The 57,671-nt window shown below is 50.2% G+C and carries 50 protein-coding genes and 1 tRNA gene (1 of these 51 running past the window's edge); 24 read left to right on the forward strand and 27 right to left on the reverse strand.

Annotation, left to right across the window (positions count from 1 at the left end; all coding sequences use genetic code 11):
- Window positions 1-47 precede the first annotated feature (47 nt).
- The 3 genes from IQ260_RS00855 to IQ260_RS00865 all read right to left on the reverse strand — a co-directional run bounded on the left by IQ260_RS00855 (window position 48) and on the right by IQ260_RS00865 (window position 3,147).
- Entirely contained in the window at window positions 48-1,688 is a 1,641-nt protein-coding gene (locus IQ260_RS00855; protein ID WP_193989947.1) for an ABC transporter substrate-binding protein, read from the reverse strand.
- A gap of 483 nt (window positions 1,689-2,171) precedes the next feature.
- Window positions 2,172-2,669 (reverse strand): Clp protease N-terminal domain-containing protein, encoded by a 498-nt coding sequence (locus IQ260_RS00860; RefSeq protein WP_322744864.1) that lies wholly within the window; start codon window positions 2,667-2,669, stop codon window positions 2,172-2,174.
- A gap of 64 nt (window positions 2,670-2,733) precedes the next feature.
- Window positions 2,734-3,147 (reverse strand): hypothetical protein, encoded by a 414-nt coding sequence (locus IQ260_RS00865; RefSeq protein ID WP_193989950.1) that lies wholly within the window; start codon window positions 3,145-3,147, stop codon window positions 2,734-2,736.
- Between the two features lie 289 nt (window positions 3,148-3,436).
- On the opposite strand from IQ260_RS00865, the gene gloB reads away from it, so the two are divergent.
- The gene (gene gloB, locus IQ260_RS00870) at window positions 3,437-4,201 is read left to right on the forward strand and encodes a hydroxyacylglutathione hydrolase (RefSeq protein WP_193989952.1); all 765 of its coding nucleotides are present in this window, start codon (window positions 3,437-3,439) and stop codon (window positions 4,199-4,201) included.
- Window positions 4,202-4,335: 134 nt separating this feature from the next.
- Window positions 4,336-4,968 (forward strand): response regulator transcription factor, encoded by a 633-nt coding sequence (locus tag IQ260_RS00875; RefSeq protein ID WP_193989954.1) that lies wholly within the window; start codon window positions 4,336-4,338, stop codon window positions 4,966-4,968.
- Here IQ260_RS00875 and IQ260_RS00880 read toward each other — a convergent pair.
- Window positions 4,945-6,291 (reverse strand): sensor histidine kinase, encoded by a 1,347-nt coding sequence (locus IQ260_RS00880; RefSeq protein ID WP_193989956.1) that lies wholly within the window; start codon window positions 6,289-6,291, stop codon window positions 4,945-4,947. The genes IQ260_RS00875 and IQ260_RS00880 overlap by 24 nt on opposite strands.
- Window positions 6,292-6,382: 91 nt before the next feature.
- A complete protein-coding gene (locus IQ260_RS00885) occupies window positions 6,383-6,946 on the reverse strand; it encodes a hypothetical protein (RefSeq protein WP_193989958.1) in 564 nt (187 codons plus the stop codon).
- Window positions 6,947-7,282: 336 nt separating this feature from the next.
- Between IQ260_RS00885 and rplI the strand changes: the two genes are divergently transcribed.
- Window positions 7,283-7,735 carry a 50S ribosomal protein L9 gene (rplI, locus tag IQ260_RS00890; RefSeq protein WP_193989960.1) on the forward strand — a complete coding sequence of 151 codons (453 nt, stop codon included), beginning with the start codon at window positions 7,283-7,285 and terminating at the stop codon, window positions 7,733-7,735.
- 488 nt (window positions 7,736-8,223) lie between these two features.
- Window positions 8,224-12,063, forward strand: a complete 3,840-nt coding sequence (locus tag IQ260_RS00895; RefSeq protein WP_193989962.1) for a replicative DNA helicase — start codon at window positions 8,224-8,226, stop codon at window positions 12,061-12,063.
- 67 nt (window positions 12,064-12,130) lie between these two features.
- Here IQ260_RS00895 and era read toward each other — a convergent pair whose 3' ends face one another.
- The 5 genes from era to gltX all read right to left on the reverse strand — a co-directional run bounded on the left by era (window position 12,131) and on the right by gltX (window position 18,491).
- Entirely contained in the window at window positions 12,131-13,063 is a 933-nt protein-coding gene (gene era, locus IQ260_RS00900) for a GTPase Era (RefSeq protein WP_193989964.1), read from the reverse strand.
- A gap of 48 nt (window positions 13,064-13,111) precedes the next feature.
- Window positions 13,112-13,549, reverse strand: coding sequence for a secondary thiamine-phosphate synthase enzyme YjbQ (locus IQ260_RS00905; RefSeq protein WP_193989966.1), 438 nt, complete (start codon window positions 13,547-13,549; stop codon window positions 13,112-13,114).
- 87 nt (window positions 13,550-13,636) lie between these two features.
- Window positions 13,637-14,731: a glycosyl transferase gene (locus tag IQ260_RS00910; protein ID WP_193989968.1), complete on the reverse strand. Its 1,095-nt coding sequence runs from the start codon at window positions 14,729-14,731 to the stop codon at window positions 13,637-13,639.
- Window positions 14,732-14,905: 174 nt separating this feature from the next.
- Entirely contained in the window at window positions 14,906-16,798 is a 1,893-nt protein-coding gene (gene ftsH2, locus IQ260_RS00915) for an ATP-dependent zinc metalloprotease FtsH2 (protein ID WP_193989970.1), read from the reverse strand.
- 244 nt (window positions 16,799-17,042) lie between these two features.
- Window positions 17,043-18,491, reverse strand: coding sequence for a glutamate--tRNA ligase (gene gltX / locus IQ260_RS00920; RefSeq protein WP_193989972.1), 1,449 nt, complete (start codon window positions 18,489-18,491; stop codon window positions 17,043-17,045).
- A gap of 217 nt (window positions 18,492-18,708) precedes the next feature.
- Between gltX and IQ260_RS00925 the strand changes: the two genes are divergently transcribed.
- A complete protein-coding gene (locus IQ260_RS00925; protein ID WP_193989973.1) occupies window positions 18,709-19,335 on the forward strand; it encodes a DUF1614 domain-containing protein in 627 nt (208 codons plus the stop codon).
- Window positions 19,336-19,558: 223 nt separating this feature from the next.
- Window positions 19,559-19,993, forward strand: a complete 435-nt coding sequence (locus IQ260_RS00930) for a DUF6918 family protein (RefSeq protein WP_193989974.1) — start codon at window positions 19,559-19,561, stop codon at window positions 19,991-19,993.
- 16 nt (window positions 19,994-20,009) lie between these two features.
- Here IQ260_RS00930 and IQ260_RS00935 read toward each other — a convergent pair whose 3' ends face one another.
- Both IQ260_RS00935 and IQ260_RS00940 read right to left on the reverse strand, forming a co-directional pair.
- Window positions 20,010-22,037 (reverse strand): FAD-dependent oxidoreductase, encoded by a 2,028-nt coding sequence (locus tag IQ260_RS00935; RefSeq protein WP_193989975.1) that lies wholly within the window; start codon window positions 22,035-22,037, stop codon window positions 20,010-20,012.
- Between the two features lie 148 nt (window positions 22,038-22,185).
- The gene (locus tag IQ260_RS00940; protein ID WP_193989976.1) at window positions 22,186-22,572 is read right to left on the reverse strand and encodes a RidA family protein; all 387 of its coding nucleotides are present in this window, start codon (window positions 22,570-22,572) and stop codon (window positions 22,186-22,188) included.
- A 312-nt stretch (window positions 22,573-22,884) separates the two neighbouring features.
- On the opposite strand from IQ260_RS00940, the gene IQ260_RS00945 reads away from it, so the two are divergent.
- From IQ260_RS00945 to IQ260_RS00965, 5 genes are all read left to right on the forward strand, one after another.
- Window positions 22,885-23,796, forward strand: a complete 912-nt coding sequence (locus tag IQ260_RS00945; protein WP_193989977.1) for a hypothetical protein — start codon at window positions 22,885-22,887, stop codon at window positions 23,794-23,796.
- Window positions 23,797-23,942: 146 nt separating this feature from the next.
- Entirely contained in the window at window positions 23,943-24,365 is a 423-nt protein-coding gene (locus IQ260_RS00950; protein ID WP_193989978.1) for a hypothetical protein, read from the forward strand.
- Window positions 24,366-24,405: 40 nt separating this feature from the next.
- Window positions 24,406-24,897, forward strand: coding sequence for a hypothetical protein (locus tag IQ260_RS00955; RefSeq protein ID WP_228015329.1), 492 nt, complete (start codon window positions 24,406-24,408; stop codon window positions 24,895-24,897).
- 166 nt (window positions 24,898-25,063) lie between these two features.
- Complete coding sequence (locus IQ260_RS00960) at window positions 25,064-26,464, forward strand: hypothetical protein (RefSeq protein ID WP_193989979.1); 1,401 nt, start codon at window positions 25,064-25,066, stop codon at window positions 26,462-26,464.
- Between the two features lie 77 nt (window positions 26,465-26,541).
- Window positions 26,542-26,988, forward strand: coding sequence for a Fur family transcriptional regulator (locus IQ260_RS00965; protein WP_322744865.1), 447 nt, complete (start codon window positions 26,542-26,544; stop codon window positions 26,986-26,988).
- A 250-nt stretch (window positions 26,989-27,238) separates the two neighbouring features.
- On the opposite strand, the gene dnaN is transcribed toward IQ260_RS00965, so the two are convergent.
- The 3 genes from dnaN to dnaA form a co-directional block, all read right to left on the reverse strand.
- Window positions 27,239-28,375, reverse strand: coding sequence for a DNA polymerase III subunit beta (dnaN, locus tag IQ260_RS00970; RefSeq protein ID WP_322744866.1), 1,137 nt, complete (start codon window positions 28,373-28,375; stop codon window positions 27,239-27,241).
- Window positions 28,376-28,455: 80 nt separating this feature from the next.
- Complete coding sequence (locus IQ260_RS00975) at window positions 28,456-28,791, reverse strand: hypothetical protein (RefSeq protein ID WP_193989982.1); 336 nt, start codon at window positions 28,789-28,791, stop codon at window positions 28,456-28,458.
- A 98-nt stretch (window positions 28,792-28,889) separates the two neighbouring features.
- Window positions 28,890-30,254 (reverse strand): chromosomal replication initiator protein DnaA, encoded by a 1,365-nt coding sequence (dnaA, locus tag IQ260_RS00980; RefSeq protein ID WP_193989984.1) that lies wholly within the window; start codon window positions 30,252-30,254, stop codon window positions 28,890-28,892.
- An 849-nt stretch (window positions 30,255-31,103) separates the two neighbouring features.
- On the opposite strand from dnaA, the gene IQ260_RS00985 reads away from it, so the two are divergent.
- Both IQ260_RS00985 and def read left to right on the forward strand, forming a co-directional pair.
- Window positions 31,104-32,276, forward strand: coding sequence for an HhoA/HhoB/HtrA family serine endopeptidase (locus tag IQ260_RS00985; RefSeq protein ID WP_228015331.1), 1,173 nt, complete (start codon window positions 31,104-31,106; stop codon window positions 32,274-32,276).
- Window positions 32,276-32,797: a peptide deformylase gene (gene def, locus IQ260_RS00990; protein WP_193989988.1), complete on the forward strand. Its 522-nt coding sequence runs from the start codon at window positions 32,276-32,278 to the stop codon at window positions 32,795-32,797. The genes IQ260_RS00985 and def overlap by 1 nt, the downstream gene beginning before the upstream one ends.
- A 33-nt stretch (window positions 32,798-32,830) precedes the next feature.
- On the opposite strand, the gene IQ260_RS00995 is transcribed toward def, so the two are convergent.
- Window positions 32,831-34,528 (reverse strand): DEAD/DEAH box helicase, encoded by a 1,698-nt coding sequence (locus tag IQ260_RS00995; RefSeq protein ID WP_193990042.1) that lies wholly within the window; start codon window positions 34,526-34,528, stop codon window positions 32,831-32,833.
- A gap of 370 nt (window positions 34,529-34,898) precedes the next feature.
- Here IQ260_RS00995 and IQ260_RS01000 point away from each other — a divergent pair, with 370 nt between their 5' ends.
- The 3 genes from IQ260_RS01000 (at window position 34,899) to IQ260_RS01010 (ending at window position 38,299) form a co-directional block, all read left to right on the forward strand.
- Window positions 34,899-37,277, forward strand: a complete 2,379-nt coding sequence (locus tag IQ260_RS01000; protein WP_193989990.1) for a glycoside hydrolase family 9 protein — start codon at window positions 34,899-34,901, stop codon at window positions 37,275-37,277.
- A gap of 81 nt (window positions 37,278-37,358) precedes the next feature.
- Window positions 37,359-37,796 carry an ABA4-like family protein gene (locus tag IQ260_RS01005; RefSeq protein ID WP_193989992.1) on the forward strand — a complete coding sequence of 146 codons (438 nt, stop codon included), beginning with the start codon at window positions 37,359-37,361 and terminating at the stop codon, window positions 37,794-37,796.
- A 299-nt stretch (window positions 37,797-38,095) separates the two neighbouring features.
- Window positions 38,096-38,299, forward strand: a complete 204-nt coding sequence (locus IQ260_RS01010) for a hypothetical protein (protein WP_193989994.1) — start codon at window positions 38,096-38,098, stop codon at window positions 38,297-38,299.
- A 32-nt stretch (window positions 38,300-38,331) separates the two neighbouring features.
- On the opposite strand, the gene mutS is transcribed toward IQ260_RS01010, so the two are convergent.
- Window positions 38,332-41,007, reverse strand: a complete 2,676-nt coding sequence (mutS, locus tag IQ260_RS01015) for a DNA mismatch repair protein MutS (protein ID WP_193989996.1) — start codon at window positions 41,005-41,007, stop codon at window positions 38,332-38,334.
- A gap of 164 nt (window positions 41,008-41,171) precedes the next feature.
- Between mutS and IQ260_RS01020 the strand changes: the two genes are divergently transcribed.
- The 3 genes from IQ260_RS01020 to IQ260_RS01030 all read left to right on the forward strand — a co-directional run bounded on the left by IQ260_RS01020 (window position 41,172) and on the right by IQ260_RS01030 (window position 44,748).
- Entirely contained in the window at window positions 41,172-41,738 is a 567-nt protein-coding gene (locus IQ260_RS01020) for an EF-hand domain-containing protein (RefSeq protein WP_193989998.1), read from the forward strand.
- 66 nt (window positions 41,739-41,804) lie between these two features.
- Window positions 41,805-42,656, forward strand: a complete 852-nt coding sequence (locus IQ260_RS01025) for an RMD1 family protein (protein ID WP_193990000.1) — start codon at window positions 41,805-41,807, stop codon at window positions 42,654-42,656.
- Window positions 42,657-42,762: 106 nt separating this feature from the next.
- A complete protein-coding gene (locus IQ260_RS01030) occupies window positions 42,763-44,748 on the forward strand; it encodes an alpha/beta hydrolase (protein ID WP_193990002.1) in 1,986 nt (661 codons plus the stop codon).
- Between the two features lie 86 nt (window positions 44,749-44,834).
- On the opposite strand, the gene IQ260_RS01035 is transcribed toward IQ260_RS01030, so the two are convergent.
- Together IQ260_RS01035 and IQ260_RS01040 are read right to left on the reverse strand one after the other, a co-directional pair.
- Window positions 44,835-45,389: an FKBP-type peptidyl-prolyl cis-trans isomerase gene (locus tag IQ260_RS01035; protein WP_193990004.1), complete on the reverse strand. Its 555-nt coding sequence runs from the start codon at window positions 45,387-45,389 to the stop codon at window positions 44,835-44,837.
- A gap of 142 nt (window positions 45,390-45,531) precedes the next feature.
- On the reverse strand, window positions 45,532-45,855 hold the full coding sequence (locus tag IQ260_RS01040; protein ID WP_193990006.1) for a phasin family protein: 324 nt from the start codon (window positions 45,853-45,855) through the stop codon (window positions 45,532-45,534).
- A gap of 156 nt (window positions 45,856-46,011) precedes the next feature.
- Here IQ260_RS01040 and IQ260_RS01045 point away from each other — a divergent pair, with 156 nt between their 5' ends.
- Both IQ260_RS01045 and IQ260_RS01050 read left to right on the forward strand, forming a co-directional pair.
- Window positions 46,012-46,431 carry a TIGR03792 family protein gene (locus IQ260_RS01045; protein ID WP_228015333.1) on the forward strand — a complete coding sequence of 140 codons (420 nt, stop codon included), beginning with the start codon at window positions 46,012-46,014 and terminating at the stop codon, window positions 46,429-46,431.
- 39 nt (window positions 46,432-46,470) lie between these two features.
- Window positions 46,471-46,815, forward strand: a complete 345-nt coding sequence (locus tag IQ260_RS01050; RefSeq protein WP_193990008.1) for a synaptobrevin family protein — start codon at window positions 46,471-46,473, stop codon at window positions 46,813-46,815.
- A 164-nt stretch (window positions 46,816-46,979) separates the two neighbouring features.
- Here the strand turns inward: IQ260_RS01050 and IQ260_RS01055 are convergent.
- The 4 genes from IQ260_RS01055 to IQ260_RS01070 all read right to left on the reverse strand — a co-directional run bounded on the left by IQ260_RS01055 (window position 46,980) and on the right by IQ260_RS01070 (window position 51,293).
- Window positions 46,980-47,053, reverse strand: a tRNA-Asp gene (locus tag IQ260_RS01055).
- 73 nt (window positions 47,054-47,126) lie between these two features.
- Window positions 47,127-48,719, reverse strand: a complete 1,593-nt coding sequence (locus IQ260_RS01060) for a TM0106 family RecB-like putative nuclease (protein WP_322744867.1) — start codon at window positions 48,717-48,719, stop codon at window positions 47,127-47,129.
- Between the two features lie 178 nt (window positions 48,720-48,897).
- Complete coding sequence (locus IQ260_RS01065) at window positions 48,898-50,031, reverse strand: geranylgeranyl reductase family protein (RefSeq protein ID WP_228015335.1); 1,134 nt, start codon at window positions 50,029-50,031, stop codon at window positions 48,898-48,900.
- Between the two features lie 86 nt (window positions 50,032-50,117).
- Window positions 50,118-51,293 carry a TetR family transcriptional regulator gene (locus IQ260_RS01070; RefSeq protein WP_193990010.1) on the reverse strand — a complete coding sequence of 392 codons (1,176 nt, stop codon included), beginning with the start codon at window positions 51,291-51,293 and terminating at the stop codon, window positions 50,118-50,120.
- Between the two features lie 160 nt (window positions 51,294-51,453).
- On the opposite strand from IQ260_RS01070, the gene IQ260_RS01075 reads away from it, so the two are divergent.
- Complete coding sequence (locus tag IQ260_RS01075) at window positions 51,454-52,320, forward strand: acyl-CoA desaturase (RefSeq protein WP_193990012.1); 867 nt, start codon at window positions 51,454-51,456, stop codon at window positions 52,318-52,320.
- Window positions 52,321-52,523: 203 nt separating this feature from the next.
- Complete coding sequence (locus IQ260_RS01080; protein ID WP_193990015.1) at window positions 52,524-53,816, forward strand: ribulose bisphosphate carboxylase small subunit; 1,293 nt, start codon at window positions 52,524-52,526, stop codon at window positions 53,814-53,816.
- A gap of 21 nt (window positions 53,817-53,837) precedes the next feature.
- Here IQ260_RS01080 and IQ260_RS01085 read toward each other — a convergent pair whose 3' ends face one another.
- On the reverse strand, window positions 53,838-54,827 hold the full coding sequence (locus IQ260_RS01085; RefSeq protein WP_193990017.1) for an ATP-grasp domain-containing protein: 990 nt from the start codon (window positions 54,825-54,827) through the stop codon (window positions 53,838-53,840).
- Between the two features lie 266 nt (window positions 54,828-55,093).
- On the opposite strand from IQ260_RS01085, the gene IQ260_RS01090 reads away from it, so the two are divergent.
- Window positions 55,094-56,026, forward strand: coding sequence for an isoaspartyl peptidase/L-asparaginase family protein (locus tag IQ260_RS01090; RefSeq protein WP_193990019.1), 933 nt, complete (start codon window positions 55,094-55,096; stop codon window positions 56,024-56,026).
- Between the two features lie 71 nt (window positions 56,027-56,097).
- On the opposite strand, the gene IQ260_RS01095 is transcribed toward IQ260_RS01090, so the two are convergent.
- The 3 genes from IQ260_RS01095 to IQ260_RS01105 all read right to left on the reverse strand — a co-directional run.
- Window positions 56,098-56,391 carry a hypothetical protein gene (locus IQ260_RS01095; protein ID WP_193990021.1) on the reverse strand — a complete coding sequence of 98 codons (294 nt, stop codon included), beginning with the start codon at window positions 56,389-56,391 and terminating at the stop codon, window positions 56,098-56,100.
- A 173-nt stretch (window positions 56,392-56,564) separates the two neighbouring features.
- The gene (gene xth / locus IQ260_RS01100) at window positions 56,565-57,401 is read right to left on the reverse strand and encodes an exodeoxyribonuclease III (protein WP_193990023.1); all 837 of its coding nucleotides are present in this window, start codon (window positions 57,399-57,401) and stop codon (window positions 56,565-56,567) included.
- Window positions 57,376-57,671: the 3' end of a cation diffusion facilitator family transporter gene (locus IQ260_RS01105; RefSeq protein WP_193990024.1), read on the reverse strand. 718 nt of this gene lie beyond the right edge of the window; only the last 296 of its 1,014 coding nucleotides appear in the window; its start codon lies off the right edge, out of view; it ends in the stop codon at window positions 57,376-57,378. Before IQ260_RS01105 ends, xth begins: the two co-directional genes overlap by 26 nt.

The following is a 57,671-nucleotide window of genomic DNA, read 5'->3' on the forward strand; positions in this document are numbered from 1 at the left end:
ATGTAGGGTCGCTCCATGGAACGACCCTACATGGGAATTTCCCAAAATTATTTACCAATTTGCCACAGCAAAAATTGCTGATTAGGCTCAATCGCCACGCCATCCACACCAGACGCGGCAAATACATAGTCCTTGTTTTGCCAGAGAGGAATGTAGGGCACATCGTCTACCATGGCCTGCTGGAGATCCTTAAACAGACCATCGCGGACTGATTCATCCAGTTCCGCACTTTGTTTGGCCAGCAGCTCATTGGTCTTAGCACTGTAATAAAACGAGCCATTACCCTGGGTGGCTCCTTGTTCACAAAGCGTTTCTTCCGAGCCTTGATCGCAGCTCAAAAACGGCTGCACAAAGTTATCAGGGTCAAAATAATCCGGGTACCAGTTGGACAGCACGCTGGGATAAATGCCTTTCTCCACGTTCTCCCAAAGTGTGGCCGATTCAGCAGTGCTCACTTGCACATTCACCAAACCAGACATGTTGGACTCAATCGCCTCTTTGAGCGTGTTAGCCACCACACTACGCGTCGTCGAGGACGTCGGGTACCAAATCTCAAACTCTAGGGGATTAGCTGTCGTAATCCCTGCTTCCTCTAAAAAGTCCTTAGCCTGGCCATAGTCACCATCACCATAACTGGTTTCAAACACAGGCTCATGCACATCAAAACTTTTAGGAATCAGGCTATAGAGAGGCTCAGCCTGGCCTTGAAACGCCCGATCATTGATCAAGTTGCGATCGATCATCGTTGCCACCGCCTTGCGCACATTCAAATCATCAAAGGGAGCAATCTTTTGATTGAGGGACATATAGTTAACCACCGTCGAACCCGCTTCAATGACGGTCCAGCCCCCTTGGTCCGCCCCTCGTTCTAACGCGGCAATTTGCTCAGGATCTAGGGTTTGATAAGCCACATCCAAACCGCCAGACTGGAAGGTGTTGTACAGGTTAGCCGGACTGGAAAAAATCTGGATATCAATACCGTCATTGACAGGTGCTTCTCCCCAATAGTCTGGATTAGCATCCAGCTTAATTACATCGCTGCTAAAAGATGCCAGCTTGTACGGCCCCGATCCTAGAAATTCTTCAGGTTTAAACTGGGCATCACCAATGGTATAGGCCTCAGGCGGCACTGGGGTTACGCCCCAAAATGTCAGCAGCGAGGTAAATGCCGCAAACGGCTGTTTTAGCGTAATCGTCAGCTCATACTCGCTCTTCGCCTCAACCGTCGCAATCTTCTCCGACAGTAAGAAGGCTGGTCGGCCACCATTATCCATAAAGCGCTGGATTGAAAACGCCATCACCTCGGCATTAAACCCGGAGCCATCGTGGAGCGTCACCCCCTCGCGTAGGGGGATCGTATAAGTGAGCCCGTCATCGCTGATGGTGGGCATCTCAGTGGCTAGCTGAGGTTCTAGGGTCGTCGTTCCTGGTGCGTAGGTATAGAGCCGATCGCCTAGGTTATATAGCAAAATCCCAGGAAAAATTTCGTAGGCATCGGCCGGATCTAACGTGCGGGCACTCAGGGTAGTCCCCATGGATACACGACCGTCGGATGCAGGGGAACTCTCTTGCTCGTTACCGCCACAAGCAACAGCAAATAGAAAGCACAAACTAAAAAGGCCAATATAGTAACCTAGCGCTTGCCATGGCCTGAGCCAACGATGCTTACCCAAGAACTGAACCGACATAAGCGATCTCCGATACGCGATTAAACTGCGACAGCCTGCTGCAATCAAATCCATCCCTCAGAGCCATCGATAACATCGAGTAGATCTAAAGAGATAGCCGTATTTCAGGTGCAGCCCATGGGTGCTATTTTTACCACCCTCGGAGATTTCAAGCAATGAAGTGATCTAAAAAGCTCAACGTCTGACAACTGTTTTCTCCTTTGGTGTCGCCTTTATTCTCTCACGCTGCCATGACTGTCATTATTGTTGTAGCGAGGTGTAGCGAGCCAACTATATGGGTGTAGCGAGCCAACTATATGGGTGTAGCGAGCCAACTATATGGGTGTAGCGAGCCAACTATATGGGTGTAGCGAGCCAACTATATGGGTGTAGCGAGCCAACTATATGGGTTTAACAGTCTAAAATAGCGTACGGCCAGCGAAGTCTCACCTGCCACCGTGTTTAGGCCTATTAAGTCCTATTCTTTAGGTAGTCGACAAACAACTATTCCCCCTCGAAACTGCGATAGAAATTTTCGATAATATCCTCGGTAGAGCTGGCCAATTTTCTAACAACTGCGGCTGCAACACCGTCACCCTCACGCATAATACCGATTAATAAATGTTTGGGCTCAATGCTCTCGCTATCTAGCTTATCGGCCTCATCCAAGGCAAGCTCGAACACCCGTTTTGCTCGCGGGGTAAATGGAATATCTTCATCGACAAATCCTGAACCGAGACCTATGATCTGCTCCACTTCGTGGCGGGCATCGTCAAGATTGATCGCCATGTCTGATAGGGCACTGGCAGCCTGATTCTCACCCTCTGCCATCATTCCCAGAAGAATCTGCTCTGTGCCAACGAAGTTATGGCCCATTTTTCGGGCTTCCTGTTGGGCCTGGACGATGATGGTACGAGCTTTGTCTGTGAAGCGTTCAAACATAGTGACCTCCCCGATCAGGAATTTGCCACCATCATAGCGACGCAGGCTAAAATCATGCATCAGCCAGGCCCAGTGGAAGGGCCAGTAACAGATACCGGCCCCAGACAAGATACCAGCTCTTAGATTATTCTTTGATCTCTTCTACGTCTGGTAGTTGATCATCGGCCCAGGTCAAGCCACGGGAAACCCATTGCCCTACGGCAACAGCCGCTAAGGTTAGGGCTGTTATTTTAAGCAAAAGGACCAGCAATCCACCAAACGCAGTCACCAACGTCACCAGAGCAATAGCTAACACCGCCAGCGCCGCTGCCAGCAATAGTTGAACAGGCTGAGTCTTGCGGAGAAGTTGCCAGGTGGCCTGGGTCTTGTCAGTTGCCACTGGCTGATACTGACTCCATAGGTGCAGCGCCTTGTCTGTGGCTTGAGTAGACAAATTACTGAGTCTAGGATCCAGGGTAATGCGTTGCTGATTGTCGGCATCAGCGGTAGGAGTACCCAGGCTAATGTGATGAGTCGATGCAGATTTTGCTAAAGTCATGGTTCGATCCTTATGTGAGAAGTTTGGATTGAGACTGGGGATAGGTGGCGCTAACAACCTGTCCCTTTTTGCTGACCTGATGCGCACGCACCTGACTGGCTCAGCAGTGGCAACATCTCTGGTATTTATCTGCCAGGGACGTTAAAGTACTACTGTACTAATAAATGCGCTCAGTCAAACCTATATATCTTTTCGTTAACAGCTAAATTTTAGGTTTTAGGCTCTCAGGTCGAGTGCTCAGAACCATGGGATCCCCCATACTAGAAAGGCTCGACGACACCATTTCACCATGCAGATACATCGTCTTAATGCTTGGTCAGACAACTATATTTTTTTGCTCTACGATGGCAATACAGCCGCTGTTGTGGACCCCACTGAGGCAAAACCTGTACTCGATAAGCTCGATGAGTTGGGCGCTGAACTGACCGCTATATTTAATACGCATCACCACGGGGACCATGTGGGTGGCAACCAGCAACTGCTGGCTGCATACCCCAAGGCAACGGTGTATGCCAGCGCTGTTGATCGCGATCGCATCCCCGGACAGCAGATCTTTCTCAACGATGGGGATACTGTTAATTTTTGCGATCGCATCGCCCAAATATTCTTTGTCCCTGGCCACACCCGAGGCCACATCGCCTACTACTTTGCCCCAGTCGCCGATGAACCGGGTGAACTGTTCTGTGGCGACACCCTGTTTGCAGGCGGCTGCGGACGTCTGTTTGAAGGCACACCAGCCCAAATGGTCGCGTCCCTCAGCAAGCTGCGGCAGTTGCCAGACAATACCCGCATCTGGTGCGCCCATGAATATACCCTGAGCAACCTCAAATTTGCCGTTACCGTAGATGGTCAAAATCCAGACCTGCAGACGCGATACGCCCAGGTAAAGACCGCCAGAAAACGTAACGAAGCAACCGTGCCATCGCTGCTGAGCATTGAGAAAAAAACCAATCCCTTTTTACGCTGGGATCAGCCCGCCCTAAAGGCAACCGCCAAAATGCAAGAACCTGCCCGTGTCTTTGGCCGTATTCGCGGGATGAAAGACATGTTTTAGCCGCGCTAACATCCCCCATTCGGGTGATCTAGTCAGGTGACGCCATGGAACAAGCCCCGTTGTAAAGTATGGAAGATTTGAGAGAGACTGGACAATCTCCCTAGAAATCCTCAGTTATCCTGTCCGTATCCCCCATGGCCCTGGACATTCTTATTGTTGAAGACGATCCCATGATGCGTTTAGGTCTGACCCACTCTTTAGCGCCTAAACCCACCATCAATGTGATCGGCGAAGCAGACGACGGTTATCAAGGGGTGGCCATGGCAAAAGCGCAGCAGCCCGCTGTCGTACTTATGGATGTTGGTATGCCCCGTCTCGATGGCATCGCTGCCACCCAGCAAATTAAACAAGCCTTTCCCCATATCCGGGTGGTCATGTTTACCTCCCATACCGATCAAACTGAGGTGATCGCGGCGCTCTCCAGTGGAGCTGATGCCTATTGCATCAAGGGCACTAACCTGGATGCCCTGATGCAGGCCATTGCAGTGGCCGCCGCTGGTGGCATCTACCTAGATCCACAAGTTGCCCAACAAGCAATCGCCTGTTTAACCCATCAGTCTCCTGCGCCAGAGCATCCCTTATCCGCCCGAGAACTTGAGGTGCTCAAGCTGATTGTTGAAGGCTACAGTAATCCAGAGATTGGCGAGCAGTTATTCTTAAGTACCAATACCGTCAAAACCTACGTTAAGGGCATCATGAACAAACTGGTGGTCAATGACCGGGTACAGGCTGCCGTGGTGGCCCTACGTAGAGGATGGGTGAAGTGACAACGGCAGCGTTACCCAAAAAGTAGTCCCTTGCCCTACTTCAGAATCCACACCGATGGTGCCACCATGGGCATGGACAATTTGCTGAGCGATATGTAGACCCAGCCCCACACTCAGGTGCCGACGGCGATGCCCCTGGGAATAGAGGCTAAAAAGGTGAGCGCATTGCTCCGCTGTCATTCCCACACCATTGTCACGCACGGTACAGCGCAGACTAGGCTGCGGAGAGGACACCACCGAGGCCTGTACCCAAATCACAGTCCCAGGTGGGTTGTGGTGTAGCGCATTGATCATCAGGTTATGAAACACTCTCCAGAGCTGAGTGTTGTCGCCAGCTACCGATGGCAGATCGGCAGAGAGCTGATTGCGAATGGTGATTGTTGTCTCAGCCAGCTGAGGAGATAATTCTTGGCAAATAGACGCAATCAGAGAGTAGAGATTGACCGCCTGTCGCTGCAGCATGAGACCTTTCAGCTTATTATTGTGAGCCTCAAGCAAACTGTTGATCAGCACTAGCTGGCGCTCTCCACTCTGGAGCATTTGCTCTAGCAATACCCGATCCATAGGGATTGTTTGCCCATGCTGAGCGAGCAAACTTTTGACTAGCAACTGTGTCCCGGTTACGGGATTACGTAAATCGTGGGACACCGCATGCAAAAAGGTTTGAACCTCTTGGCGGGCCTCGAACTCTTGATACCGCAGGCGCTCATAAAGAAACACACCTAAATCAGCCACAATACACACCCACACCAAATAGATATAGGCAGAGACCGTCCCGAACATTATATCCGAGCGCTCAGCTACCGTATCCGCTGTAAAAAAAGCGCCGATCACTAGAACAGTGAGGGGAATGAGCAGCGTTAGTTGCGATCGCACATGCAGCCGCCACCTCACCGGGACCAGTGTGGACTGGGACAAAAACACCATGGACCAAATAACCACATCGGAGTCATCCACATTACCGGCCATCACACCGGCCACTAGCAAGGTCAGGGTTACCCCAGCTGAAAACAACCAAAAAATCAGCCCCTGATGTCGTTTGCCCCAGGGAAGCGTCTGCAACCCCAAACCTAGAACAAACGACAGTCCCATCACACCGTTGACGAAAAAGTTGTCTAGCCCCACATCGTCAGGTCTCACCTGCCAAAGCCAAAATTCCAATAAGGTGATGGTGGCCAACACAAACGAAAAGAGTCCGATCAGTAGTCTGAGTCGCTGATACAAGAATCGCTGCCGCCACTGCCGATAGTCACTCAACACATTGGGTGCCAGTACTTTGACAGAAAAATAGTGCCCCCACCAGGCCTTCAAACGATTCAACATGATCGGTGCAGCAAGCGTTTACAGAGACGTTGACTCAAGGTTGGAGGAGAGTGAGGTATGCCAGCTGGCATACCTCACCCAGGCTCTCAGCCTACCGCAACACAAATGAGCTAATAAACCGGTCAACGTCGGTCTCATTACTATCGACGGCCACTAATACATAGGCTCGTTCATTCGCTAGATACAAACGCATATCGATGGCGCCATCATTGTCACTATAGCGATAGCGTCGCCCCGGATAGTTGCTAAGCTGCACATCAACTTCCGACGCCATCAGGGCATCGATATCTATGTCGTCAAATGTAGAGTCCCGTAGTTGATCCAGGACACTAGTGGCTCCTTGACTGAGAAACGCTGGGGGCAGATCAGCATAGGCAACCATATATTGACTGGTGGTTGTGAATGATTCAAACAGATGAATTTCAACCGGATCGCCTTCAATGTCGTCATCTTCAGTGGTGACCTCGGGCGGTGTGGGAAATGCGATCTCAAACCGCCCCGCAGACGATGAATACACAGACCCCTGGGCCAGCTGCCACGGTGCTACTGGCTCATAGGCCACCGCTGGCATTGTCGGCCATAGTCCCAGACCTGCCACTACCACAATCCCCTCCACCATCAATCGGCGGATCGCTTTACGTTGATTAGTACGCATACAATGATTCTCCAAAACTAGACCGTTGGAACCTACAGCTGTCCAACGCTTCTACACATTAGTTCTGGCCATCTAGAGTCCACTACGCCCAGTCGTCTCACCCAATCGGGTGAATAGTGCGCCACCCACAACTGATGATGAGCGCTCCGCCCGATTTAAATTTGCCTCAGACGAACCTGATTCTATAGAATGTTAGACTGCACTAGTTTTATTACGGGTCAAAGAAGGAGACTGGGCCATATAAACCGTTTACACGTTTGAAAACCTGTCCACCTAACGTTGGAAGCTGCTGCCAAATGTGTACACGCAATTTATCTGGGCCTGAGCAGAATCATTATGGCAAAACGGGTTCAGTTAGTTTTAAGTCAAGGCATTAGCAAGCTAGGCAATGAAGGCGACCTCGTCGAAGTGGCACCTGGCTATGCACGTAATTATTTGATCCCTCGCGGGTTGGGTTACCGGGCCACCCCGGGTGTGCTCAAGCAGGTTGAGCGTCGTCGTGAAGAGGAACGTCAGCGTCTAGAGCAGATTAGGAAGGATGCGGAAGCGATTAAGACTGCGATCGCAACCATTGGCCTCTTCACCATCAAGAAAGAAGTCGGTGAGAACGACGCCATCTTTGGTACCGTTACCGCTGATGAAGTCGCAGAACTCATTAAGACTAATACAGCTAAAGAAATCGACAAGCGCGACATTGAAGTACCCCCCATCAATAAACTGGGCGAGTACACCGTGCTGATCAAGCTCCACAGCGAAGTCACTGCTGAGCTCAAGCTGCGGGTCGCTTAATTCAGCTAAATGAGCGCCCTAAACCTCTTGGGTGGATGCAAGCGCCATCAACGAATCACGCGAAAAAAGCCCTAGATCGCTTCTAGATCTGGGGCTTTCTCATAGAGCAAAGAGTAACCACCAGAAGTCGTCAATGCTTAAAGGTGAGCAACGATTTAGGAAATCGCCGTGTGGCAGATGCCACACTACAGATAAAGCATTTATGACTGATATAATACAGATGAACTATAAAGCAGATTGTCCCACTCTGCCCTTCTGCGGCCTACTAAGTAGATAGCCAAAAGTAAACGTCTTTAACGTCGCTGGTTTCGACTCCGCTCAACCAGCTAATTTTGAGAAGATGAGGGCTGAGCGGAGTCGAAGCCCGGATTGATGGATAGTTTTGTCCATTCACTTAACCCAATCCGCCTAAGTTCACTTCAACTACTTTTCAAGCTTTTCTAGCTCACCTAATTTAACGTCACCCACCATATCGCCTGCAGGTTGTCATGGCTCAAGAGCGCAAATTTCAAGCAGACTTTGATCGCCTACCTCCCCAGAATATCGAGGCAGAGGAAGCTATTCTAGGCGGCATTTTGCTAGATCCAGAGGCCATTGGTCGGGTCACAGAAATCATCGTCCCTGAGGCGTTTTATATCGGTGGGCACCGCGAAATATATCGCGCTGCCGTAGAGCTGCAGGCCAAAGGCAAACCCACCGACCTGATGACCGTTGCTTCCTTACTCAAGGACAAAAACTTGCTCGAAAAAGCAGGTGGCCAGTCCCGTCTGGCGCAGCTATTTGACCGCACCATCAGCGCAGCCAACATCGACCAGTACGCCAAACTGGTGATGGAAAAATACACCCGCCGTCAGCTGATCCAAATCGGTGGCGAAATCGCCCAGCTGGGCTACGAAACAGAAAGTCCCCTAGAAACAGTCTTAGATCAGTCCGAGCAAAAAGTCTTTGGCCTCACCCAGGAGCGACCCCAGCAAGGGCTTACTGCCACTTCAGATATTCTCACCGAAACCTTTGACGATATTGAACAGCGCTCCATGGGTATGGTGCTGCCCGGTTTATCCTGTGGGTTTTATGATTTAGACGCCATGACCCAGGGTTTTCAGCGTTCTGACCTCATAATCGCCGCTGGGCGTCCGGCAATGGGAAAATGCTTGAGTGCCGATGCCAAAATTTTATTGGCTGATGGTTCTCTCAAAACTATTGAGGAAATTTACCAGCAGCGGCAGGGGCAATTATTAACTCTAAATAACCAGTGGCGTTTTGAAGTGACTCAACCCAGCGCCTTTGTAGATGACGGGATTAAACCTGTTTTTCAAGTCACAACACGACTGGGAAGGAAGATCAAAACAACCTATAGCCATCCCTATCTAACTATGGATGGATGGCTACCTCTGAGTAGTTTAAGCGTTGGCGAGAAAATCGCTATTCCTAGAAAATTACAAGTTTTTGGTTCACAAGCTTTACCAGCTCATCAGGTTAAACTCTTGGGCTATTTAATCGGTGATGGAAGCCTGACAGGTAATGCTGCCACCTTCACCCATGAAAATCCGCTACTGCAAACTGACTTCACAGCAGCAGCAAGCCAGTTTTCTTACAAAACCCTACGTCGGACAGGCAAAAATCCTGTAGCTGCGTGGCTTGATGGAATCGGATTGTGGGGATTAACTGCTCACGATCAGCATATTCCCGATGCAGTGTTTACACTGCCCAAACAGCAACTTGCTTTATTTATAAATCGTCTCTTCTCTACAGATGGTTGGGCATCAGTCTTGAGCAGTGGTCAAGCACAGCTCGGCTATGCCACAATCAGCGAAACGCTAGCACGACAGCTACAGCATTTACTACTGCGGTTTGGTATCGTTGCAACTTTGAAACAGCGTCGAGTGAAATACAAAAATACTCGGCGACCTGCTTGGCAGTTGGATATTACGGATGCGATCGCAATCCACACATTCATCACTGAAATCGGCATCTTTGGTAAAGAACAGGCTGTTTGTAAAGTAGCGGATGCGATCTCAAACAAACGTTATCACAGCAATCGAGATCTAATTCCTAAGCCCGTCTGGGCAGAGCTTAAAGCCGCAAAAGGAGATGAAAGCTGGAAAAGTATAGCCGCCCGTGCAGGCTTTCCAAACGTTACGAATATCCATGTTGGTAAGCGAGCGCTGAGCCGCCCTCGTTTGGCAGCATTAGCAACCGCGCTGGAGCATGAATCCCTTCAACATTTGGCCACAAGCGATATTTACTGGGATGAAATTGTTGCTATCGAGCCCATGGGGAGTCAACAGGTCTACGATCTAACTATTCCTGAAACACATAACTTTGTTGCTAATGATATTTGTGTTCATAACACTAGCTTCGTGCTCAATGTGGCTCGTAATATCGCTGGCGGACATAAACAGCCCATCGCCATCTTTAGTTTAGAAATGTCCAAGCAGCAGTTAGTGTATCGACTGCTATCGGCAGAGGCTCGAATAGAAAGCGGTCGGCTGCGTACAGGGCGCATTGGTCAGCATGAATGGGAACCGCTGGGCCACGCCATTAGCTCCCTTTCACAGATTCCTATTTTTATCGACGATACGCCCAATATTTCAGTTACCGAGATGCGTTCTAAATGTCGTCGTCTGAAAGCTGAAAACGGCGGCGCACTGGGTTTAATCTTGATCGATTACCTACAGCTCATGGAAGGCAGCAGCGATAACCGAGTACAAGAACTCTCAAAAATTACTCGTTCTTTGAAAGGTCTCGCTCGAGAATTAAATGTTCCAATTATCTCTCTCTCTCAGCTTAGCCGTGGCGTAGAGTCTCGCACCAATAAGCGCCCAATGATGAGCGACCTGAGAGAATCAGGATGCCTTAGTGGCGAAACTCTAATAGCTCTAGCTAATACCGGCAAACAAGTGCCTATTCGCGAACTGGTAGGGCAGTCTGATTTTTATGTGTGGGCTTTCAATGAGAATACTTGTAAGCTTGAGGCATCCAGGGTAAGTAATGCTTTCGCTACAGGAGTACAACCTGTATTCAAGCTCACAACACAGTTGGGACGGACGATTCGTGCCACGAGTAATCACAAGTTTCGCACATTTGATAGCTGGCAAAGATTAGATAACCTGAAAGTTGGTGAATGCATTGCCTTACCTCGCAAACTACGTAGCGACACAAAGCAGACCCTATCGGATAGTGAGCTTGGGTTATTAGGTCATCTAATTGGTGACGGTTGTACGCTACCACGTCATGTTATTCAATACACAACTCGAGAAGCCGATTTGGCGCAAATAGTTGTTGACCTTGCGAAGGAAATATTCGGCACAGCGCTTCAACCTCGAATTAATAAAGAACGTCAATGGTACCAAGTTTACTTACCAGCTAGTCAACACCTAACTCATAGAGTACGTAATCCTATTGCGGAATGGCTGGATCGGCTAGGTATATTTGGTTTACGGTCCCATGAAAAACGGGTGCCCGAACTCGTATTTCAGCAACCTGAAGCTGCTGTGGCCACTTTTTTAAGACACTTGTGGAGTACAGATGGCTGTATCAAGTTAGTAGCAGGTCAAAGAGCGCGACCTATTGCATATTACGCTAGCAGCAGTGAACAACTGGCACAAGATGTACAATCTCTTTTGCTGAGACTAGGCATTAATGCAAGACTCAAAAAAGTAAGTCAGGGTAAAAAAGGAAGAGTACAGAATCATGTTGTTATTACAGGAAAAATAGATCTAACTATATTTATCGAGCTGGTTGGAGCTATCGGTGAGTATAAGCTCCGCGATCTTGAGGAAATTAAGAGCTACCTCATCAACCGAAAAACAAACACTAATCGCGACATCATTCCCATGGCGGCATGGCAGTTGCATGTATTGCCAGCTATGACAAAAGCTAACTTAAGCCAGCGAGATATGCAAGCCCAGTTGAAGGTTCCCTACTGTGGAACAACCTTATTTAAACAAAACATGAGCCGAGCACGAGCTCAGAGAGTAGCAGCTGTTGTAGACTCTCCTGGACTCTCCAAATTAGCAAATAGTGATCTCTATTGGGACAAGGTCGCGTCAATAGAACCAGACGGTACTGAAGAGGTATTTGATTTAACAGTTCCGGAGAATCATAACTTTATTGCCAATAACATCGTTGTCCATAACTCCATTGAACAAGACGCGGATCTGATTATGATGCTATATCGCGAAGAATATTACGATCCTGATACACCCGATCGGGGTCTGGCAGAAGTGATTATCGCCAAGCACCGTAATGGTCCTACTGGTACTGTAAAACTGTTGTTTGAGCCACAGTACACACTGTTTAGAAATTTAGCAAACTCGAAGTCATAGCAGCCGTAGGCTGCAGCATAATATTCTTTAGATATCTCTCCTGTGCTCAGAGATATCTAAAGCTATTTTACTCTTCGATACGATATCCTAGCTCTGCCAGATGCGTTCTAGATTGTCGCCACCGTTCCTGTACCTTTACAAAGACTTCCAGATAAACCTTACCCGCAATCAGTTTTTGCATTTGCTCACGGGCCGCTGTATTGATCGTCTTCATCATTGATCCTTTTTTACCAATGAGAATTCCCTTTTGAGATTTGCGTTCCACATAGACCGTGGCGAGAACATTGGTGATTTTAGGCGTCTCTTCCACAGCCTCAATGGCGACAGCTACTGAGTGGGGCACTTCCTCACGGGTGTGCAGTAATACCTGCTCACGAATCAGCTCGCCCATGATAAAACGCTCGGGCTGATCGGTCACTAAGTCCGGCGGATAGTAGTATGGACCGGCCTCTAGCCGCTCCATCAGGCTTGCCTTTAGAGACTCCAGACCCGTTTCAGCTACCGCCGAAAACTTACAGACAGGCCAGCCATTTTCATCCGCCAGGGCCTGATAGCTGATATCAATCATCTGGGCCTTTGATTCTGACTGGAGATCGGCCTTGTTGATACCTAGTACAACAGGCACATCACTGCGCTTGAGTAAATCGGCAATGAACAGATCGCCTCGTCCCAGCTCACCCGTTCCATCGACAACAAACAACGTGACATCTACAGAATCGATGGCAATGCGGGCATTTTTTACTAGGACTTTCCCCAGTTCATGGTGCGGTTTATGAATGCCAGGGGTATCGACAAAAATCACCTGGGCCTCGGGTAAGGTCATCACTCCCCGCAGTCGGTTACGGGTAGTCTGAGCCACGGGTGAGGTAATGGCAATCTTTTGCCCCACCATTACATTCATTAATGTCGACTTCCCGACGTTGGGCCGTCCGACAATACCAACAAATCCGGACCGAAACCCTGGTGGCGGTGAAGGGGTTCCCCCCAGATCAATGGTCATCTCTGTCGTATACCTCTGTGTTTTATCTAGAAGCTTTACAGTAAAGCTTTAAATGCCTGTAATGTGAACAACGACCTCACGACGGTAGCCACGGCGGCGGTGCTCCCATAGATAAATGCCCTGCCAGGTGCCCAGAGCCAATCGCCCATTCATAATCGGAATCTGCTCCGAGGTATGGGTCAAGGCTGTCCGTAAATGAGCCGGCATATCATCAGGGCCTTCATCACTGTGGCGATAGTGATTGCCCTCGGGGACCAACCGCGCTAAGAAGGTTTCCATATCCAACAGCACATTTGGATCAGCATTCTCCTGAATGACTAAGCTAGCTGAGGTATGGCGTAAAAACAGACAACATAGCCCCGTACTGACCCGTGATTCACGGACGACATCTTGCACCTTCATCGTGAATCGCTGTAGCGAATAGCCACGGGTCTGCAGGGTTAGCACCGTCTGATAGTGTACAGAGGCTGAGGCGGTAGAAGTCATGGAAATGCCCCCCGAAATAGAGATTCATGCTGCCTTTCAGCATAGAGCAGGAGTTTGCCAAGAGATACGTTTTTTGTTTTAAACAACCTAAAGTTTTTCCCTATACTTCGCACTGAAGTAGGCACTAATGGCGCTGGCAATAGCGTCATTACCATCATGGGTCAGTGAAGATCCCGGCGGAGCATTCAAAGGCTGCTCTAGAAACGACCAGTCACCGTCAAAAAATGTCTCGCTATCTAAAATCTGATGATGGGCATGGCGCTGAATTCCCTCTAATAGCAGTGCAGCTTCGGCAAACCCCTGTCGGGGTAGGGTAACGATGCCACAATTTTGACGACAGGCTTCGGCAAAGGTGCTATAGCCTGGCTTAGAAACGACGCGATCGCACACCACCATCATGTCCACCGGGCGCAGCTGCCGATCTTGCACCTTTAGCAGGTTAGGCAAGTCGGGGGCTTGCCGATCAAAGGTCATAAACTGCCAATCAGGATAGTCCTGTAGGGCTTTCTGATAGGGAATTTGAGCTAAACCTAGGCCGCCAAACGTGAGTAGAACTGTGCGTTCGTCCGGTACGCTGAGGCCATAGCGCTCTCGCAGGGCCTCTGGAGTTAGTTTTGGTGTGCCGCCGGTCAGCCCCACATCGGTGATGTTGGGAAAGGCGGTCATGGGCTCATGAAATGGGAGACGGAAGATGCGATCGCAATCCCCAAAACAGTCCGCAATCCAATCTGCGATCGCCTCAAATCCACTACCCCAGGGCCGGTATATATAGTCCCAGCCAAAATTACTCATCATCCAGCAGGGAATACCTATCGCCTTAGCCAGCTGAGTTACCAAAGGCGGAATATCCCCCAAAATCAGGTCCACGCCCGCCGTTTGAATAAACTCAATCTCCGGTGCCAGAATCTCAGCTTGATGGTCACGAATCCACTCTAGTTTCTCTAAGGTGGCAGCCTTATCCATCGTCAGGCTGTCGCTTTGGAGCACACCAATGTCAAAGCTCACGGGCCGATAGGTCACTCGCTCAGACGGCAAGTAGGACGCTAGCAACCACTGGGGCGCAGTCGTAGCAACGATAATTTGTAAATCAGCACAGGATTGCAGCAGCGTGGCCGCCACCGATGCCGCCCGAGTAGCATGACCAAATCCATGATTTGTAATTGCTAAATACAGCGTAGGCATAATCCTAAAAATAAATAAAACAATACTGTATGTCCAAGATAGGAAGCCTACGACAGAAAAATGGTGAAGCAGCTAACGCCACCTCACCATCTCACTGATTATAGTTTTGAGCCTATCCCCTAGCACTTAACCCCAACAAGTTGAGTGTGTCAAAGGGGCGATGTTCTCACACAGCTATAGAACGGGAACAAACTTCTCCTTTTCAGGAACCGTGGTGTACTCGGCGATAATCTGACGGAACTCTTCACCATCGAGAGTTTCTTTTTCGATCAGAATATCAACCACCCGATCCACAGCTGCCCGGTTATCTTCAACCAAGCGCTTAGCATCGTCGTAGCACTTCTCAACGATGACACGCACCTGCTCGTCAATTCGCTGTGACACTGTTTCGGAATACTCCGAACGACCGCCCCAGCTGCCGCCTAGGAAGACCTCACCTTGGGGATTCTCTAAGGCCAGGGCACCCAGCTCAGAGGACATACCAAAGCGAGTCACCATCTGGCGGGCCATGGAGGTCACCTGCTGCAGGTCATTACCAGCACCTGTGGTCACCTCAGCATCACCAAAGATGATGTCTTCAGCAGCACGACCGCCCAACGCACCGGTAATCCGAGCTAAGAGCTGGGAGCGAGAAATCAGCATCTGGTCTTCGCTGGGGGTAAACCAGGTGAGACCCTGTGCCTGTCCGCGAGGAATTAGCGTCACTTTTTGCACGGGGTCATGGGCTTTGACCAAAGTACCAATCAGAGCATGACCGACTTCGTGGTAGGCGATCAGGCGCTTGCTCTTACCGTCTACCAGAGGTGTGCCTTCCATACCGGCGATAACACGGTCTACCGCATCATCGATTTCCAGCATGGTGATGGCTTCTTTACGGCGACGGGCCGTTAGAATAGCGGCTTCATTGAGCAAGTTGGCCAGGTCAGCACCGGTAAAGCCAGGGGTGCGACGTGCGATCGCATCCAAGGAAATCTCATCTGCCAGCTTCTTATTACGGGCATGGACTTCTAGAACTTCCACACGGCCCTTAACATCAGGTGGATCCACCGAGACCTGACGGTCGAAACGACCGGGACGCAGTAGTGCCGAGTCTAGAACATCCACCCGGTTGGTCGCCGCAATCACGATGATGCCGCTGTTGCCCTCAAAACCATCCATCTCGGTGAGCATCTGGTTGAGGGTTTGCTCGCGCTCATCGTTACCACCGCCGATACCCGAACCACGGGAGCGACCCACAGCATCAATCTCATCAATAAAGATGATGCAGGGCGCATTTTCCTTAGCTTTCTTAAACAGGTCACGGACACGAGACGCACCGACACCGACAAACATCTCCACAAATTCAGAACCAGAGATGCTGAAGAAAGGAACACCGGCTTCACCGGCAATGGCCTTAGCCAGCAATGTTTTACCGGTTCCAGGAGGGCCGACTAGCAGCACACCCTTGGGAATGCGGGCACCTACAGCGGTAAAGCGCTCAGGCTTTTTCAAAAAAGTAACGACTTCTTGTAGCTCTTCTTTAGCTTCATCGATACCAGCGACATCATCAAACATGATGCCTGTCTTGGCTTCCATCATGAAGCGAGCCTTGGACTTACCAAAGTTCATCGCTTGACCAGGACCACCGCCAACACCACCGTTGGAGCGTCGGAACAGGAAGAACAAACCAGCAATTAATAGAAACGGAAATAGCAGGTTGCCTAGAATACCGACCACAGCACCATCGTTGCGAGGTGGGTGGGAATCTAGACTAATATCCGAATCACGCAGACGCTCAACCAGCTCAGGGGCACTGCCGGGCAGATCCACACGCCAGCGCATGACTCGATTATCCAGCTGCGGATCAACCGCTTCAATAATGGCTGTGCGACCGCCTTCATAGAGGTCAACCGCCGTCACTCGGCCAGAATCTAAATAGTCTAAAAACCGACCGTAGGTCATACGGGTACTCGCCGTATTCCGACTCATATCTGCGGGGTCTCCGCCCATGGAACCTTGCCAGAAGAAAAACCCAATCAACAGGGCTGGCAGCGTCCAGAGCAGAATGACTCTCCAAGAAAGCTTCATATCTCGGTGGCCTCGTTTTAAATGAACAGTGCTAACTGCCTCTGCCCCAAAGGGCAAAGCACGTTTTACATTTTATGGTAGCCATTGAAAACTTATGTACTAGGGCCAGCCGGGCAAACTTGGATTTGCCCGTAGGTCAATACAGTTTTATTGGCTACATTGTTTACTAAATGTAACGTAAATTCTCAGATAGGAACAATCCTTTACGAAATAACCTGTCAGCGAGTGATGAATAACGGGGAAATTAGCGGGCGAGTGCGATCGCATTTTCCAGTCTGCCCTGGTCAAAGCCTCGCTGGTGCAAGATCAGCCAGGATTCAGCCAGATCCGGTCCCTGCATATCCGCCATCAGAGCGGCTCGCAGCGATCTCATAATCAGTCCTTTCTTTACACCAAGGGCCTTTGTCACCTGGGTAATGAGTGCCTTGACATCACCCACCTCGCTTAAACCGTCGTGGGCTTTTAGCGCATCTAGAACAGCCTGCATCGCATCGGCTACACCGTCCTTTTTGAGCTGCGCCACCGCCGCATCGGCAAAGTCCATCGTTGGCGAAAAGAAAAACCGGCTCAGATCCACACAGTCTGTCAGCCGTGTGAGGCTAGGACCAGCCAAAGCCGACAGCTTGAGCAGCCAATCTCGATCGGCCTCTACGTCAAACTCATATCCCGCCTCAGCCAGATAAGGGACCATCAACGGCAACAGGTCCTCTGGAGATTTTTCGTGTAGGTACTGACTATTAATCCAGTCCAGCTTATCCCAGTCAAATTTAGCCCCCGCCTTATTCACTCGGTCAAAGCTAAACAGCTTAGCTGCGTCATCTAGGGTGAATATTTCTTGGGCCTCAGGAGCCGACCATCCCAGCAGGGTCATATAGTTGGCCAGCGCCTCTGGGGTAAACCCCATGGCCTGAAAGTCTGAAATCGAGGTCACCCCATCCCGCTTAGACAGCTTGGCCCCTTTTTCATTCAAAATGAGCGGTGTGTGTGAAAACTCGGGCACAGGCATTCCCAGCGCCTCATAGAGCAGGATTTGCTTGGGAGTATTCCCCACATGGTCTTCGCCGCGAATCACATGGGTGATGCCCATATCCGCGTCGTCTACCACTACCACAAAGTTATAGAGGGGCTGCCCAATTTCATTACTGGATGAGGCCCGAGCAATCACCATGTCTCCACCCAGGTCCCGGCCTTTCCAGGTCACCGGACCGCGCACCATGTCATTCCAGGTAATCTCGCGGCCATCGTCAATCTTGAAACGAATCACTGCCTGGCGTCCCTCGGCTTCATAGGCGGCAATTTGCTCAGGGGTGAGGTCGCGGTGCTGATTGTTATAGCGGGGAGCCTCGCTGCGGGCTTTCTGCTTTTCCCGCATGGCGTTTAGTTCTTCAGGGGTTTCATAGGCGCGATAGGCCAGTCCTTGGTCCAACAGCGCTTGAATCTTAGGCTGGTAGAGACCCATGCGCTGGGTTTGATAGACGGGCTCTTCGTCCCAGCTCAGGCCTAACCACTGGAGGCCATCCATAATGTTCTGGGTGTATTCGGGTTTCGACCGTTCTAGGTCCGTATCTTCCACCCGCAGCAAAAATGTGCCGCCCTGGGCACGGGCAAATAACCAGTTAAATACAGCGGTTCTGGCGGTACCAATGTGGAGATTGCCAGTGGGACTCGGAGCAATCCGAACGCGAACAGACATGGTGATAGGGCCGAAAACGAAACAGCTAGGTTTATCAGCGTACTATATGGCCGCCGGGACGAGAGGTCGCCCAACGAGACCCGTCCCATCAAGTACGGGGTTTTCTACCCCATAGCCCCGGATACAAACGCCACACTGGATATGTGCCTAGGTTGGTTATTAGGTAATGCAATCTGGCCTCAGGCACCGTCAACGTCATCTCAGGGTTTAGATAACCATGATCGTTTTGCCTGTTGTGCTGTTTTTATTTGTGATGCTGCTACTGCCCCTGGTGATTACAGGGATGACAGTGGATATGGTGACCGTCGCTGTCACCAAACTAGGGTTTGCCCCTGGTTTGGCTATCCTCTTATTGGCAGCCATCGTTATTGGCAGCACGATTAATATTCCTCTGTACCAAAAGTATCCAAAGCGGCTGCAGCCCGCCGGGATGCCGTGGTCCCAGGGGCAGCGCACTGTGGTGGCCCTCAACGTGGGGGGCGGTCTGATTCCGGTCGTGCTAGCGCTCTATCAGCTCACCCGAGGTCATGTGCTGCCGATTCTGATCACGACGGCCATTGTTACAGTCGTCAGCTACTGCGCCGCTCAAATTGTTCCCGGTACCGGCATCCGCATGAATGCGATGATTGCGCCGCTAACGGCTGTCGTCTGTGCCTGGTTGCTGGGGGCAGCAGCGGCTCCTAGTATTGCCTTTGCAGGGGGCATTTTGGGTACCCTAATTGGCGCGGATCTCTTGCACTTAAGAGAGATTGAGCGTTTGTCTCCGGGCGTCCTCAGCATCGGTGGAGCCGGTGTGTTAGATGGCATTGCCCTATGCGGTCTATTTGCGCTGCTTCTAGCCTAGGGTCGTAAAGATCCCGCAAAGTTGTCTGAGGGAATGGGGCGAGCTGGAACAATAATGGTGATGTTAATTCTTTACGAATTAGGACGATTTTTGTTGATGGGTTAGGGAATACAGCTTTAGAGGAGTCCTGATGATTTGCCAGGACGTTTCACCTCACAGCTCTAACCTCATTGACAGTCAAGTCTGTGTCGCATTCCTTATATTGATATTTAGGTAAATCCTTATGGGACTACACGAAAAAATCCAAGATGAAACTGTCCGTGCCAATATTGTCGAGGACTGCACCAAATTAATTGATGCCCAGGTGGCAGCTAAGGGCGGCCTATCGGGCATGGCGATGAAAACAGCCTACGGTGTGATCAAAGGCGTCGGTGCTGGCTATATTCCTGGAGCGATTAATCGTCTGCTGCCAGAGGCGTGTCAGGCCATTGACCCCATCTGGCAAGAAGGGGCTGCGGCTGGTGATCCCGTTCAGTATCTGAGTGAGCATAGCAATCGCACCGCTGACAGCATTCTCAGCGTCACCGATGCTCGCATTGAGAAAACCAGCAATGGCGTGGTCAGTGCCACTTACCAAAAGCTGCGCAAGTCGGTTAAAAACGATGTAGAAGCCGCCGTTCCTGGCCTTGCTGAGATTATTGGCAGCCACGCCGCTTAGGGGCAAGCCTAATTGATTACCAGACCCGCCAGTCTTCCCAATCCAGATTAAAGATGGATGTATTTGGGAAGGCGGTGGGATTTCCGCGTTTTTGGAGACGCTGCTGCAGCTCTGCTAGGCCCGGCTCTGCTCGCGGCAAATCGTCCACTAGGGTATAGGGCAGCAGCTGATTGTCTAGGGCATAGTCAATCGTCGCGCCCGCTGCGACTCCCGCTGACCATTCAAACGAATGCACGCGGTAGGCAGCCGCTGCAATGGTGCTGGTGGCGATACTTTTACCGGCGACCAGCAAATTATCGACGTCTTGGGGAATCATAGCCCGCAAAGGAATTTGCCCAGGATAGCTCTGGCCGTGGGCGCGACGCACCCCCGCCCGCTCAGTATTGCCAGGTAGCTCTGGCGGCGACTGCTCCATGCAGGGGTGGAAGTCGATGGCATACTGGGCAATGCCAAGGGAGTCTGGAAAGATGGTGGAGCGGGTCCGTCGAGGGATATCGGTGGCGGTCTGCCTCGCATCAATAGCTGAGGTGGTTTCTAGCCCAGCCAGCGCTCGCCGCAGGGAGAGATACATACTGTCGGGCAGCTGGGTCTGGTAGTATTCATCGTTGTAATCGACGCGGGAAATATCGATTTCGTTGATCATAAATCCCTCAGGATGACCATAGGCAGGGCGTCCCACAATCCTCCGCCCCTCACGGATATAGGGGTATTTGGACAATCCGTGGGCCGTATTCATGGGGGCCTCAAACCCGCTCAAAAAGCGATACCGCAGGTCCACATCTTTGACGCCATACCCCAGCTGCGAGTCGGTCAGCCCCGTCACTAACCAGTGGTAGTAGCTAAAGGCATTTTCTTCACCGCGCCGCAGGGTGTCTACCCGCAGGCCCCCCAGCCAGCCGCCTGGCTCTAACTGACCGGTCGCTGCCAGCTGGTCCGGTGCATAAATTAAATTATCTACGGCGGTGCCGGGTCGATAGTCATTGCCCCAGGTCCAGTTTTGCATGGAGATATCGCCGGGCTTAATGTCACTGACGCCGAAAATTCGCTTTTCGGGACGTTTGCCTGGAGCGAGTATGCGCCGATAGGTAAAGACAAAATCGATGTAATTAGTATTGTCACGCTGCCGCTCAAAACTAAAGTAGGGGGCATAGGTGTCGTAGTATGCAGGCTTCGCTTGGGGTTGAGGAGACTCCGTGCGCTCCATAGCAAAGGTGTAGGTAAACCCCTGGGTGCAGTAGGAATCTCCGGTTAACGTGGGAGACGACGGGTTTAAGTAGGTTTTAGGATCTAACCCGAGACGATAGGGCACCCCGGCTAAGGCGATCACTTCGCCGGTTTCGGTGGCTTCGACCACATACCAGTCGGCAGGGCCTTCGTGACCGCTAGGCTGAAAGCGGATGATCCGTTTGCTTAGGCGTTCTGAGTCTGCATAACGGTAGGCGTCTTCAAAGTAGGCTGATAAGGTCTGGGTATTAAGCGGGGGAGCATCGGGGGCTGGGCTGTGTTGGATTGCGATCGCACCCCCAATCATCGCCCCTTCCATCTCGAGTTCTTTCACCACCGTGGATGGAAACCATTTCAGCCGTCCCCCCCCTTCACGAGCCGCCTCATCCAGCATGTCTACCAAAATGTCATGGGCATCCGCAGGCAAAAAACAAACGGCACTGACCCAGCAGTCTCCTGGATTTTGCCGCCCGTAGCGCTCCAGCACCTGCTGCCGCAGCTGCTTATAACCTGCCGCATAAAACTCTAACTGACGCTGACGTTTCGCTTCATCTAATGCAGTTGTCCCCTGGGAGGTGAGCTGTCCGCCCAGCCAATCCGTCATTTCCGTCAGACAGACTGTCCGCCCAGCATGCAAACTCTCATAGGCGGTGGCCACGCCAGCTAGCCCGCCGCCTACTACAAGCAGATCACAGGTTTCGGTCTGATCGATAGACATCGGAGCTGCCGCCAACGGACTGGCCATCATTAGAGAGAGACCTATGGCCGAGAAAAATCTCTGGCCATAAAAATTGCGAGCCCAGCTGGCAAACATTTGCATAATCGTTCCTCAGTCGCCGATAGGACGACGTCCAACACCATATGCAAGTCACTATACCTACAAGACACCGGATCTGTGGCAGAAACTGGATAGAATTATGCGCTCCCCCAACTACTGGCAATGTCAAATAAGACAGTCAGACATCACCTTAATCACCACAGTAAACAATCAGGTCTATTTCCACATCGCCATAGCCCGCTAATGCCGTTATGCCCACCGTTGTACGACTAGGTAACCGAGCCTGATCAAAGTAGGACGCATAGACCTGATTCACAATCTCGTAATAGCGAAAATCGGTCACAAAAATGCGCACCATAACAACATTTTCAAATCGGGTACCCGCATGGGTCAACACCCGTCTGAGATTCTCCATCACCTGCTGCGTCTGGGCCTCAATATCTAACTTTAGAACTTCACCAGAGTCAGCATCCTCAGCTAACTGCCCCGTCACAAACAAAAAATCTCCTGCCCTCACAGCATGGGAATAAGGAGCCACTGGGGGCAGAGCATCGGGAAGTGTAATAAATTCGAGCATGATCGCTTAATCCATCAGGCATACATAATGTGCTAACGCCCATTGAACAAGATATCCACGATCCCAGAGACCAAAGCTCCTGATTTATTGCAGAATGTGCGGCTGATAGCAAAAAAGCTCCCGATTGAGAGAGGACCATTAGGTGTGAGGATCGTTCCCGCCGTCACTGTAGAAACTCTCTGCAGGAGATCACAGGGGTTGAACACACAGGCCAAAATTCCATCGCAAATCTGATCATCTCTAGAATATATATGGTACATTTGTATCAATAGACATTGTTTAGTCTATTCGTTCCCCATCCCCGTCTGCACCATGAACGATTTAGAGATGGAACTGCAAACCATTCGGCAGAAGCTACAAACCCTGAAAGCGTCTCCCAGAGAGACCGTAGCGTCTCCCTGGGGTCAATCGCGCCAACCGGCCCCTTCTCCTAACTTGGTACAGGTCACAACTGCCATTGAGACCCTGCGACAGCGGCCAGGACAAACACCGCCTCTGGCTCCGTCTAGCCACAGTCTGCAGCAGTTTGATGAGTCTTTGGCCATCCTGGAAAGCTTGGCCCAGAAACAACAGCAGGCCCTACGACAGCTGCAGACACTGGGTGAGAGTCTGGTCCAACAGAGTCAGCCAGGGACATCTCCTGATATTGACGATATTGCTCGCTTTCTAGCAACATGCCAAACGATTACGATTCCAATGGTGCAGCGCGATCGCAATGGCTATCTGGAGCTAAGCTTTCACACGGTCAATTTTCGACAGGCTGAGCACGATGCTTCATCGAATGCGGCCACCTTAAGAAAGCGATCTCCACTGTTCAAATATGCCCTGGATACCTCCCAACGCCATACTGAGCGACCGGGATGGGAAAACATCCACGTCTTCGATAGGTTAGTACACGAGCTACAAGCTTTTAGCCAACTGACCTATCGGAGCATTCAACGATGGGCAAGCCGTCATCTCGCTGATCAGCAACGTCCTCGTAACTCAAACTTCACCTTTCTTGATGGTGCGATTTGGTGCATCGGCTCCATGATTGCCCGCATCTTGCTCAATCAGATTTTTCAAATTTATCCCGCTCTATGGACTCCGATAGCCGTCCTTTTTATTCTTGGCATCGGTATTAGTCTCTGTTCCTCAATTGTCAGCCCTCGTCCCAATCCAGTGCTAGGCTATCGCACCTTGATGACTCTTGTTGGTTTACTGATTGGCGGTCGCTTCTCATAGTATGAAGACTTTCCATAAACATTGACTTCACTCATCCCCCAGAACTTCTACACATTTTTCTAAATCTCACTTTTCTAAGTCTCACCATATAAAATTTCAGATTAGTCGATCTCCAAGTTGTTTATTTTTCTTCGCAAGGTCTCACCATGACTTATCACAAACCATTGCCTAAACGACCACGTTCTCAAAGCCTAGGGCCTAAACCCCTAGTTGCTGTTAGCCTAACAATGCTCCTAGCGTCATTATTAATCGATATTGAGAGCCTCAGAACATTTTTGCCATCGGCTCAATCTATGGATCAGCAAGCAGATTGCAATACCGTTATCAGCGATGCCGCCAGGCTATCACGAGAACAACTGGTAGAACTACTCACCATTCCAGAAAGAGGCGCTAAAGAACGAGTACGGCAGGTGGTCAATGAACCCTACTGTCAGCTCCCCACCCTTAATGTGAGATCGGGTGTAACAGCCGAGAGAGAAGCCTATCCCCTGGCTTTTGATCCAGGCACTAGCCTTGTAATCCTCTATGAAAATGATGAGTATGCAGGTTATCGCTTCAGTTTTGAGTAGGTTTCAGCCTAGCAGATGGATCTTATTATTCAGTCTGGTTTTGAGTAGTTGCCAGACCGGAAATATCCCCCCCAAACGGGTCATAAAGATTCACCAACAATGGGAGTTAGAACCGGGAGATCTCATTGGTGAGCATCTTGTTGTCGGTAGCTTAGGCGATATTTCAATTCAGCTGAAACGCCAGGCTCTACGAGCCCCCTTTTTAGGCAAAGTAGAACCCAGCACCATTGAGCAATGTGTGATTTACTCCACTCCTGAAGTTCCAGCCTATCTATTTAGATTCTGTGGGTTACGACGACCAAGATTCGGTGATGTTAAAGCTGGCCAAACCATGGGTAGGGGTAGACATATTCAATTTGCCACCTTACGGCGGCAACCAGATGGGACTTGGATTATTGTTGAGCCCTCTACCGGGATTCTAGAGCGTGCTGTCTCAGCTCGTCATTCTGCGAATAAACGCAAAGCTGAAAACACTCATCAAGAATACTTTAAATCTCCCACATCCCCGACAGAAAAGTCTTCTGACAGCTAGCGAACAATTTGCCGTCACTGATTTAGCCGTTGTCGACATAAAAGATGAGCTGATCTGTCAAATTCTCGACTGGTCGAGGGTTGATAGATAACGTCATATCGGGATCAACAATCTCAACAATTAAAATTTTCTTCTTTATGTTCCTATTGTTAAATGCCTAACTGCTATGCTTCGCTTCAAACTCCATCACCTCTGCGCATTTTCCCTATTAGTCACCACACTATGTGCTCGGCCTGCTCAAGCGCTAGGTGTGAATTTTGATTTGGCTGAGAATGACCTCGCACTCAAGCCTGCGGTACCTGGCAAGTCGTCTCCAAACGCTGCTATTCAAACTTTTCAGGCAGCGCAGAGGACAGCCTTAGCCCGAACAACAAGTGCCCTGCCTATTCCCCCAGAAGCCCGTCAGCCTCCTACAAGAGTACGCCCGTCAGCAGGGACATTGCCACACAATGTAATCGCATCTGCGCGAATTTTAGAGCCTCCCCCCGTGGCAGCATTCCCCTCTGCCCGTGTGCTGCATCCAGATAGCTCCCCCTCAATTCATGACACCCCATTGGGGACTGAGATTGCTCAAAAGCCTATCGGTCTTAGCTTCACCCCAACTCAACGTGTAGTCAAGCTACCGATGTCTCAAACACCGACATCTCAAACATTGCCAACCCGCCAGTCTGAGCTACCAAGATGGATTTATGAGGGCGGGTCCAATTCTCTAGTAGCACGAGTAATCGGTAGGGCAGAAGGGACTCGAGCTGCCAGTGGACAACCCACACGTGCATACTATGGCCACACCGATCCAGGCAATGGTGTGTGGAATATAGGTACATTTTCATACCAGCACGGTGCTCACTCTCCTGAAGAAGCGGATAGAAAACAACTACAGCGACTAACACGACAAGGAAAGCAAATTGCGCATCAGGCCACTCAAGCAAAACTCAACATGAGTTTAGGAGAAATTCTCAATGGCCTGGACTTAGCCAATCAGTCTCCTAGAGCGGCCCTAGAACCAGGCGGCTATGTCGATCGCTTAGTGCAAGCCAAACAGCAGGGCATGAAACATGATGAGGCTATTATCTGGGCTCGAACCTATGCCTATTTAGAGCCAGAAACCCAGCGCTGGAATGCTCCTGGCCTTGGTAACACGCTACCTAGCATTCGTCAGGATCAGAACCGTCGCCATGAGGCCGTTATACAGGCATTTGACCACTATCGAGCCCAGCGTGATACAGCCTCTGTCCCGAAAACCTTGACAGTCCCAGCTCTAACCGTGGTGGCGCAGCAACCTTCAGCTAGTGATTCCTCGACTAGCAAATACCCTAAAATACTTACTCAAACGTCTAAGAATATTCAGTTTCAACAATCTCAGCCACACCCTCTAGATTTCAGCGTCGCTGAGCACCTGATATCACATGATCGAGAACTATCTCACCAACGACAGGATCAGCTCTCGCCAACGCCTCTGTCGACGCCCCCAGATTTTTTCGGAACAACAGATGACACATCAGCTGCGGCAAACGGCTCTTCAGTTCAGCTCATTCCTGAGACTGAGTCCCTACAAATTCAGAGCTAATCACTACCACTCACTAGTGCTAGTGAACCTAAAAAAATAGACAACTCTAAAACAAGCAAGCTAGAGTGAGTTTGGTATTGGCTGACTGTGAAAAGATCATGCACCTTCCGTCCTCACGCATTTCCTCCTTTTCAGACGCAATCGAACGTTGCCAATCCCTCGGGATGCGATTAAGTCGTCAACGCCGCTATATTTTGGAGCTGCTATGGGATTTACAAGAGCATCTATCAGCCCGTGAAATTTATGATGAGCTCAATCAACGGGGTAAAAAGATAGGACACACATCTGTGTATCAAAATCTTGAAGCCCTATTCGAGCAAGGCATTATTGAATGTGTCGAGCGTTCTGATGGACGGTTATATGGTCATCAAAATAGTTCTCACAGTCATGTAAATTGCTTAGACACCCAAAAAATTATCGATATTGACATTAAATTGCCCAGTACAGTCATTCAAGAAGTTGAACAGCGTACTGGGCTCAAGATCAAAGGTTATCGTATTGATTTTTTTGGAACTACAGACTAGGCGTTGGCCATAAGATTAAGCTGGGCAGGTCCAAAGGCGTTCTTCAGCGATGCCAGATTTTTTATACTAGTCCATTTAACCCAGTACGTCTTTACTAAAAAAGACGAGTACTGTTCCAAATACAATTGCTGCGATCGCTAAATCCATATCTCAATCCTCGGCTATCATTTTAGGCCGTTACCAGCATGCCCTGAATATTGTCCGTATTCAAGTACCTTTGATAAACTTTTTTTGAACTTTTTCAATTAGCTTAACTGCGAATTTGTACAGGCATGACGAGATAGGTCATTTGCAACCCGCTGACAGGAGTGAGAATGGCCGGACTGGTGGGTGAATTGCACTGCAATTGAACTTCACTACTGGGCAAGGCACGCAGACCTTCGAGGAGGTAACGCACATTAAAGGCAATATCAAGATCGTCACCCGTGACTTGAGCCGTCATTTCTTCTCGTCCGCTGCCAACTTCCTGTGCTTCAACCGACAGCGCAATGGCCTGTTCACCACTAAGGATGGAAAGTTTAACAATATTGTTACGCTGATCGGCCAAGACACCAATACGTTCGAGGGCTGCCATCAGCTGTTTACGATCTAGCGTTAATTGACGCTCAAACTGTCGGGGAATCAGCTGACGATAGTTAGGGTATTGCCCTTCAAGCAGTCGGGTTGTAATGGTCTGATGTCCTAGCTCGAATACAACTTGGGTATGGTTAAAGCGAAGAGTAATGGGCTCTGTCCCTTGGTATGCCTGTAAAATTCGCTCCAGTTCCCGCAGCGCTTTTCCTGGCACGGTGACGTCAATGGTCAGCTCCATACCAGAATCATCAACGCTTTTGACTACGGCTAAGCGATGGCCATCGGTAGCCGCAAACTCCAGCATTTCGGGTTCTGCCACCAAATGCACACCGGTTAAAACTTGCTTTGTTTCATCGGAACTAGTCGCAAATAAAGCCCCCTTCAACCCTTCTAAAATAGATTCGGCAGAGACATTCGCTATTTGACCGTCTTCGACGAGGGGAAGCTTTGGGTAGTCTGCTGCATCCATCCCTCGCACCTGATACCTACCCGCAGAACACGTCAAGGTAATCACGGGCTCAGTATCTGATTGACTAAAATCTAAATCTTCAGATGGCAGCTTAGCGACAATATCGCCGAGCAATTTAGCTGGCACGGTGAGTACGCCACCCGAGTCCACATGGGCAGAAAAACTGGTTTGAATGCCTAAGGTTTCGTCAAAACTGGTGAGCATAATCCGTTGAGTAGCCTCATCCACTTTGACCAAGATATTTGCCAGCACAGGTTTACTAGGCCTGGAAGGAACGGCCCGGCTAACGATTGATAGGTGTGTGTTGAGATCTCCCTGGGAGCACACGAACTTCATGACTGACATATGGCTATCAAGAATGCTGGCCAATCGTAACACCCTGAAAGAAGGATGGAAAGCCTTGATTTTGAGTAATCTTCCTTGGTCTATTCTCTAGATCTATCTTTAATTAGATTTAAAGAATAGTAGTAGTAGGGACTGTGGAAAATGTGGAAAAAGTGATAGAGCGACTGGTAGGTATAACGATCCAATCTTTTTTGCTTGTGGAAAAAATGTGGATATTTGAGGACGTTTTCCACAGGTTTTGGGAACGTCAGATCTTTTCCCCATGGCCAATCCCCTTTTCCCCAGGCATTCCCCAATTTTTCCACAGATAAAATAGAGTTTTCCACAAGCCAATACTCGTAAATTTTGGTATCAAACTTAATATTGCTGGGGGGGTAGCCGCTATTGTAATTTAGTTCTGCAGTACTGTTTTGCATAACGGAAGTGAGGAGTCCTTCCGTTATGCAGCTTCTCTGTGCAATGTCACTTGCACAGAGAAGCTATGGTTAAAGACTAGCCAGTCTAAGCAAGGCGATTAATGTGGGCGATTGCTGAGGCTGATGCGATCGCTAAGTTCACGCATCGTTTGAGCCATATTTAAGTCTTTTTTCACCAGCTGGGCGATCTTGTCACAGCTGTAGAGAACGGTAGTGTGATCTTTACCGCCAAAGACTTCACCAATTTTTGGCAGGCTCAGGTCCGTATGCTGACGCATCAGGTACATACCAATTTGGCGAGCCTGACTAATTTCGCGGCGACGAGAGTTGCCCTTGAGGTCGTCCACGGACACGCCATAGACCTCTGAGATGAGATCGATGACTGATTTGGGGGAGGCATCGGTTTTGCCTGCTGGTGCATCCATCACAGGCTTTAGATTCTCGATGGTCATGGGTAGACCCGAGATCGATGTATAGGCAATTGCGCGAATCAGGGCACCTTCTAGCTCTCGAATATTGGACGTATAGCCCGAGGCAATATACTCGGTGACCTCACGGCTTAGCGTCACACTTTCGTACTCTGCCTTTTTTTGCAGAATGGCCATCCGAGTTTCAAAATCAGGCGGTTGGATGTCGGCGATCAGTCCCATGGAAAACCTTGAACATAGTCTTTCCTGGAGCCTGGGGATCTTATTGGGGGGGCGATCAGAGGCTAAAACGATCTGTTTGCCAGCCTCATGGAGCGTATTAAACGTATGGAAAAATTCTTCTTGGGTGTACTCCTTGCCTTCAATAAACTGAATATCGTCCACAAGGATAATGTCCACGGCGCGATACTGCTCACGAAATCGCTGCATACTGTCGCGACGAATCGCCGTGATCAGATCGTTGGTAAACTGCTCTGTGGACACATAGGCAATGCGAGCACTGGTGTCGATATCTACACGGTAGTGGCCGATAGACTGCATCAGATGGGTTTTACCCAGACCAACGCCGCCACATAGGAACAGAGGATTGAACTCTCGGCCCGGGGATTCGGCGACGGCTAAAGCTGCAGCATGGGCCATGCGGTTATTGGCACCCACGACAAACCTGGAAAAAACAGCTTTAGGATTGAGGTCGGGGGTGCTGGATTTACTACTACTTTGGCGCTCTGCTGTCTGGGGTGATGGCCAAGCAGCAGTATCGCCTGTGCGAGCGCCACCGCCGTTGGCCGTTTCGCTAACCGTGACAACCACATCAATGTCCTGTCCCAATAGCTCTTGGGCAACGTCAGAGATGACTTGAATGTAGTGTTTTTGTACCCAGTTGCGGGCGAAGGGATTGGGAGTAGAAATGGTCAGTGTGCTATCGGTCAGGTTTTGTAGCCGTGTTGGCTTAATCCACGTTTCAAACGTGGGGCCGCTGAGTTGGTCCTGAAGTTTGTCTAGAACTTCATTCCAGAGACCGTCTATGTTGTCCACAACTAACCCTCCAGCTAAAGATGAGCACACTCTGCCCTAGCAGTTTAACGATGTCCTGGGCAGGCTCTAAGCGCTAGACCTAATGCAGCAAAAGACTCCAAAAGTCAACACGTTCTAAAGAACGGTGTTGGTTTTAATGTGCTGTTGGCAAGGTCTAAGAGCTAGTCGATTGAGTATAATCGACCGCTATCTATCTATCAAACGATCCAGCGAAACTAGACATTGGATTGGTCCCCGTAGCCATAGCAGAAAACTGAATCAGACTGTGACGCAGTAATTTTGAGGTTTCTTAGCAGTGAACTCAAAGATTAGTCGGGTTTTCAACGTGAGGATGTAGCTCACTAAAACTCGCTAAATAAGGTATGGACCCCTGACTCAGGAAATATAGGGTTCTTAGCGGCTGTTTTTTCAGAGCTACAGAACGATAAGCCACGGTTTCTACTATGGATGTTGAAAATAGTTTAGGTGTGTAGGTATAACTGCTTAGAATGTTAAAAACTACTGGGCTTTAATACACTAACCTGTTGTTGCTCACATATCTAGGATGCACACTCTATAAATCTAAGCTATGGATATAATCCTTTTTAAAGGATGTGGTGGGTTAAGGGACCAGGCGAACTGGCACAGTTAAGACCTCTAATGTCTATTTCAGGCGGTTAGATAAGGTATTGGGATATCGCCAGCTCTCTTAATTTATCCTGTGCGATCGCATCTCCGGAGGCGTATAACGCTGTCAAGACTACCACTGTCAAGACCCATATCTTGGGGGCACCTTGATTGAGCAGCAGCTTCGCAAAAATCCCCACCTGATTCCGCGCGATATCGTTCTAACGTTTCATGGCCAAGCAGATGTCAAATCTACGTTCTTCCACCCTTAAGTTTGCTAAGTCACTAGCACTTTATGGTTTTATTGCAGCCTGTAGTGCAACGGCAGCTGTCGTCACCACAGCACGACTGGTACCGACCACGGCTCAGGCCCCGTCATCAGGATCTGGGCGTTTATTGACGGATCGTGGCTTTATCGCATCGGTGGCCGACCAGGTCGGTCCTGCCGTTGTCCGTATTGATTCATCCCGTACCGTAGCGCAACGATCTGGGCCATTTAACGATCCCTTCTTTCGAGAATTTTTTGGGGATATGTGGGAGCAGCCCTCTACGCGGGTGGAGCGTGGTCAGGGGTCTGGTTTTGTGGTTGAGGCCGATGGCGTAATCTGGACCAATGCCCACGTTGTGGAAGGGGCCGACACGGTCACGGTGACCCTTAAAGACGGTCGTGAATTTAGGGGTGAGGTCGTCGGTGAAGATCCGCTCACGGATGTCGCTGTCATTAAGGTGCAAGCTCAGGATCTGCCGACGGTGACCCTGGGGGATTCAGAGCAGCTGCGGCCAGGGGAGTGGGCGATTGCCATCGGTAATCCCCTCGGTCTCGACAATACGGTGACAGCCGGTATTGTCAGTGCCACTGGCCGCACCAGTGCCCAGATTCGCGTACCGGATAAGCGAGTCCAGTTTATTCAGACGGATGCTGCGATTAATCCTGGTAATTCGGGAGGCCCTCTGCTGAATGAGCAAGGGGAGGTGATTGGGATTAATACAGCTATTATTGGCGGTGCTCAGGGGTTAGGGTTTGCGATTCCCATCAATTCAGCGCAGCGGTTAGCCCAGGAACTGATTGAAAAAGGTCGGGTGGATCATGCTTATTTAGGGATTCAAATGCGCACCCTGACCGCCGAGCTGCGGCAGCAAATCAACAATGACCCACGTAATGACGTGCGATTAGACGCGAATAAAGGCGTTGTGATTTTAGGCCTGATGCGCAATTCTCCAGCGATGCAGGCGGGTCTGGAAGTCGGCGATGTGATTGTGACCATGGATGGACGCTCGATTGCAGAGGCGGAACAGGTACAGCAAATTGTGCAAGATGTCGGTGTGGGAGAATCGATTGCACTCGAGGTTGATCGAGGGGGGCGCCAGGTGACCTTAGATGTGCAGACTAAGGCACTGCCTCAGCAGCGGCGCTAATGGCTATTTGTTCTGTTATTGAGCTAGGGGATGAGCGGTTGCGATCGCACGCCCAGCCGATCCGGCACATTGATGACCCCCAGCAGCAGGTGCTGATTGATGACTTATTGGCGACTGCAGCTGCGAAGAACGGCGTCGGTATCGCCGCGCCGCAAATTGCCCAGGGGCTGCAGCTGTTTATTGTGGCGTCACGTCCCAATCCCCGCTATCCTCAGGCTCCAGAGATGGAGCCTACGGCCATGATTAATCCTCAATTGCTAAGCCACAGTGACGATCAGGTCCAGGGCTGGGAGGGATGTCTGAGTGTGCCTGGACAGCGCGGACTGGTGCCGCGATATCGAGAAATTGAGGTAGCCTATCTTGACCGCTACGGTCAGCACCATCGTCAGCATCTCCAGGGCTTTGTCGCTCGGATTTTTCAACACGAGTATGACCACCTCCAGGGCATCGTGTTTCTAGATCGGGTGTTAGATCCTCAAAATATTCTGACCGAAGCAGAGTATCAGCAGCGGTTTGGATAGCTTGTTTGTGAATCGTGCTTTTATCACCTACTGCTATCTATCTTTAGCGCGGGGCTTAGGGCGGCGTCTGCCACCGCCTTTGCCGGTCGAATCTTTTTCAACTTGGGTGATGCGTAGCGGCTGACCCGCAATAGAAACCTTTTTGAGCGTGCGCAGAATTTCCTTGGGCATCCCGTCTGGTAAGTCAACGGTACTGTGGCTGTCGTAGATATTGATGCGGCCAATGTAGCGACTTTCAAGACCGCTTTCATTTGCGATCGCACCCACAATATGGCCCGGCTTCACCCGGTGGCGGTGACCTACCTCAATACGGTAGCGACCCATCCCCTGCTCGGGGGGAGAGGCTTTGCGATCGTGCCGCTGTGGCCGTTCTCTCCGGTTGTTGCGTTCCGGTTTAGGAGGACGCTTACGCTCGACCAGTAATAGAGGTTCATCACCCTGGACAAGCTTGGCTAGGGCTGCAGCAATTTCAATGGCAGGTACATTATGTTCCTGTTCATACTGTTCCATTAGGTTATTGAAAAACTCTAAATTCTCTTCCGCGAGAGTATCTGTAATCTGTTGTTTAAAGCGGGCAATGCGCTTGTTATTGACCATCTCTGTGGTCGGCATTTCCATTTTTGCGATTTTTTGTTTAGTTGCTCGCTCAATGGCATACAGCAACCGTCGCTCCCGAGGTGCTACAAATAAGATCGCCTCCCCCGTACGTCCTGCTCGTCCCGTACGACCCACACGGTGCACATAGGTTTCGGTATCGTAGGGCATGTCGTAATTAATCACATGGCTAATACGCTCCACATCTAAACCCCGAGCAGCAACGTCTGTTGCAACGACAATATCCAGCTTGCCTGACTTCAGCTGGTCCACCGTCCGTTCTCGCTGAATCTGCGACACATCTCCACTCAGGGGGGCGGTCTCGTATCCTCGCGCGGCTAATTTTTCCGCTAACTCTACGGTGGCCAGCCGTGTCCTGACAAACACAAGCATGCCGTCAAATGTTTCCGTTTCTAAAATGCGGGTCAGTGCATCCAGCTTGTGGTACCCACTGACCATCCAATACCGTTGACCGATGGTATCCGCCGTTGAGGTTTTCGACTTGATCAATACTTCAGTCGGATTATCCAGATGTCGCTGAGCAATGCGTCGAATTTCTTTAGGGAGTGTGGCTGAAAACAGAGCCACCTGACGCGAATCAGGGGTTTTTTCTAAAACCCATTCCACATCGTCAATAAAGCCCATGCGCAGCATTTCATCGGCTTCATCTAGAACCAGGCATTGGAGCTCACTGAGGTTGAGGGTGCCACGCTTCATGTGGTCCATCACCCGGCCTGGGGTGCCAACGACGATGTGCACCGAGCGCTCTAGCTTACGTAGTTGAATGCTGTAGCTTTGTCCGCCATATAGGGGCAGCACATGAAAGCCTTTCATGTGCGATGCATAACTTTGAAACGCTTCAGCTACCTGAATAGCTAGTTCTCTAGTGGGAGTGAGTACCAGTGTGTGTGGCAACCGCTGGCTAATATCCACCCGTGAAAGCAGCGGTAATGCAAAGGCAGCTGTCTTGCCAGTCCCGGTCTGAGCCTGGCCAATAATATCAGCACCGGCTAATACATGGGGAATAGTCTGGGCCTGAATCGGTGTGGGGCTCTCGTAGCCCAAACCTTCCAAAGCCTTTAGTACCGGCTCACTCAATAACAAATCATTAAAGGTTGGAGCCGATTCCACATCCATTGCCATCTATCTAAACCTGATACGAGCGCTGTAACAGCCTGACAGATGTTGAGTCAAAAATAAAATCTGACAACAAAATAAGAACATTACAATCCTTATACTGCAGCCACACTAAACACACCGATAGACTGATGATCTGTCAAGAATGTTCCCACTATAAGCTTAATTAGGCCTTTCCGTAGATTTTATATGGTCTCAGGAATTTTGCCTGATGACCAGTCCACAATTCCACTGAGTCGGCTCTATACTTAGAACAAGGCATATGTTTGGGTGCACTACCAAGAAACCAGGGGACGAGCTTGAGACAGCCATCTCAGCTAACACATCATTCTAGATTTCTACATTCCGTTTTTAGAAAACCCATAACATTATGCGGACTACCTTTGAAGCTTCCCAAGACTGGGGAAGCGGCTTGGTGGGATTCTTTAGTATTGAAAATAATGGGACCACGCAGCTTGAGCAGTGGGTCATTACTATTGAAACCACCTTTGAAATCGAAACTCTTTGGGGTGGAGAAATCCTTGAGCGCGTTGGCAATCGCTACACAGTAGGAGCGACAAGCTGGAATTCGCACTTGGATCCTGGTGAGAGTACTAAGTTTGGGTTTGTTGGTCAGGATGCAACGGCCTATCCTCACCAAGTCACTGTCATTCCTCAGACTCCAGTAGAAGAAACCGTTCTCGATTCTACATCTCCAGACCAGTCTATTGAACCAGCACAGGCGGCTATTGAATCTGTTGACTTTACGGTCGACAATCAGTGGGGGCATGGGTTTGTTGCGAATCTCAGCTTTACCTATACCGGCTCTCAGCCGACTAATAGTTGGGAGCTGCAGTTTGAAGCCCCGTTTCATATTCTTAACCTTTGGCATGGTGAGCTGGTTGAACAGGAGGGAGATCTCTATACGATTCGCAATGCCCACTGGAACAATATTCTGTTGCCCGGCGACACAATTACGCTGGGATTCCAAGCTGCAGGGGCGGTGGATATTCCCACCGATTATTACTTCAATGGTGATCCTGTTGGCGATGCTCTAGGTAAGCCAGTGGTGGCTGTGCCAGAGAAACCAGCTGTGCCTGATGTCTCTGAATCTGATCCTCAGCCAGTAGATACGCCTGAACCTAAGGAGCCACTTGAAAAGCCGGTAGACGATGCTCCAATAGAGGACTCTCCAATAGAGGACTCTCCTATGGAGAATCCTCCGATTGAACAACCTGTTGCTGAAGAGCCAGCGCCTATAGACGATGCCCCAATAGAGGACTCTCCTGTTGCAGAGAGTCCGGTCAAGCCACCTGTGGTGGAAGCCCCACCTGCGGCACCTCCAATCAAAGATACCCCTGAGGAGCTGCCTTCCGATGTAGATGCGCCGACAGCTTCTGAAAAAGCCTTATCTCAGTATGGTGAGGCGTTGCAAAAGTCTTTCCTATTCTATGAGGCGCAGCGTTCTGGGAAATTACCGGACGATAATCGAATTGCTTGGCGTGGGGATTCTGCCCTCAATGACGGGGCTGATGTCGGGATCGATTTGACTGGTGGTTATTATGATGCTGGCGACCATGTGAAATTTGGCTTCCCGATGGCGGCCAGTACAACCATGCTCACCTGGGGGGTGCTCGAATATTACGATGCCTATGCCCAAAGCGGTCAGCTGGACGAAGCCTTAGATGCCATCAAGTGGGCCACTGACTATTTCCTCAAAGCCCACATTAGTGACGGTCAAACGACCCAAGCCTTTTATGGTCAAGTCGGTGATCCTAAGCTGGATCATGCGTATTGGGGCTCTCCTGAAAATCAGACTATTGAGCGTCCGGCCTATAAGATTGATCCGGCAAATCCAGGATCTGACCTAGCGGCTGAGACAGCTGCCGCCTTGGCCGCTGCCTCTATAGCTTTTCGGGCTACGGACCCTGTCTATGCCGATCGGCTTTTAGTCAATGCCAAACAGCTCTATGCCTTTGCTGATGCTTATCGGGGGCGATATTCCGAGAGTATTTCGCAAGCTAAGGAGTACTACAACTCTTGGAGTGGTTATACCGACGAACTGGCCTGGGGTGCAGCTTGGTTATACAAGGCGACCGGGGAGTCACACTACCTAGATAAGGCCCAGAAAAGTTATCAAAACCTAGGGGTTGACTGGACGCAAAATTGGGATGACAAATCCTATGGCACTGGAGTTTTATTAGCCCAAATTACAGATAAACCCCTTTACCGTACCGAAGTTGAGAACTGGCTCAACAACTGGGTATCGGGGGATATTGCGAAAACCGATGGCGGTCTTGCCTGGGTCGATGAGTGGGGGTCTCTAAGATACAGTGCCAATACAGCTTTTATCGCAGGTGTCTACAGTGATACGGTCAACCCGGCGGGGGGGCAATATGATGCGTTCTCTCGTAATCAGATTGATTATATTTTGGGGGATAACCCTGCCCAACAAAGTTATGTAGCTGGCATTGGTGCAAGCTTCCCCAAAAATGTTCATCACCGGGCAGCATCGGGTACAACCAAGATTACGGACCCGGCTCCCAATGAGTATGTGTTGCACGGTGCTTTAGTAGGAGGACCACGATTGCCCCATGACTTTTCCTATACCGATGAGCGCACTGACTTTCTAGGTAATGAGGTGGCCCTTGACTTTAATGCAGGGTTTACAGGGGCTGTTGCCAGACTGTATGGCCAAGACGGCGGTGGGCTGCTGAGCGATGAGGCTTTGATTGCTTTGTCTCAGCCTGGTTTATCTGATGTCGCTTAGGGATGCTGCGCGACTCGCTATTTCCAATACCATCGCTTTACAATGACTCATGTATCTTCTGATAGGTGGGCAGCGTAGGCGATGGTGTTTGACTATATTTTCAACTTTGGCAACTTATTTGTGCTGCCGTTTTGGACGCTGATGGTGCTTGTGCCTAACTGGGAGGTGACCCGTAAAGTCATGGCGTCCTATATTCCTTTTGTGGTGCTAGCTGTACTCTATGTCTATTGCTTTGTTGCCAGCCTGGACCCTGACAAGCTAGAGGAGTTTGCGAATCCCACACTGACAGTTCTGGCAGATCTGTTCTCCGATGAGAAGGTCATGACCACTGGCTGGGTTCATTTTTTGGTTATGGATCTTTTTGTGGGTCGCTGGATTTATTTACAGGGTCAGGAGAAGCAGCTTTTTACTCGGCATTCCTTGGCGTTATGCCTATTTGCAGGACCCATGGGGTTGTTGTCACACGTTATTACTGCATGGATGACCCCTTTGTTTAAAAAGCCTGCTGAGGCAGCTTGAACTGAGCTGCTTTAGTAAAACGATATTGATGGCGCTTGGTCTTTAGGGCTGAGGCGTATTGCTGTGGTCTGAAATCCTACAAAAGTCTAATTTATGCAAATCTATCCTGGGATAGCGCAAAGGCCAACGTAGATCTCGGTGTGAATAACGTCAGTATGTATTGGCTGCCACCTCACAAACACTTCGCGTTTTTGATGAGTAATTTGCGCACAATTACGCGACTCATATGGCTGAACTCTCGGCATCATGGCAGTACAGACCCGTTATTCCACCACAGTTAAACGCGAGAATTACGTCCTATGGTCGCCGTCAGAAAGCCAGAAATATCACCAGAGGTTATTTTACAGCAGGTCTGGAATACCCATAAGCTGACGCGCAAAGACTATGTGAGACTATCGTCTTTTTTACTATCTATTGTTGAGTTGACCCCGCACCAGCGAGAACAGGTGCATCATATTTTTGATGAGCTGAGTATGGGTAAAATTCAACTGATTGACCAGTAGGGCCTCCTTCTACTCTCGTTACACACAGAGGGTTACCCACCAAAAATATTGAGCTGCGAGTCAGGATCGGCTTCAGCAACCATGTGTTTCTTTGATGGTTTTTTCGGACGGCTGCCTTGGCGTAAGCCAACGGCGATTTTACTGTGTTTTTCAATCTGACCCATAACTTGCTGGGCTCGCTTGATGACGCTAGAGGGCAGACCGGCCAGACGCCCTGCTTCTATGCCGTAGGAGCGATCGGCCCCCCCTGGCTGTACCTGGTGCAGGAAGATTATTTGATCAGGCATTTCTTTGACCGTTACTTGAAAGTTGGCTACGTTCTCTAAGAGGGATGCCAGTTCATTGAGTTCATGATAGTGGGTGGCAAAAATAGTGCGGGCACCAATCTCGCTGGCTAGATGTTCGGCTACGGCCCAGGCAATGGAAAGCCCGTCAAACGTGGCGGTGCCGCGACCAATTTCGTCGAGCAGCACCAATGATTTGGGGGTGGCGTGGTTAAGGATATTAGCGGTTTCGTTCATTTCTACCATGAAGGTGGATTGACCCGTGGCCAGGTCATCGACAGCGCCAACGCGGGTGAAGATGCGATCGCAAACCCCCAACACGGCCCCCTGCGCCGGGACAAAACTGCCCACCTGCGCCATCAGTTGAATCAATCCCACCTGGCGTAGATAGCAGCTTTTGCCGCTGGCATTGGGACCGGTCAAAATCACCAGATCGGGTGTTTTTTCAGCGGTATCATAGCCCAGACCCGTTGAATTAGGCACAAAAAAGCCAGCGGGCAGCGACTGCTCAACCACCGGATGCCGACCAGCTTCGATGGTCAGGGTGCGGCCTTTGACCATTTTTGGACAACAATAGCCTTGATAGATGGCAATCTCCGCCAGACCACAGAGGACATCTGCCGCCGCCACATTCACCGCAACTTTACGAATCAGTTCCGCATGTTTGCCGACGTCTTCGCGCAGCCCTAGAAAAATCTCGTACTCAATTTGATTAATCTCATCCTTGGCGTTGAGGATACGAGCTTCTCTCTCTTTGAGTTCTGGAGTGATATAGCGCTCCTCATTGGTCAGGGTTTGTTTGCGAATGTAGTCGTCTGGTGCTTGATTGCTTTTAGCTCGCGAGATACTGATGTAGTAGCCAAAGGCTTTGTTAAACCCAACTTTTAGATTAGAAATGCCAGTGCGGTCCCGCTCGGTGACTTCCAAGTTGGCAATCCAGCGCTGGTCGCTGCTCACCTGGTCTCGCAAACTATCCAAATGAGCGTGAACACCCTCACGAATGAGGCCGCCATCGGTGAGATAGAGCGGGGGGCTATCGACCAGGTGCGATCGCAGCTGCTGACCCATTTGCTCCAGCTCTTGTGGTACCGTCTGCAGCTTGACCAAATAGGGCGATTGACCATGGGCCATCAGGGCCGCCAGGTCCGGTAGTTTTTCAAAGGACTCAGCCATAGCCACCAGGTCGCGCCCGTTAGCCGTTCCTGAACCCGCGCGCCCGGCCAGCCGCTCCAGGTCATAGATCTGTTTCAGGATCAGCTGCAGCTGCTGTCGCAGGGTGCCATTATCTACGAGTTCGCTAATGGTGGTTTGGCGCTCATGGATTTTTTCAATGCTGAGTAACGGCTGTAGCAACCAGCGCCGCAGAGCCCGACTGCCCATGGCGGTAGTGGTTTTATCCAAAGCCCACAGCAGCGATCCGTGAAAAATTCCATCCCGGACTGTTTGGGTAATTTCCAGATTGCGCCGAGTTTGATTGTCAATGACCAGAAATTCTGTGGTTGTATAGGTGGAGAGAGGCCGTAGGGGAGCCAGACTCTCTTTTTGTGTATCTTCGAGATAGTTTAATAACCCGCCAGCGGCCCGCACCGCTAAGGGTAGCTGGTCACAACCAAAGCCTTCTAACGATCTCACACGATAGCTTTGCAACAATCGCTGTTTGGCTTCGGCATGGGTAAATGCGGTTTGAGACCGAAAGGTATAACAAAACTGGGTGGGCAGTCCCTCTGGTAGCTTGTCGGAGGTTTCTCCCGGGCGCAGCAGTGCGCCTAAATCAGGCGCATTTGTGGGGATTAACACCTCGGCGGGCTGCAGCCGCATCAGCTCTTGGGCCAGCTGGTCGATGGTACTGCCCTGGGTGGTAAAAAACTCTCCTGTAGAGACATCTGCGTGGGCTAGACCCCAGTGTTTATCAGCAATCACTAAAGCGGCTAAAAAGTTGTTGCGTTTAGCGGTGAGCATCCCCTCTTCGAGGATGGTGCCGGGGGTGATCACTCGGGTAACTTCTCGTTTGACCAGTCCCTGGGCCTGGGCGGGGTCTTCCACCTGGTCGCAAATGGCGATCGCAAATCCTTTTTCCACCAGCAGCGCACAGTAGCGATCCAGGGCATGGTGGGGGATGCCCGCCAGGGGCACTTTGCCAATGGCTTTACCGGCATCTTTGCTGGTGAGGACGAGTTCGAGTTCGCGGGCAATTGCGATCGCATCTTGAAAAAACGTTTCAAAAAAGTCCCCCACCCGATACATCAGCAGGGCGTAGGGATAGGCATCCTTCACCTCAGCATAGTGCCGCATCATCGGTGTCAGGTCCGAACGCTCCACCTCTGCATAGTTGGTGTACCGTACCGTATGCTTGAGCAACCGTTCTGGAATACCAATGTCTTTTGAGTCTGGTTGATCGGTGGTAGTGGCCTTGGATGCAGTCATAGGGGGTCTGAACCGTGGAAACTTGAAGCCGCATCAGCATGCCCTGAGGGGGCGACTAGATGTGACTACCGTGACTCAATTTTAGGATGCTTGTTCAAACCTAATCGCTAAGATATCCAGGAAAATCCACAAACGCGTGTCTAGCGTCTAGGATCATCTGACCTATGCTTGTTCGCTCATGGTGGCTGATGCTAACCGATATTCAGACTCGAAAGTTGACAAAACTTTTTCACCTGTACGATGCCGATAATGACGGCGTGCTAGTGCAGCAGGATTTTATTGCCTTAGCGGCCCGTCTGTCTGCACTACGTCAGGGGCAGACTGTGTCCTATCACACTCAGATCCTGGCCCATCTGCAGCAGGATTGGGGGTGTCTTTGTCAGGCTGCCGATTGCGATCGCGATGCTCGCATCACCTTGGATGAGTGGCTCACTTATTACGAGCAGGTGCTAGATGATATCAATCAATATGCCAGTCGAGTGATAGCGCTGGTCACGCTGCTATTTGCCACCTTTGACCAGGACGGTGATGGGCAAATTAGCGAGCAGGAATGGATCGGCCTACTGTCAGTATTTAATGTGCTGCCAATCTATGCCTCGTCTATCTTTCTGAATCTGGATGTCAATCAAGATGGTGTACTCAACCAAGACGAGGTCCTGACGCTGATCCACGATTTTTTCTACATCAACGAACCTTCGGCACCTGTTAACGTTATGTTTGGACCGTATTGATCGGCCAGACGGCCAGACGGCCAGACCGATCATCGGGCTGTGTATCTCTAACTAACGTTTCTTTATATGGGTTCTCTGACGCCGTCGGCCTTGCCATCTACTGATTTGCCCCAGCTCTCACCTGTACCGTTGGGATGGACTACCGATGATCGGATTGTCGCCCGGGCTCATTTGGTGGGGGAGCGGTTAGTGCTAAAAACTCTAGAGACGACCGCAGCCCTGTCTACGAATCCGCTGATTGTCCGGGCTGGGGCCTCTGGGTGTGCTGTATTGCTCAGATATGGTGTCGTTGTAGTATTTAACCTTGACCCGACAGAAGAGGCTCAGTATTTAGACTCGCTCACACCGTTTATCAAAGAACCCTCGGCAGAGCCTGTTTTTGAGGAGTTGATATTAGCGTTCCGGCCCGATGCTAAGGAACGTTTGGAACAGGCCAATCTGTGGCTTAAGGACTGTAGTGCCGAGCGGCTGCAGATCGTCGCAGAAGCGCTGGCCAAGAGCGTGGTGTTAGATTACTACGAGCAGAAAGTTTCCAGCCTGTTCGCTCAAATTAAGCCCTTTACGACCGCCATTCAAGATCCGCATCAGCGACCGCCTAAGGAAAAGGAGCTACTGCGCTATATCGGTGGAACTCTGCTGATTCAACAAAAGATGCTAGGCATCGTTGAAGTCGGCGATAAACCGGACCCAATTTGGGATTTTCCTGACCTTAATCGCCTGTATTTACGCCTGGAAGATGAATATGAGCTGCGGGAACGGTTGCTGATTTTAGAGCAAAAGCTTTCTCTCATTTCTCGCAGTGTTGAGACGGCTCTGGGCATACTACAGCAGGGCAGCAGCCATCGAGTGGAATGGTACATCGTGATTCTAATTGTGGTGGAGATTTTATTGGCTGTTTACGAGCTGTGGCTGCAGTAGCTCTGGGCGATTGTCTGTGCACCCGGAAATCATCACGTTAGCTTTGTAGCTTACGTTGATGGCGCCCAATCTCGTATTGCGTCCTGTTTTGTCAGGGGGAAACACCATGAAACCTAAGGCTTTGCCAGTAGTCCTACGAAAGTTTATCTTTCGAGATGAGGTCTCTCCTGAAGACATGGCCTATCTTGATCAAGAGATTGATCACGGACAAGACAATGCTGCCGTGCGGCTGAGCAAAATCGGTGCTCCTGGGGCTCATCACAGCGCCATTCCTGGCTACTTTGTGATGAGTAGTGCGCCTCCCAATATCGAAGATGCCAAGGCGATGCAGCCGTCAGAGATCCAGGATGCGGCGCAGGGGGTGGCTGAAATTGCTAGCTATCTTTACGAGATCTATGCCCGCAGCGAAGGGCCTGATCCGGAGCTAACGATTGCTGTGCATGGGTACAACAGCGGTCGTAGTTCGGTAAGAGACTGGTACAAAAATATTTTTCAATATATTAATCGGCACGATCTGACTATTCCAAAACAGGGGAATCAGGTATTTATCGGCTATCGCTGGCCATCGGAAAACATTGAGGTCAAAAGACTGGGAGAGGCGTTCCGCGCCCTGCCGCCGCTGCCCCGAGATCTGATGTTTCTGGGATTTTTGGGCGCATTTGTTTTACTCTTGCTAGAGCTGTTGACGACTTTTGACAAGACAGTACCTGGGTTTGCGATCGCACTATTTCTAGCTGTTCTATTAGGCGTATCGACGATTGTATTAACCCTGGTCATTCTACGAATGGTCGTGTACTTTCGCGATCGCTACCGGGCACAGAACTTTGGCGTATTGGATCTCGTGGAGTTACTCCGGCAAATTGATCGCTCTCTAGTCAACATGAAAGCTGCCGATATTAAGCGGCAGCACCCCGACGAGCAAAACCCTGCTGAGCAAGCTGCTAAATTTTGGCAGCAGACCCACCGAAAAGTGAAGCTCTCATTTTTGGGTCACAGCATGGGGGGCTTTGTCGTCACCAACGTGGTCCGAATTTTATCCGATGTGTTTGATTCTCGCTCCATTGGTAATCAACCTCCAGCGGATGTGGGCTCTGTTTTTCGCCTAGAGCGACTGATCTTAACGTCGCCGGATATCCCTGTCTTGACCGTTGTGTCTAGTCGGGTAAACTTTCTCTCCTCGTCCTTACGCCGGTTTGCTGAATCGTACTTATTTAGCAGTGAAGGAGATTTGGCCCTGCGAGTTGCCTCTGCTACAGCTAACTACTTTACGTTTCCTAGCAGCAGTGAAGCCATGGGGTATCGTCTGGGTAACATCTCTCTAAAAACAACCTATGCAGACCCGAGAGACTATGGCATCGTTAACTTAGCAGATTTAGATCAAAATTTCTTTCCAGGCATATCGTTGGAAGAGTCTGTTGCCCGTAGCTCATATCAGGTAATGGAGCATCTCTTTTTAACCTATAGCTGGTGGTTTGGAGAGAAAGGATTTAACACACTGGCTAAAATGGCACGCGATCGCACGAAGGCAAGCCAAACGCAACAGTCACTCACCCAGCAACCACCCAAAATTACAGTTGCAGACTTCTTTACCTACTTTGATTGTACAGACTACAAGGACGTTACCTTTTCCCTGCAAAAAGGGCAGAGTAATTCTCAAGCTAAAGGACTACTCACCCGAGCCAATCGTAAGAAAGCACTGGGTTGGTGGGATTATTTAATGCTGGCAGTCGATGGATTACTCGGGAAACGCGATGTACACGGTGGCTATTTTCAAGGGCAGTTCACCCAGGAAATCATCTATCGCATCGCCTTTTTAGGGTTTACAGGTTATTTGGAAACCTTAGATTCCGATCCTAAGCTGGCATTTGATCCCCATGTAGCATTGAGTAAGTTACATATGCGCTGTCGGGATTTGGGAATTCAAAGCTTTCTCTCTCCATTTCGCTATCGTGTGAACATTAAAGGCGAAAACATTACCCATAATAAACAGGAACTGATAGAGGCTATTGATCAAGAGGCATCTGAAATTCTGCAGGTGAACAAGACGGCAGAATTTCTCAAGAGCCAAGGGTTTGATGTCGTTGTGAAATAGTCGCTGGCCCTAAACACAACCCAATAAAATAGGGGTAGGAGCTTCTTCAACGCCCCCACCCCTGTTGTCGCTGATTAAAAGCGTGGTTAGCCCCCGACGCGGATGAGTTCCACATCAAAGATCAAGGTAGCATTGGGTGGAATGACTCCCCCAGCACCGCGAGGACCATAGCCCAAATCAGGAGGAATCACGAGCTTACGACGACCACCCACGCGCATGGTAGAGACGCCTTCATCCCAACCCTTAATGACTTGACCGACACCGATGGTGAAGGAGAAGGGACGGTTGCGATCGCGGCTACTATCAAACTTTTCACCATTTTCCAAGGTGCCGGTGTAATGCACAGTGACTGCCTGACCCTGGACAGGTAGAGCGCCAGTACCCACTTCTAGGTCTTCATACATCAGACCAGAGTCGGTTGTGGTCATATTTTCATCGGACATATCAGTCGTATCCTCAGTTATTTCCTCGGGATCCAAGTCAGATGCTGCTTGAGCTATGAGCGTAGACTTGGCAGCTTGGGTTGTGGCCACGTCTGTGGGCAAATTACCTGCGACAGCTTCACTGCCCCCTAACTGCGTGGCAACTGCCACTACACAGCAAATGGCAAAAACCCCCAGACTAATTAAAACTTCTTTCACAGTTTATTCTCCCAGTGCGATAGCGCAAGCGCTGATACTTCAGCTCGCAGCCTGCATCCAAATTGTACGTTACGAATCCTAAAAAATAGATCGAGCACCGGTCACATTTGTGTCGGTGTCGCTGGTCGCTGCAGGTTAATCCCTAGCGCCATTGCTTATTTTCTAGGTCCCGCAGTTGGCGTTCTAAACGGTCTAAGCGTCCTCGAAGTTCATCCATTTCAGCCTGTCTGGGGACGCCTAGATCTTGCATAATATTGCGAATCTGACGCTGCAGCTGTTCGTCGATAGCAGCCTGGTCAATGTTGAACTGGGACATAAAGTCATCGACAAATCCCTTAGCCTGCTCTGGGTTTAGCTTGCCATCCTTAACCCAATCTTCGGTCACCTGACGTAGCTGTTCGGCTACCAGTGAGGTAGTGCCAATACCCAACATTAAAAGCTGCCGAAATAGATTGGATGAGTCCATAGTTTAGCTCTAAGGAATGAATGGTGAGACGATTTAGTCAACTGTAGTTGGAAACCTCAACGTTTCATCTTTTAAGAATTACAGTTTAGATGTCGTTTCAACTTATATAAACTTATTCTGGCAAACTATTGACGTATTCGACGGGCGGTTAACCGTATGCTGCAAAGACTTCTATGGTGTGTGGTGGCTGTATGGGCGGCTATTGTCCTGGCGAGTGCCCCTGTCAATGCCGAAGTGACCTTTACCCCTCAGCCATCTATGGTGATTGAATGGCTAAAATTTAGAGTAGATGCTACTCAGCGGGACCGCTACTTAGCGATTGATGACGAGATTTGGACGTCAGCCCTGGCTACCTATCCTGGCTTTTTAGACAAAACGACGTGGCTGGACCCAAAGCATGATGATGAGGTCATTTTTGTGATTGCTTGGGCTACCCGTGAGCAATGGCAATCAATTCCTGAAGAGGAGTTAGAGCAAATTAACCAGCGGTTTGATGCAGCTCTAGGATTGAATTATGAAATGCTTGAGTCCAAAGAGTTTATTGTCCCTGCAGGGAAAGGCCTGAATGCTCCATAGTATAGATGAGTCCTCGTTTAGCTGCGATCGCAAACAACCATGCCCAGCTGTCCCCAATGCCATCAGACACTTTCAGGTGATGCCATCACCTGCAGCAACTGTGGGCTAGCACTCAAAGCCCACGGTCATCCAGGCATCGATCTGCATCGTGCCCAGGGGGATACCTATCTGTGTGAGAGCTGTACCTACCACATAGACGATAGCTGTACTTTTCCTCAACGCCCCCAAGCAACTACCTGTACGCTATATCAAGATTCAGCTGTCGCTCAGGAAGCTCGGCTTTCTGCGTCTGAGATTTATACGATTCCCTGGTGGCGAAAATATTCTGGGTGGCTAGCTCTCGGGGGTATCGTTCTTATTAGTATTGCCTTGGTGATTTTGTGAATTCCAACATCGTAGGGTCGTTCCATGGAACGACCCTACGATGAAATAATTAAAATTAAAACGGGCCTGACGGGATTCGTAGGTATACCGTCGCGAGCGCGACTACACGCAACGTCAGCTCTGCTGACAGAAGTTGCGGGTTCGTGTAGTTTTTCGAAATTAAACGGGCCTGACGGGATTCGAACCCGCAACTTCCGCCGTGACAGGGCGGTGCTCTAACCAATTGAACTACAGGCCCTTGTGGGCGATCTCTATTTTGCTTAGGAATGGCTCCTTTGTCAAACAGTTAGCTGGTTTTTTAAAAAACCAGATTATCCGGCTTCCGCATCCTTTTTCCAAATGGGTGCGGCAAAGTTAGCCAGCCAGCGTTTAACCCAAAACGTAGCGCGGCAATCATCTTCGTTGTACTTCAAAATATCGTTAAGGTATTGCTCATCCTGACTGTCGAGCCAATTGTCATACCAGCAAATAGATTGAGCCCCATTGGCACTGCTATCACGCCATTCAAAACCAATCCAGCGGGCAATGTGTTTGAGGGCGTAGCTTTCTATGGGCAGGGTAACGGCGTCAACGATGCGCTTATGAATATCGACAAAACGGCTCAGCAGCTCATCAATATCGATGATGGTGCCGTAGCGCTCGGCGAGACGTCTGACGGTTTGGGCCTCGTAGGGGCAAAAATGATAAACCGGTGAATCTGGATAGTGAGCCATGACATGTTGAAACTGATGCCAGGCGCTGGCTTCGCTCTCAGGTTCTCGGGCCACTAGCGGAATAAAGGTTTCAGTCTGGGCTTGGTTATCAACGACTAAAATGCCGTGAAGATAGACCAGATCTTTGTCAGGGGCGGCCTCAATATCAAAATAAAGCTCAACGGTGGCGCTGGGCAGCTCTTCGGGGGATAGGGTGAAGCTATTGTTAGCGTCGGTACGTGCGATCGCATTCCCCGATAGCTTAGCCTGAGCCTGGTGCACTAGCTTTTCCGCCACTTTTAGCTCAAATCCTGATGCCTGGGCCAGCGTAGCGGGCTGGTTTCGAGCCAAGGTTTCAACAGTCGTGAGGCCCAGTTTTTCTAAATGACGGTAGCGATTGAGGGTGACGCCAGGCAGCAACGACAGATGGTTTTGCCCATGGGCCACCTCGTAACAATGATTGAGCCAGACACACATATCACAGCGGCTGCGGCTAATAAACACATCCGGTGTTTGCTCGGCGGTGAGCACCGTTTCACACTGCTCTAGCAGCTCCAGCAATGTAGGCCACTGCTTCTCAAGATCGATAACGTAGGGCCGCTCCCTCAGGCGCAGATGGGCTTCTAAGGGAATGACTCCCTGCCATGCTGCCAGTACATAGGCATGGAAGGCGGCTGTCAGCTGATATTCCTGTTTGGGCTTTTTCCCCAGTTTGATATCCAATGGGACGTAGTGCCAATCGCCTAGCCATGAATCACCGGGTTGTTTAATCCAAAGATCAGGCTGACTTACATATCCGATGGTGCCATCATTATTCATGGCTGCAACCCGCCCCCGGCAAATATGGTCCACCCCCTGCTGCATGAGGGTGTAGGTTTCATGAGCGGTGGCGGCAATATTGCCCATCCGTCGTTGAGGACGATTCAGCGGCTGAAACTCAGCCAAAATTGTTTGCCGGTGAGTAGCGCTATCACCCTTCAGCTTGACCAGATAGTCACTGGGGGCTGCTTGCAAACTAGTATCTCCGTAGATGTTGAGATAAGCTCGCCGCTGGCAGCGTAGAAAGGTAAAAAGCGTACTGTCCTCAATCGTCTGTTGAGGATCTGTCTGCTCGACACGCCAAGGCACTGGCGGAGACATCCAATCAAGAGCTGACGCTGGTGTAGACGAACCAGCATCCTGAGGCGGTAACGTAGGAAACCTAGCAACCACAGCTTGACCGAGCCTGTCGGCAAGACACAACTAAACGTGTTGAAATCATTAAAGCCATTGAAGCGTGCCTATGAGCAGACGCTTTTCGCTTGCGACTAATATAACGCAGACCTGTGATTATGTGGTACCACGGGACCGGTAAAATCGCAATTATGATACCGGTCCAGCGCACGGCTGCTTAGGCCGTTAGTAATCCGGCGCTCAGTCGTCGCAACCCCCGCGTGACCACATCTGAGTAACGCAGTCTCCCTAAAAATACATCTCCCATAATCTGGGTACCGCGCGGATGCTTCACCCCAACGCGATAACCGACTTTCGGAGCCAAATAAAATGCTTTGGCTAGGCGAGCGGCCCAGCGCATTTCACTGCCCCATTCTTGAATCATGGTTTGGGTATAGTCAGCGAGTGCCCCAGAGTTGCCTGCCAAGGCGCTATGGACGGCTTCAGATGCTTTGAGACCGCTCAAAATCGAAGGTCGTATGCCTTCAGCCGTAAACGGATCGACCACACAGGCGGCTTCCCCCGCCAGTACGGCTTGGGTGGTGTGCAGGGTTTGATCACCGTCCCAAAGAAAAATAGGGTGGCCGTGCTTGCTTTCTACTTCAATATCGACGCCAAACTGTTGGGAATAGTCTGCTAGTGGCTGTACCAGGTCCCGCGATTTACGCTTGGCTGAGATAAAGGCTCCGCTGCCTAAGGAATAACCATCGGCTTTGGGGAAATTCCAAACGTAGCCGTTTTTTAGCAGACCAAACTCAAAATGGACGATGTGGCCATCATGTACCGGCAGTCGCGGTTCGGTCTCAATGGCACCGGCCATGACTGTTTTGCGCTGCTTAAACCCAAGCCATTTAGCCACGGGACCCTTGGCACCATCGGCGGCAATCAGATAACGACCGACTACCGGTTCTGCTGATGTGCTGATGTGCCAGCATCCGTCTTTAAACTCGATGCCTGTGGCCTTGGTTTCTTCTTGTAAAATGGCCCCCTGCTTTTGAGCCTGCTGCACCATGTAGTGGTCAAACTCGTCGCGGCGCACCATCCAGATGGGTTCTGACAGTTCAGAAATAACTTCGTCTTCCAGGTTATAGGTGTAGCGCACCTGGGTGACTTTCTGGGAAATGACGGGTTCAAAGTCATAGTCGAACCATTCGGCTACCTTGGGGCACACGCCGCCGCCGCAGGGCTTGTAGCGGGGCAGCTTATTTTTTTCTAATATCAGTACGGAATGGCCTTGTTTGGCTAGATGATAAGCGGCTGTGGCTCCAGCAGGACCGCCACCGACAACAACGCAATCATAAATAGATGTCATAAATAAATTGAACTTGTATGGGTGAGAACTAGACCCATGGTACGTGGTGAAGTTTTCCCAAACGAGGGGCAATGCATGACTAATGGTCAAGGCGCTTTTCGGTCTAGCTGGGTGGCAGCTGCGATCGCATTCTTCTCTTTGGCCCGCTGGTCGTAGGGCTGCAGTTCAGCCACATCAGCCCCCGCTAAAATACTCAAATTCTCCAGGCTGATACCTCGCATTAGCATTTCTACACACCAGGTTTGTCGGGCTTGAATCAGTCGGGGACTATCCACCACATCCAGACTGTCCCACCACATATCCCAGCGTTCCTGCAGCTCGGTGAGCGTCATGGGATGGCCGTCTTCGGTAATAAACAGGGCGCTAGTGTCGTCTTTACGACTTTTGAGCCACTTGGTTAGAGGATTACTGGTATATGAGCCGTAGCGCTTGCCTAGAATCCACTGGTTGACAGGCACCTGGCGAGGGCTGCTGTAGGAGCCTGTTACCTGCAGAATATGCTGGGATTTATCGCAAATTTGATCAGAGCGCTCTAGCTGGATGAGTTCGGTTGGTAGGAGTCCGGCTCCGAATAGGGTGAGTGCGATCGCATGATCCTGCAAACTAATACTGCGAGTCTGCTTCATCAGCTGCTGCACCCAGCTGGCTGGTATATCAATAATGATGGGAGCCGCTGGAGTCGGCATGGTGACATCCATACTAGCCGCATCGCTCGGAGGATTGAGCAACGTCACTAGAGCATCTAAAAATCGGTCTCGATTTTCCCACAGAGAATAGCCACTGGTGGTTTCAATCACTGTGTATCCCACCAATACGGCTCCCACTAAGCTAGCCAATTCTTCCAACGGAAGTGGGGCCGTACAGAGCATTTGCCCCAAATGATTCGCCAGAGCCTGCTGAATCTCCTCTAGTCGCTTTTGCAGCGCCTGACGATGTTCTAAAGGATACTGATCGGCTTCACCAATCAAAGAGCGCACAAAATTGGGAAACTGCTCCAGCAGCTGCAGATGCTGGTCTAAATATTGCCGTAGCGTATTTGCCGAATACTCACCATGGAGCGGAGCGTGAGCCGTAAATGCAGGTGCCTCTTGCAACATCGTCAGCAGCAACCCATATTTATTGCCAAAATTTCGAAATAAAGTGGCCTCATTCACGTCAGCCATATTGGCAATCTGACGGGTGGTGGTATGGCTAATCCCTTGTGATAGAAAGAGTTCAAGTGCGGCCTGGGTCAGCCGGTGTCGGGTGGAAGAAGGAGACATGGACAATGTGCAAGTGCCACTTGCAACTCACGAAAAAGATTGCTAACCTAAGTTTAATGCAAGCAGCACTTGCAATGTGTTTTGAGTTTGCCAGGGCGGCGTCTGCTAGCCATGGTCGCTCGCAAGATTAACTGACCTTAACGACTTCCATGAGGACTGTATGACTGCACAATTAACCCGGCCTAGTCTAAGGCCTAATAACCTAAAAGCTGAGGTAAAACGACCTCCTACCGATTGGGTCACGCTTGGGTTCTTTGCTGTTTTTCATGGCGTTGCCCTGTTAGCGCCCTGGTTTTTCTCTTGGTCTGCATTAGGCGTAGCGATTTTGCTGCACTGGCTGTGTGGTGGTGTGGGCATTTGCCTCGGGTTCCATCGGTTGCTGAGTCATCGGAGTTTTCAGGTGCCCCGCTGGTTGGAATACCCCATCGCTTTCCTAGGAACGCTGGCAATGCAGGGCGGGCCTATCTTTTGGGTCAGTGGTCACCGCAAGCACCATGCCTTTACTGAAGATGTGCATGACGATCCCTATTCTGCCAAGCGTGGTTTTTGGTGGAGTCATATGCTCTGGCTGGTGTTTCCCAATCGTGACAACTTCGATAAAAAGCGCTACGGCAAGTACGCTCCTGATCTGATGCGTCAGCCTTTCTATCGCTTTTTGAATAACTATTTTCTACTGTTTCAAGTGCTACTTGCACTCGGGCTATATGCTGTTGGCGGCTGGTCCTTTGTCATCTACGGCATTTTTGTTCGCTCCGTGTTCCTATGGCACGCGACCTGGCTTGTGAACTCTGCCACCCACACCTGGGGCTACCGCACCTTCGATGCTAAAGATAATGCTCGCAATCTTTGGTGGGTGTCTCTAGTGACCTACGGTGAAGGCTGGCACAACAATCACCACACCTATCCTCGTGCCGCTCAAACTGGCTGGAAATGGTGGGAAATCGATGTCACCTGGTACACGATTCTGCTATTTGAGCGCCTAGGCTGGGCCAAAAAAGTCAAGAGAATCCCGGCGAAACGTCATTAGTCAGGCAGGCTGATTCATTAGAGCGCAGCAGCCCTGGGTGAAAAGCCTGGGGCTGCTGCTTTGTAGGTTCATAAACTGGAGAAGTGCGATCGCACTTCCCTGATTTGTCAGCTGCGACTATCCCTATACACAAGAGCCCAGCAAACGAGATACTGAATTACGTTCTTACACCGAGAACCCATCACTCAAACCTCTTTAGTTTCGTGGCCTATTACATCTCACCCCGTTTTCTAAACGCCCTGGCGGTTCACATCACCAAGAACTTTTTGGACCTGCCCCAGGTAAAAATGCCGCTGATTCTAGGAGTTCACGGGCGCAAGGGGGAAGGCAAAACCTTTCAGTGTGAGCTGGTATACGAGCGCATGGGCGTCAACGTCGTTCATGTTTCCGGTGGTGAGCTAGAAAGCCCCGATGCAGGCGACCCGGCTCGATTGATCCGTTTACGCTACCGAGAAGCGGCAGAGCTGGTCAAAATTCGCGGCGAAATGGCCGTGCTGATGATCAACGACCTGGACGCAGGGGCCGGTCGCTTTGACGGTATGACCCAATACACGGTGAATACCCAGCTGGTGAATAACACCCTGATGAACATTGCCGACAACCCTACCAATGTGCAGCTGCCCGGTAGCTACGATGAAACGCCGCTGCCGCGCATTCCCATTGTGGTCACAGGTAACGACTTTGCCACCTTGTATGCGCCGCTGGTGCGCGACGGGCGGATGCAAAAGTTTTACTGGGAGCCGGACCACGATGACCGTCTGGGCATTGTTGCGGGTATTTTCTCCCCCGATGGTCTCAGCCGCAGCGATATTGCCATGCTGGTGGATACGTTTCCAACTCAGGCAATTGACTTCTACGGAGCGTTACGAGCCCAAATCTATGACGAACAGATTATCGATTTTATTCACCGGGTAGGCGTGGAGAATGTCTCCCGCAGTGTGGTGAATACCAAAACGCCCCCTAGTTTCAAAAAGCCTAACTTTCGCATTGATCACCTAATTGAGGTGGGGCAGCGGCTAGTGAGAGAACAGCGTCGCCTCCAAGAAATGGGCTTAGTGCAGGAGTATAACCAGGCGTTGAATAGGTCGGGCAGCCCTCGCAGCAATGGCAACTACTATCGCGCCTATCAGCATGCCCCTTCGGCCCCACTACAGCCAGTGCAGTCGAATAATACAGCGACGAGAGCGTCTGATAGTGCTCGCGAACCCGAAGCTCAGCCTCCGACGTCATCGCTATCTCTTGCCGATGAGCTGCAGCAAGAAGTCCGTAACCTGATGGCCCAAGGCTATCGAGTGGGTATGGAATATGCTGATAAGCGTCGGTTTCGGACCAATGCGTGGCAGAGCTGTCCGGTCATCAACGGGGGGAGTGATGCTCAGGCACTCCAGACGATTGATCAATGCTTAACAGACCATGGGCAGCACTACGTACGCTTGATCGGGATTGATCCTAACAGCAAGCGCCGGGTGCTGGAGCGAATCATTCATCGCCCTTAGGGATAAGGGTTGTATCAGATTTTATGAAGCCGCAAAGTCAATCAGCCACTGAATTAACCGGGTCATTGTGGGTTCTCCGGTGACATTTTCATGCCAGTCATAACCACCAATATTGCCAGCATTGATCTCGCTTAAAACCCACTCTCCATCGTTACCCATCAGGAAATCATAGCCCAGGGTATAAACGCCTCGGCTGCTGTAGTGTTCATAGGTGTTGGCAATAATTTTCCGTTCTCGCTCAGTCACTGTGGAAGCGTCATAAGCAGCACCTGCGGTGACGTTGTGGACCCAGGTACCGGTTTGAGATTTTCTCAGCAATGCCCCATAGATTTCACCATCGACTACAAAAATGCGTTTGTCACCTTGATCGATATTTTTGAGAAATTGAACAAATTCATATTCGCTATTCGGGTCGATCTCAGTCAGATGTTTAACGACATCCTTTAGAGAAGAATATGTAAGCACACCTTCTTTAACGTTGTCAGTATAGATAGTTTGACCATCCTGCCAAATCTTAAAAACCCCAGTGCCTCCATAGCTAACATTCATTTTGGCAACAATGGGATTAAACTGTTGAAAAAAGTCTTCTATCTCTTCATAGGACGATGAAAAAATATGTTCTGGCAAATACTCTTTTCCACATTCTTCTAGAAAGTCTTTTCTCCTCGTTTTTTCAATTTGAGACGGTCGATTGACAAAACGAACCATGGTTTCTAGCTGACTAAGGTTTTTAAAGAAGTCTGCAGGGACAGGTTCATCGGCTCGACAGAATACTAGGTCTAATTCAGAGGGCTCTATCAACTCAAGGGGGCGCTGATCCAGATGTATAAAGTCATTGCCGCTGAGACTACCGGAGACATGAACGCCTCTCACTTTGCCTGAACTATCAATGCTTGAAACTGGGGCATGAAAAAAATCAATGTCTGGATTATTGGTAAATGCTTTATAGAGGCTGATGGTCGTATCAAAGTGGGGATGGGTTTTAGGATCCGTAATGCACAGTAATCTCATAGATGCTTTGAACGATTGGATGATTTAAAAGTGTTTTGATTTTTGAAACTACCATGAGCCCACCTATCAAATACTGTAGGCTGGGCTGGCTTAGTCAGTGATGCTTGACATCATCCTAGCTGTGACTCGCTGAAAAACTGAGGCTTCTGAGCGATAGCATTGACCTAAAAGGTTTTGTATCAATGGCTTTAACGTTGGGACGCCTGTAGCTACAGTGCGAATGTCATAATGATAGTCTTGGGATTCTAAAGGTTTTAGTAATCATCATGAAAGACCATTTCTCTCTTATTATCCATGGTGGAGCGGGCTCACTGGAGCACCTCAAGCGAGAGGGAAACGGATCAGAGATTATGGATAGTGTTCGCCGCATTTTGCAGGGTGGACGTCGCCTTTTGGAGAATGGAGGGACAGCCCTGGATGCGGTGACTTACTGTGCGGCTGAGCTAGAAGATGATCCCCTCTATAATGCTGGACGGGGTTCTGTCCTCAATGAATATGGCGAGGTAGAGATGGATGCGGCCATTATGGACGGCGCTACCCTGGATGCGGGTGCGATCGCAGGCGTGACCACCATCAAAAATCCGATCCAGCTGGCTCGCCAAGTACTTGAAAAAAGCGAGCATGTCATGCTGATTGGCAAAGGAGCCCAGGAATTTGGCCAACTGCACGGCATCCGTCGGATGCCAGATGACTACTTTTTTGTTGACCACCGAGTCCGCCAATGGCGCGAAGCTCAAAAGCTAGGGGGAATGATGCTTGACCATGAGGATGCATCCCCCCCTAAAAAACTGGGCACGATTGGTGCCGTAGCCCGAGATCTGCAGGGCAATTTAGCGGCAGCCACGTCCACTGGAGGTATCGTTAACAAACGCTGGGGGCGGGTGGGCGATAGCCCGATTATTGGCGCAGGTGTGTTTGCCGACAATGACACTTGTGCCGTGTCAGCGACAGGGTATGGTGAGCAATTTCAGAGAACGGTGCTCTGTAAAATGATCTCCAATTTTGTCTACTTTCAAAAACAAGATGCCGCCGCTGCCGCCACCGCAGGTATCAACTATCTGGTGCAGAAAGTGAATGGTCTCGGGGGAGTGATTGTCGTTGATCACAAAGGCGGCTGTGCTGTGGACCACTCCACATCTGGCATCATTTACGGTCTGATTGAAAAATCTGGCTCAGACGTTTGTAAGTTTACAAAATAACGAAATAGCGAGATTGGTCAGTGACCGTGGGGCTGCAGATAAATCGTGGTTGGTGAGTACGGCACGAACAATCAGCCTGCTTGTGCCGGTAGCTTTTTTCCCTCAAGGCTGTACCGATTATCATCTACCCAACGGAGAACGTTCTTGGCCAGCCGACTTTTGCTTTTGATGGCCCTGAGCGCGCCGGGCAAGTCAAGCTGCTCGGCTGTTTCTAGATGTTCTAAGTCAAACAGCCCCGTATTGACTAAATCAATCCGATTAAACTCGTCTTCTAAGTTGGTAAAAATGGCTAGAAAATGCAGCGCTGTTTCCAGCTCTGGCGGATCGATAATGGGACAATCTTGGTTAGCTAAAAAAGTATTCACGGCGCGCTCAAAAACTGCATAGATGCTCAAACCTGACTGCAGAGGGGGCCATGCAGATTTCTTTTGAGTAGTTTCTTGCTTAGAAAGGTGGGGCTATAGTCTACTCAAAAGATTATCGTGTAATGTTTGACGCGTTCTCCGAGGGCGTCGTTCCCTTAATTACCCGTGCGCGCTTAGTACTCAACAATAACCGGTGTATGATCGCTGGGTTTTTCTAACTTGCGAGGTTCGACATCGATCCAGCAGCGTGTGGCTTGCTCGTATAGTTCGGGGGAGAGGTAATGGTGATCGATGCGCCAGCCCATATTGCGTCGAAAGGAAGCAGCCCGGTAATCCCACCAGCTAAAGTGACCGCCTTCGTCTGTAAACTTGCGAAAAGCGTCGGCCAAACCGACCCCCAGCAGATCGCTGAGGCTGTCTCGTTCCATTGGACTGCGGCCAACGGCCAATACATCCCTCAAGGTTTCGCGTTCCTTGGGAGAAGACATAATATGCTTGTCTCGTTTTTCGTCGGTGTAAATGTCTTTATTCTCCAGAGCGATATTAAAGTCACCACAGACGTTGAGCTTTGTGGTTTCTTCTAGGGTTTTAATCAAATACTGTTTGAGTAGAGCTAGCCAGCGTAGTTTGTATTCATATTTTTCGCTGCCAATAGATGACCCATTGGGCACATACAGGTTGAGAATTCTGACGCCATCCAATACAGCGCTGATGACGCGTTTTTGTTCGTCAAGATTGCCGACTGCTTCCTCGTCAAGGATGGCCCCAAAGCCCATACGCACATCGGTTAACGTCGCTTTACTGATCAGAGCGACGCCGTTATAGGCTTTTTGACCATATATATAGACGTGGTAACCCAGCTCCTCAAACGGTGCTTTGGGAAAGTCAGCATCGACTACTTTTGTTTCCTGGAGACACAGCACGTCCACCTCTGGATTTGTTTGCAGCCAGTCGGTGGCATGGCTCAATCGAGTGCGGATAGAGTTAACGTTCCAAGAGGCGACTTGCATTCGGTTCGGTTTTGGCAGGGACAATGCTGTCTAGATCGGTGGTACCGGTCTGAATTAGCTCTCGTATTTTAGTATTGGGCAGCGTTGATAGGGTAACTGATGGTGCGGATCTCATTTGTAGAGTGGACTCGCGAATGGAAAAATCATTATGGAGTGATGCTTGAATCCGATTGAGAAGGAGGTCACGACGATTTGGATTGCCGGTGACGGTGAGACTTGCCGTGAGATGGGTTTGTCCGGGCGCAATTGTCCAAATGCGTAGCTGAGTCA

It is taken from the genome of Leptolyngbya cf. ectocarpi LEGE 11479 (genome assembly GCF_015207065.1).
Classification (GTDB): Bacteria; Cyanobacteriota; Cyanobacteriia; order Phormidesmidales; family Phormidesmidaceae; genus Leptothoe; species Leptothoe ectocarpi.

Coding starts and splice junctions, on each gene's coding strand:
- IQ260_RS01030 (WP_193990002.1), top strand. CDS start 42,763: ATGAAACCTAAGGCTTTGCCAGTAGTCCTACGAAAGTTTATCTTTCGA.
- IQ260_RS01045 (WP_228015333.1), top strand. CDS start 46,012: ATGCTGCAAAGACTTCTATGGTGTGTGGTGGCTGTATGGGCGGCTATT.
- IQ260_RS01025 (WP_193990000.1), top strand. CDS start 41,805: ATGGGTTCTCTGACGCCGTCGGCCTTGCCATCTACTGATTTGCCCCAG.
- mutS (WP_193989996.1), bottom strand. CDS start 41,007: ATGACTGCATCCAAGGCCACTACCACCGATCAACCAGACTCAAAAGAC.
- gloB (WP_193989952.1), top strand. CDS start 3,437: ATGCAGATACATCGTCTTAATGCTTGGTCAGACAACTATATTTTTTTG.
- IQ260_RS00880 (WP_193989956.1), bottom strand. CDS start 6,291: ATGTTGAATCGTTTGAAGGCCTGGTGGGGGCACTATTTTTCTGTCAAA.
- ftsH2 (WP_193989970.1), bottom strand. CDS start 16,798: ATGAAGCTTTCTTGGAGAGTCATTCTGCTCTGGACGCTGCCAGCCCTG.
- dnaN (WP_322744866.1), bottom strand. CDS start 28,375: ATGTCAGTCATGAAGTTCGTGTGCTCCCAGGGAGATCTCAACACACAC.
- IQ260_RS01000 (WP_193989990.1), top strand. CDS start 34,899: ATGCGGACTACCTTTGAAGCTTCCCAAGACTGGGGAAGCGGCTTGGTG.
- IQ260_RS00895 (WP_193989962.1), top strand. CDS start 8,224: ATGGCTCAAGAGCGCAAATTTCAAGCAGACTTTGATCGCCTACCTCCC.
- IQ260_RS01085 (WP_193990017.1), bottom strand. CDS start 54,827: ATGAGATTACTGTGCATTACGGATCCTAAAACCCATCCCCACTTTGAT.
- IQ260_RS00945 (WP_193989977.1), top strand. CDS start 22,885: ATGAACGATTTAGAGATGGAACTGCAAACCATTCGGCAGAAGCTACAA.
- IQ260_RS00960 (WP_193989979.1), top strand. CDS start 25,064: ATGCTTCGCTTCAAACTCCATCACCTCTGCGCATTTTCCCTATTAGTC.
- IQ260_RS00930 (WP_193989974.1), top strand. CDS start 19,559: ATGGGACTACACGAAAAAATCCAAGATGAAACTGTCCGTGCCAATATT.
- IQ260_RS00985 (WP_228015331.1), top strand. CDS start 31,104: ATGTCAAATCTACGTTCTTCCACCCTTAAGTTTGCTAAGTCACTAGCA.
- IQ260_RS00860 (WP_322744864.1), bottom strand. CDS start 2,669: ATGCATGATTTTAGCCTGCGTCGCTATGATGGTGGCAAATTCCTGATC.
- IQ260_RS00975 (WP_193989982.1), bottom strand. CDS start 28,791: ATGCAAAACAGTACTGCAGAACTAAATTACAATAGCGGCTACCCCCCC.
- IQ260_RS00940 (WP_193989976.1), bottom strand. CDS start 22,572: ATGCTCGAATTTATTACACTTCCCGATGCTCTGCCCCCAGTGGCTCCT.
- IQ260_RS00925 (WP_193989973.1), top strand. CDS start 18,709: ATGATCGTTTTGCCTGTTGTGCTGTTTTTATTTGTGATGCTGCTACTG.
- IQ260_RS00995 (WP_193990042.1), bottom strand. CDS start 34,528: ATGGATGTGGAATCGGCTCCAACCTTTAATGATTTGTTATTGAGTGAG.
- IQ260_RS00855 (WP_193989947.1), bottom strand. CDS start 1,688: ATGTCGGTTCAGTTCTTGGGTAAGCATCGTTGGCTCAGGCCATGGCAA.
- IQ260_RS01010 (WP_193989994.1), top strand. CDS start 38,096: ATGGTCGCCGTCAGAAAGCCAGAAATATCACCAGAGGTTATTTTACAG.
- IQ260_RS00875 (WP_193989954.1), top strand. CDS start 4,336: ATGGCCCTGGACATTCTTATTGTTGAAGACGATCCCATGATGCGTTTA.
- IQ260_RS00910 (WP_193989968.1), bottom strand. CDS start 14,731: ATGCCTACGCTGTATTTAGCAATTACAAATCATGGATTTGGTCATGCT.
- gltX (WP_193989972.1), bottom strand. CDS start 18,491: ATGTCTGTTCGCGTTCGGATTGCTCCGAGTCCCACTGGCAATCTCCAC.
- IQ260_RS00935 (WP_193989975.1), bottom strand. CDS start 22,037: ATGCAAATGTTTGCCAGCTGGGCTCGCAATTTTTATGGCCAGAGATTT.
- IQ260_RS01040 (WP_193990006.1), bottom strand. CDS start 45,855: ATGGACTCATCCAATCTATTTCGGCAGCTTTTAATGTTGGGTATTGGC.
- IQ260_RS01075 (WP_193990012.1), top strand. CDS start 51,454: ATGACTGCACAATTAACCCGGCCTAGTCTAAGGCCTAATAACCTAAAA.
- def (WP_193989988.1), top strand. CDS start 32,276: ATGGCTATTTGTTCTGTTATTGAGCTAGGGGATGAGCGGTTGCGATCG.
- IQ260_RS00865 (WP_193989950.1), bottom strand. CDS start 3,147: ATGACTTTAGCAAAATCTGCATCGACTCATCACATTAGCCTGGGTACT.
- IQ260_RS01070 (WP_193990010.1), bottom strand. CDS start 51,293: ATGTCTCCTTCTTCCACCCGACACCGGCTGACCCAGGCCGCACTTGAA.
- IQ260_RS01050 (WP_193990008.1), top strand. CDS start 46,471: ATGCCCAGCTGTCCCCAATGCCATCAGACACTTTCAGGTGATGCCATC.
- IQ260_RS00905 (WP_193989966.1), bottom strand. CDS start 13,549: ATGACTTCTACCGCCTCAGCCTCTGTACACTATCAGACGGTGCTAACC.
- IQ260_RS00950 (WP_193989978.1), top strand. CDS start 23,943: ATGACTTATCACAAACCATTGCCTAAACGACCACGTTCTCAAAGCCTA.
- xth (WP_193990023.1), bottom strand. CDS start 57,401: ATGCAAGTCGCCTCTTGGAACGTTAACTCTATCCGCACTCGATTGAGC.
- IQ260_RS01090 (WP_193990019.1), top strand. CDS start 55,094: ATGAAAGACCATTTCTCTCTTATTATCCATGGTGGAGCGGGCTCACTG.
- IQ260_RS01005 (WP_193989992.1), top strand. CDS start 37,359: ATGGTGTTTGACTATATTTTCAACTTTGGCAACTTATTTGTGCTGCCG.
- IQ260_RS01020 (WP_193989998.1), top strand. CDS start 41,172: ATGCTTGTTCGCTCATGGTGGCTGATGCTAACCGATATTCAGACTCGA.
- rplI (WP_193989960.1), top strand. CDS start 7,283: ATGGCAAAACGGGTTCAGTTAGTTTTAAGTCAAGGCATTAGCAAGCTA.
- IQ260_RS00885 (WP_193989958.1), bottom strand. CDS start 6,946: ATGCGTACTAATCAACGTAAAGCGATCCGCCGATTGATGGTGGAGGGG.
- era (WP_193989964.1), bottom strand. CDS start 13,063: ATGACCATTGATCTGGGGGGAACCCCTTCACCGCCACCAGGGTTTCGG.
- IQ260_RS01065 (WP_228015335.1), bottom strand. CDS start 50,031: ATGACATCTATTTATGATTGCGTTGTTGTCGGTGGCGGTCCTGCTGGA.